This window comes from Phaeobacter sp. S60 (assembly GCF_000826845.1).
In the GTDB taxonomy this organism is placed as follows: domain Bacteria; phylum Pseudomonadota; class Alphaproteobacteria; order Rhodobacterales; family Rhodobacteraceae; genus Phaeobacter; species Phaeobacter piscinae.
The window spans coordinates 1-56,114 of the sequence record NZ_JSWJ01000015.1 but is presented as its reverse complement, the minus strand read 5'-3'; the positions used below and the strand labels follow the sequence as shown (position 1 = coordinate 56,114).

Below are 56,114 nucleotides of genomic sequence, written 5' to 3'. Positions count from 1 at the left end.
GGGTTTTCAGCATGTCGGGCAGGGCGGCAGGGACGTGGCGGATTTTGTAGCCCTGTGCCTCCTGATGCCAGTCAAAGATCCGTTCATCCACCAAGGCGCGGGGCGCCTTCGTCATCGACAGGCTTGCGGCGACCAGATCGGCAGCATTTTCCGGCCGGTCCGACAGGCTCAGGAGCCAGTCCGCCGAGACCCCAAGCGCCCCGGCGCAGGCGCCGACCACATGGGCGTTGGGCAGCCGAGCCCCGGCATCAGTCAGAAGCTGTGAGATGGTTGAGCGATCCACCCCAACGGCGCGGGCGAGCGCGCTTTGGCTGAGGCCGCTGTCGCTGAGCGCGCGGTTGAGCCGGGTGCGAAACTGCTCCGCGCGCAGGCGTTTGTCCATAATATCAATCATGTGATGATTTTTATCACGATTGCAGAATTTTGTTAATCATATTCGGAATTCTGCATCGCCCGGCATCCGTGTAGGCCAGAGGAAAGGTAAGAAAAACAGGAGGCTGCAGATGGATACAGGGGCGCGATCAGTGGTGAAGGCGGTGATCTGGAACCTGCTGGGACTGGCGATGATGGCGGGGATTGGCTGGCTGCTGACCGGGTCGCTTGCACTTGGCGGGACGCTGGCGCTGGTCAATACCTGCGTCGGCTTCTTGTCTTACCTGCTTTATGAGCGGATCTGGGCCGGGGTGCGCTGGGGGCGGCGTCATGTCTGATCCGCAGGTCAGCCCTCAGGTGCCAAGCCAGCGCGCCATGCTGGACCGTGTGCAGCTGCAATTGGGGCGTGTCGAATGGGGCACGCTGGCGCTGATACTGGGGTGTTATGCGGCCTGGGGGGCGGCGCTGGCATGGCTGCCGTTGGTCTCTGTCTGGCTGGCAGTGCCGGTTCTGGCCAGTCTGATCACGCTTCAGTCCTCGCTCAGCCATGAGGCGTTGCATGGCCATCCGTTCCGGCTGCGTGTCCTGAATGAGGCCTTGATGTTTCTGCCGCTCAATCTGGCGGTGCCCTATGGCCGGTTTCGGGACACCCATCTAGCCCATCACCATGACGAGCAGTTGACCGACCCCTATGATGACCCTGAGACAAATTATCTGGATCCGGCGCAGTGGCGCCGGATGGGAGCCGCGCAGCGGGGTCTTTTGTGGTTCAACAATACGCTGGCGGGGCGGGTGCTGCTGGGGCCGCTGCTGGGGCAGATCCGTTTTATGGCCGAAGACTGGCGGCTGATCCGTGGCGGCGATGAGGCGGTGCTGCGCGACTGGTTGCTGCATCTTCTCGGCGCGGGGCTGACGCTGTGGCTGGTGGCGCAGAGCGCGCTGCCGTTCTGGGCATACCTTTTGGCGGCCTATCTGGGGCTGGCGATCTTGAAGATCCGCACCTTCCTAGAGCATCGCGCCCATCTTGATCCGGCGGCGCGCACGGTGATTATCGAGCGCGGCGGTCTCCTTGGATTTTTGTTTCTGAACAATCACCTTCATGTGGTGCATCATTGCCATCCGGGGGTGCCCTGGCACGCGTTGCCACGCCTCTACCGGGACCGGCGGGGGCAGTTTTTGGCCCGCAATAGCGGCTACGCCTACCCCTCATATGGTGTGGTCCTGCGCCGCTATGCCCTGCGGGCAAAGGACCCGGTTGCACATCCGATCTGGTCAGAGCCGCAATAGCCCCCCATAAGGGGCAGATGACCTTATGGATCCCCATCGCCATCGCGGCGGCCAGTTTTCAGACCGTCCGCTTTATGCTGCAAAAGGTGTTGAGCAGCGTCACACTGTCGACGGCGGGGGCGACGTTTTCGAGGTTTGTCTATTCCGCGCCGCTGATCTGGGCCGGGCTGCTGTCTTATCTGGCGCTATCGGGGCAGACGTTGCCCGCGCTCAGCGCCCGGTTCTGGATGTTCGCCACCATCGGCGGCACCGCGCAGATCCTGGCGACGGTCTGCGTGGTGGCGCTGTTCCGGCAACGCAATTTTGCGGTCGGGATTACGTTCAAGAAAACCGAGGTGATCCAGACCGCGCTGGTCGGGCTGGTGGTGCTGGGAGATCAGATCACCGCCCTTGGCTGGGTGGCGATTGTGATCGGCCTATGCGCGGTGCTGGTGCTGTCGAAGACACCGCAGAGCAAGGGGCCGTGGTGGCGGCATCTGTCCAGTCCGGCGTCGCTGTTGGGGCTGGGGTCGGGGGTGCTCTTTGCCTTCTCAGCGGTGAGTTATCGCGCCGCCTCGTTGGAACTGGATGCGCTGGCGCCAGCGTTTCGCGCCGGTGTGACGCTGGCCATCGTCGTGAGCTTGCAGACGCTGTTCATGCTGGTCTGGCTGAAGTGGCGGGAACCCGGCGAGATCGCACGGGTCTGGGCGGCGCGGCGGGTGGCGATCTGGGTCGGGCTGACCAGTATGGCGGGATCTTTCTGCTGGTTCTGGGCCTTCACCCTGCAGAACGCCGCCTATGTGAAGGCGCTGGGGCAGATTGAATTGCTGCTGTCGCTGCTGGCGTCGGTGCTGTTCTTCAAGGAGCAGATCACCCGCCGCGAGATTGTCGGCATGGGTTTGCTGATCCTGTCGATCCTCGCGCTGCTGCTGGCAATCTGAGAGGCCTGCGCTGCGGTTTTGGAGACTGGTCAGTCGTCCCTGGGCATCGGATAGCCCTTCAGACGCAGAAAATGGCTTGCCTCATCATCGTTGCGAAAGAACGGCACGCTTTCTGGCGGGCCGTCCTGGCGGATGCGTCTGGTGACCTCCGCCAGCACCACCTCGGTGATGAACGGCAGATCGTAGGTGCGGACCTGGCTGAGCGGGATCCATTGCAGATGCGACAGCTCATCCGAGGCGCGGGAAAAATCATCAATATCGCTGCTGATATGCGCCGCATCCACCAGAAAAAACCTAGCGTCGAACCGGCGCGGGCGGCCGGGCGGTGTGATGGCGCGAAAGACAAACTGCAGCGCCTCGGCGGTGGGCAGATGACCGGTGGCGGCGAAGTCGGCCCAGTCTGCCTCAGGCGTGGTGGCCCATGTGCCGGGCTGCCCGAGGATGAGGCCGGTTTCCTCCCATAATTCGCGAATGGCAGCGACAGCGAGGGCGTGATGCAGATCTGCGTCGGACTGCTCGGACAGGCGGTCCTGGCAGAGGGACGGCAGCGGGCTGGCAAGCGGCACATCGGAGTCCCCGGGATCAACAGCGCCGCCGGGAAACACCACCTTGTTGGGCATGAAGGCGGCGCGGGCGCCGCGCTGCCCCATCAGCACCTGAGGGTCATCGCCCATCCGGTCGCGCACCGCGATAATTGTCGCGGCATTGCGGATCGGAGTGGTGTCCCGGCGCGCGCTGGCGGCATCGGCATAGCCGGTGTCGATGGCTGCTTTGGCCGGGGTGGGCGATTTGCTCATGTCTGGGTCTTTCCTACCGCTGGCGGGTCAGCTCGCCTTGCCGAAGCCGTGCATCCTACGCGCCCATTGATAGGCGATCACGATCCCCTTCATCCGGGGCAGGAGAAACAGCGAGGACAGCAGGCAGCCCAGCGAAAACACGGTGAATGTGACCATAGGCTCAGGCCGCCAGTTGAAATAGACCACATGCAGGAGCGGGGCCATAATGTGGCCAACCAGCAGAATGGTCAGATACGCCGGACCGTCATCAGCGCGGGCGCTGGAGAGGTCGAGCCCGCAGTTGGAGCAGCTGTCGTTGACCTTCAGATATGAATGCAGCAACTTGCCTTCGCCGCAATTGGGGCATTTGCACCGCCAGCCGCGCAGCACGGCGGGCATGGTGGGGCGGTCTTCCTGAGTATCGGTTTTGAGATCGGCTGAAAGTGCCGCAGATGACTCGGTCATAACAAATCCTATCTTTTGCCCGCATATTTGAGCGCATCGGCCGCAAGTTTAAAGGGGCAGTCCGCCGGAGTGCGTCGGCATGCCGCAAGAGTGCGCCGTCCGCACTCATGGTGCAATGGACGAGTGAAACTGTGCAATGCGCTGGGTGAAAATTCTGCCGGGCTTTTGAAGTTTTTGCGACGGAACTCTGCCGGGGCTGCGTTTTGTTTCTGTGATCGGCAGCAACGGGCTGCCTGCTGCAAAAGGAACCGCAGACATGAAACATACCAAGTTTATTGCCGCCGTTATCGCTGTCGGAGCTGTCATCGGAGCCACAGGTGCGATTGCGAAGCCGGGTTTTGGCGGCAAGGGCGGTCATGGTCCGCGCATGAGCTTTGAAGAGATGGACACCAATGGCGATGGTCAGGTGACCAAGGCCGAGATGGACGGGCTGCGCGAGGCGCGTTTCGCTGCGGCGGACACCGATGGCGACGGTCAATTGACACTGGCAGAAATGGAAGCTGCGGCGCAGGCTCGGGCCAAAACTCGTGCGGCGACGATGCTGGAGCGGATGGATGCGGATAAGGATGGCGCGTTGAGCCTTGATGAACTGCCCAAACCACGCCGGATGGGAAAGATGTTTGACCGCGTGGACGCCAATGACGATGGTGCTATCAGCAAGGAAGAATTCGAGAGCGCGCGGGCGAAATTCCGGGGCCGTCATGGGGCCGGGCACAAACCGCGCGGGGATGTGCAAGACAGCGAGACGGAACAGAACTGATCCGATACGACAGATGCATATGTCTGCCAATACTGTGGAGCGGGCCCCGGAGCAGGGCCCGCTGATGCCGCCGCCTGACACCCCGGCGACGCCACAGGCGGAGGTTGTGGAGGATCCGGATGGGGCAGTGCTGATCCGCTTTGCCGCTGGTGATCCGGAGGCGGCGGGTGTGCTGACGGCGCGGTTGGCGCCCCGGGCGCTGGGTGTTGCGATGCGGGTTCTGGGCAACCGCGCGGAGGCTGAGGATATTACGCAGGAGGCGATGGTGCGGCTGTGGCGGCAGGCGGAACATTGGGAGCCGGGGCGCGCCCGGCTGTCGACCTGGCTCTACCGGGTGGTGATGAACCTCTGTATTGATCACAAGCGCCGATTGCGGGGTGGACATGTGGATCTGGACGCCATCCCCGACCCGCCGGACCCTGCGAAATCTGCGGCGGAGCAGATGCAGGACGGGGCGCGGCAGGACGCGCTGCAGGCTGCGCTCATGCAATTGCCGGAGCGTCAGCGGCAGGCGGTGGTGCTGCGTCATATCGAAGATCTGGCGAACCCGGAGATTGCCGGGATCATGGACATCAGCGTCGAGGCGGTCGAAAGTCTGACCGCGCGGGGCAAGCGGGCGCTGGCGGCAATCCTGGCCGGGCGCCGGGCCGAACTGGGGTATAATGATGGTTGATAAAACTGGAAAAACCGCGCCCACACAGACGGGCGCTGATGCTGAGGATAGGTTGGATCCGGCGGATCTTGCCGCGGCCGAGCTGGCGCTTGATGGTCTTTTTGCCAGCGCGCGGACCGCCGCCCCGGTCCCCCTTCCTGAGGGGGTGGAGCAGGCGATTCTGAGTGAGGCTGCGGCGACGCAGGCGGCGATCCTGACGCGTCAGGCGCTGGCATCAGATCTGGCGTCGCAGTCAGCCGAAGCGCGCAGCGGGGTGTTTGCCGGGATGCGGGAGCTGTTGGCGGGGCTGGGCGGATGGCCAGCCCTTGGCGGATTGGCCACGGCCAGCGCTGCTGGGCTGTGGATCGGGTTGGCGCCACCTGCGTTTCTGCCTGACCCGGTAAGCCTTGCCGGGATCGAGCTGAGCGAAGACAGCCTGCCTGAAGACAGCTACGACTTGGCCGTGGTGCTGAGCGAGGAGTTGGAATGACAAACGAGACCCGCAAATCCAAACCCGGCCGCCGTCTGCGCTGGCTGTTGATGGCGTCGCTGGCGCTGAACCTTGCGGTGGTTGGCGTCGTTGCTGGGGCGGCGTGGCGGTTTAACGACCACAAACGAGGTGCCGGAATGCCACCTCCGGTCGGGGCGATGCTGTTTCGGGATCTGGAGGCTGAGACCCGGCGCAGCCTTCGCAGCACGGCTGAAGGCGAGCATGGCAGCTACAAGGGCCGGCGACGTGCGGAAGGCGGCAAGGTTGTTGAACTGTTGCGGGCCAGCCCCTTTGATGCGAAGGCCTTGGGCGGGATGCTGGAGGCGCAGGCCACACGGCGACATAATTTCCAGCGCTCCGTTCAGTCGGCCTGGCTGGATCAGATCGTTGCCATGACTGCGGAGGAGCGGGCGGCCTATGCGGACCGTCTGGAGCAGCGTATCCGGCACCCGAAGCGGCGCAGCTGGCGGCACTGAGCGGGGGAACCGGTCGTGACGCGGCATTGATGATTGGTCAGCCGGGGCAAAGACGATCTGAAATACCAAACGGGGCAGTGAGAGGATCGCTGCCCCGTTTCATATTTCTGGACCAAATGGCTGCTCGGCCGGTCCTGCCTGTAGTTGCGCCAGTTGCCTGCCGGGTTGTCCCGATCTGTGGCAGCTGGTGCCCGGTGACACTGTCCCGTGTCAGCTGGTTTTTGTCCGCGCCGTCGACGGCGCGTGCCGGACGGTTGTTGTCAGGCAGCAAGGTCTGCCAGAGAGACCTGATTGCGGCCGGCATGTTTGGCTGCATAGAGTGCGCGGTCGGCATTGGTGATCAGCGCGCTGACAGCGCTGTCGCAATCCTGTGGCCCGCCTTCGGTGCCATCGCACTGATCCCTGGACGCGACGCGGCCACCGATGACAACACCGATACTGATTGTCACATAGATCGGAGCATCAACGCCGGGGATGTGGAACGGCTTGCTGTTGATCCGGTTGCAGAGATCACTGGCCGCAGCTTCAGCCATTGCATCGCCGATCGCAGGCATCACAATCATGAATTCTTCGCCACCGACGCGGGCCAGCAGATCGGTCGGGCGTAGCGCGGTTTGCAGGCGCTTGGCCGCTTCGATCAGCACTGCATCGCCCACCGGGTGGCCGTAGAGATCGTTGATCTGCTTGAAATGGTCGAGGTCGGCCAGCATCACGGCAAATGTTTCGCCGGTCTTGGCGGAAGTGCTGGCAACGCGCTCAAGGAAGGGTTTGGCGTAACGGCGGTTGAAGAGGCCGGTCATCGGGTCCTCAACAGCGGCGCGCAGCCCGTTACGGACCGTGTCGCGCAGCTTGTCGATGCGCGCCTTATTGCGCAATTGGGTATCGAGCCGCAGCGCCAGTTCCGCGACGTCGAAACCAGACTGAAGCACATCATGTGCCCCCCGGTCCAATGCTTCGGCGGCGATGGCGGGGTCTGCGGGGTGGACCACGGCGATCACCACGGATTTGCGGGTAGCGGCACGCGCACGCAGATCGGCCAGCAGGCGTAGCCCCTGCGCCAGGGTGTTGCGCCCCAGTTCAATCACGATGGCATCAGGCACGGGTTCACGCATCAGCGGGTGCACCGCAGTGAACTGATGGTTGCACAACCGATAGGGCACACGAGGTGCGAGCCGGGCTTGCCAGTAGATGCCGGTAGCGGGCTGTTCGGTCACTAGTGCAACCTGCACCCCGTTCAGGCTTGCGCTGATGTGTGGACTGGTGAGGGGCAGGGCGTAGCCATGGGTGTTGCCACGCTGCAAGTTCAGCTCTTCTTGGGTGCTGCTGGCGCGCAGCAGGCTGCGGATCCGCGCCTGCAACATGGTGTCATCCAGCGGCTGCAACAATACATCATCTATCCCTGCGCTGAGTGCGGCGAGACGGCGGTCGGCGTCGCTGTCGTGATCAATTGCGATCATCGGAATATCGGCTAGCTGGTCGTCAGCGGCCAGCGCCTGTTTCACGGCGACCGCGTCGCCATCGGGCAGGGACATGGCGCTGAGGATCAGATCGGGGCGGCAACGCAGGGCGGTTTTGGCAATATCGGCAACAGTTTCGGCCTGAACCACCCGGTAATAGGCGGCGGACAGCTGAACCTTCAGCATGATCCGGTTGGTCGCAACACCGTCGATAATAAGGATAGTGCCCTGCACGTGGTGCCCTTTCGCCCCTTGCGTTGGAATTGCCTCAAGTTTTAATGAGACTGGTTAATAAACCCTTTCGTATTTTCACCAATTTGACCGAGAAGTGTCAGGAATGTGTGCACATATGCTATTTTCCGCCGATGCAGCCGAGACTTTGGGCTTAAAGGCGCTTGCCTGGCTGGCAGGCAATGATGAGTTGCTGCCGGTTTTCCTGGGCGCAACCGGCGCGAGTGAGGCAGATCTGCGTGAGCAGGCGGCCAATCCCGAGTTTCTCGGCTCGGTTCTCGATTTTCTGACGATGGATGACGCCTGGGTCATGCAGTTCTGTGACAGCGCCGGGCTGGCCTATGATCAGCCGATGCAGGCGCGGATGGCGCTGCCGGGTGGGGCGCAGGTTCACTGGACCTGAGGTCTGAGAATGTGGCAGCGCTGATCGGTGGGCGCCATGGCGGCATTAAGGGGTGTGATTAACCTCTCTTACTGGGGCAGACGGGTCATGGCCACGGGCTGGCTGGTGCGGCAGGCTTCAATCGCCTATGTATCGGGGCGATGTCCCCGGTGGATCGGGGGCCACAGCCCCACGTCTGCCCCTTGCGCCTGAGGCCAGCGCGCTATGTCGGGTGGATGCCAGATCTAGGAGTGCCCATGCCCGTTGATGCCCTGCTGTTCGACAAGGACGGAACGCTGTTTGACTTTGCCGAGACCTGGAACCGCTGGACCGGCCGGTTGCTGGACCGGCTGGCGGAGGGCGAGGTGGACCGGTTGCAGGCAATGGCGGCGGCGATAGATTTTGACCTGGAGACGGGAAAGATCCTGCCCAGCAGCCTGGTGATTGCCTCCACCAACCGGCAGGTGGCGGAGGCACTGGCGCCGCATGTGCCACAGATGGATCTGGATCAGCTGGAACTCTACATGGCCGAAAGCGCCGGTGAGGCGGACCTGGCCGAGGCGGTGCCATTGGCGGCGTTTCTCGATGATCTGCTGGCGCGGGGCAAGGTGTTGGGGGTGATGACCAATGATGCGGAACTGTCTGCAAAATCCCAGCTCAGTCGCAGTGGAGTGCTGGATCGCTTTGCCTTTGTTGCCGGGTTTGACAGCGGCCATGGGGCAAAGCCGGACGCGGATCCGCTGCTGGCCTTCTGTGCCGCCACCGGTATCGCGCCGGAGCGCACCGCCATGGTGGGCGACAGCCTGCATGATCTGGAGGCCGGATTGGCGGCGGGGATGCAGCGGATCGGGGTGCTGACCGGTCTGGCCGGGGCGGCGGATCTGGAAGCCCATGCGGATGTGGTTCTGCCCGATATCGGCCATATCCCCGGTTGGCTGGATCGCTGACCGTGTCGCCGGCAGCGGTTTGGCAGCTGTCGGATCAGGCGAACTGGACACATATGCCCAGAAATATGTGATCTGACCGGGGTTGGCGCTGAAAAGCGACCAAACCTGTCGGGAACAGGCATTCGGACCGCGCCTGAACAGGGCCTGCTGAGGCTATGAGCCAATGGTCGGGCGCCCCATGGGTGGTCGCACCGATCAGCTGACAGCAGGGAGGGCCGCCATGACAACCGAGACACGAGCCCGAAAACGCGGTGGCGGACGCGCTGGCGCGGCGGCCCGGCGCGGGGATGCGGTTATTGAGCAAATGCCATGGTCGGTGCCGCGCAACATTGATCGCCCGATTGAGCCGCTTGGCCCCGAGGGCGTTGCGGCCATTCACGATGGGGCGATGCGGATCCTCGAAGAAATCGGCATTGTGTTCCTCAATGATGAGGCGCTTGAGATCTTCAAGGAGGCGGGCTGCAAGGTCGTGGGTGACCGGGTGCATCTGGACCGGGAGTTCGTGATGGAGATGGTTGCCAAGGCGCCATCGGAATTCACCATCACGCCGCGCAATCCTGACCGAACCCTGCCGGTGGGGGGCAATCATATCCTGTTCGGCAATGTGTCTTCACCGCCGAACTACTGGGATATGTCGCTGAATGCGAAGGTCGCGGGCACCCGTGAGCAATGCCAGAACCTGCTGAAGCTGACCCAGTATTTCAACTGCATCCATTTTGCCGGGGGGTATCCGGTGGAGCCGGTGGATATTCATGCCTCGGTCCGGCATCTGGATGTGCTTTATGACAAGCTGACCCTCACCGATAAGGCGATGCACGCCTACAGCTTGGGCAAGGAGCGGGTCGAGGATGTGATGGAGATGGTGCGGATCGCAGGCGGGCTTACTCATGAGGAGTTCGAGGCCCGACCGCATATGTATACCAACATCAACTCCACCTCGCCGCTGAAACATGACCAGCCGATGATTGACGGTTGCCTGCGACTGGCACGGCGGGGGCAGGCGATTGTGGTCACGCCCTTTACGCTGGCCGGCGCGATGGCACCGGTGACCATGTCGGGGGCTGTGGCGCAGTCTATTGCCGAATCTCTCTCGGCGATTGCGCTGTTTCAATATGTACGCCCCGGCACGCCCTGTGTGATCGGCACCTTCACCTCCAATGTGGATATGAAATCCGGTGCCCCGGCTTTCGGCACACCGGAATATATGCGCTCGACCCAGATGACCGGGCAGATGGCGCGCTATTATGGTCTTCCGATGCGATCCTCGGGTGTCTGTGCGGCCAATGTGCCGGATGGGCAGGCGATGTGGGAGACCTCCAATTCGCTCTGGGCGGCCGTGCAGTCGGGCACCAATATGGTCTATCACGCGGCGGGATGGCTGGAAGGCGGGCTGATCGCCAGCCCCGAGAAATTCATCATGGATTGCGAGATTCTCCAGCAGATCCAGCGCTATATGCAGCCGGAGGTCATTGGCACGGGCCCCGAGGATATCGCGCTGGAGGCCATTCGCGAGGTTGGTAACGACGGACATTTCTTTGGTATTCAGCACACGCAGGACCGCTATAGCACCGCGTTTTATCAACCCTACCTCAGCGATTGGCGCAATTATGAGGCCTGGGAGGCGGCGGGTGCGGTTTGGACACCGGAACGGGCGCATAATCTGTTCAAGGAGATCATTGCCCGATTTGAAGCGCCACCGCTGGATGTCGCCCGGCGAGAGGCGTTGGAGGACTTTGTCGCACGCCGGAAATCCGAGGGAGGTGCCCCAACCGATTTCTAACGCCGGTTGAGGGGAAGTTTCGCGCGTTCAGACCTCTGCCATTATTTTGTGCAAGTGTATAAGTCAGGCCGATCTAACGAGAGAATCGCCGCCATGACTGACTTGGATACTGCGACCGCTTTGCGCGCCCGTTTGCCTATGGTGGCTTTGGGCGCGGGTAGCGGATTCGCCATGTGGCTGCTGGCGCGGGACTGGCACCAGCCGGGTCTCTCTGAGAGCCTGTTTCTGGTGATGTTTGCCTTCCTGTCCAGTTTCTGCGGCGCATCACTGGCGATGATCGGGCCGCTGTCGCTGTTGCGTGCGTTGCGCGGGGCGCTTTGGGTTGCGGTGCCGATGACCGCGCTGATGCTTCTGGCGGCGTTGCGCTACCCGGTTGCGACCGATCTTTTACAGAACGAGGTGTTGGTGCTGATGGCGCTGGCGCTTGGCGCGATGGCCTGCCCTTTTGTGTTGCTGCGGCTGTCCACGCCCGACCGCTGGACCCGGTTTGCGGCGCTGTCTGCGGCGAGCTGGGGTATCGTGTTTCGCCTGGCCTGCGGGGTCGGGTTTGTCGCGGTCTTCTGGATTCTTGGTTTGTTGTCCAATGCCCTGCTGGATTTGGTCAACATCACCATTCTGGAAGACATCGCCGAGGTGGATTGGCTGGCGCTGACGCTGAGCGGCGCGGTCTTTGGTCTGGGCCTGGCGGTGGTGCAGGAGCTGGGGGGCGGTGGCGCGCCGCATCTTCTGTTTCGGTTGCTCAGCCTGCTGCTGATTCCTGTGCTGTTGGTTGTTGGCCTGTTTCTGGCCGCGATCCCGCTGCAGGGGTTGTCCAGCGCCTTTGGTCATCTGTCCTCGGCTGCGACGCTGATGGCGATGTCAGCGGTGATGATGACACTGGTCTGCGTCGCACTGACCCGGCAGGAGCAACCAAAGGGCGCAAATGGCATGGCGGCACGACTGCTGGCAATTGGTTTGATGCTGGTCACTGGTCTGGCAGCCTGGGCGGTCCTGATGCGGGTCTGGCAATATGGTTGGACGCCGGATCGCATCTATGCGCTGCTGTTTGCGATGACGTTACTGCTGCACGGGTTGGTCTATGCCGGCTGTGCGGCCATTGGAGGCGCGCGCTGGCCGGATCTGTTGCGGCGCGCCATTGTCGGCCTGGCGCTGATGACCGGTGCCACATTGGCGCTGGCCCTGACGCCGCTGGTGGATGCGGGGCGCATTGCGGCCAACAATCAGGTGGCGCGGGTGCTGGCGGGTGAGACAGAGGCAGCAGAGCTGCCCCTGTGGCAGATGGCCCATGATTGGGGGCAGGGCGGGCTTGACGCGCTGACACGGTTGGATGCCCACGCGGAAGAGACCGGGGATGCAGATCTCTCCAATCGCCTGCAGCTGGCGCGCAACGCGACGAGCCGTTGGCAGATGACGAAGGATATGGTGGATGTCACCGATGATCAGCGCAAGGAGCTGATTGAGCTGCTGCCCGTACAGCCCGCCGGAGCCACAGTGACTGCAGATGATTTCAGAGGGCTGAAGCGTTATCAGCTGCTGCGCTGGATTCGCGGTTGCAAGCGGCGGCTGCCGGATGGCAGCGCGGGCTGTGTGCTTATTCGCGGCGCGCTGGGAGCGACCTCAGACGAGGCGGCGGACCTGGCCTTGCTGCTCTTCAGAGAAGGGCGTGATGGGGCGCAGCTGGAAACCCTCGCCCTGCGGTTTGGCCCGGACGGTGCGGACATGCCGGGCCGTATAATTCTGGATCGCGGGCCACCGGCGCAGCAGCAGACAAAAGAGCAGGTCGAGGCCTTGCTGGCGGCGGCGCAGGCCGACCGTTTCGAGATATCTCCCGCGCGGCAGAATACGTTGAAACTGGGCGATCTGGAGGTATTGATACAGCGCCAACGTTGATCTGAGGGAAAACCGTAGCAATTTTAGTTGTTGGCCCTTTATTAACCAGGCTGGGCCAAAAGTAGAGACACGTAACAAGGGGCCAGTGATGCACGGTCTGATCAATAGGGCATTCCAGGCGTTTGTCAGCACCACCTTCGGGGAGGACAGCTGGCAGGCTATCATGGATTCGGCAGAGCTCGGCTTTAGCGAGTTCGAAGCCATGCTTACCTATACGGATGAACAATCCCAGATCATGTTGCGGACTGCAGAAGCTATTCTGAAACGCCCGCTGCCAGAAATGCTTGAGGATATGGGCACGTTTCTGGTGTCGAATCCGCAGTTGGAGGCCCTGCGCCGATTGCTGCGTTTTGGTGGGGTCAACTACGTGGAATTCCTGCATTCACTGGATGACCTGCCGGATCGCGCGCGGCTGGCTGTGGCCGATCTGAACCTGCCGGGGCTGGAACTGATTGAACAGGCGCCGGGGCAATTCGAATTGCATTGCCAGCCCGGTCTGCCGGGATACGCCCATGTACTGATGGGGGTCCTGAGGGCAATGGCGGATGACTACGGCGATCTGGTTTTCCTTGATCATTCAGGCACGCAGGACAACGCAGAGGTGATTGCAATCACCCTGGTTGAAACTGAATTTGCCGAAGGCCGTGCCTTCGACCTGGGGGCGCATTCACTATGATGATGAGCATGCGGGAAATCTCCTCCATCGCCAATGAAATCTGCCCGATGCATGTGGTCATTAACCATGAAGGGCGGATTACCGGTGTTGGTCCGACATTGCGCAAGCTGCGCCCGGATACCGAATGGCTTGGCAGCCGGTTCTTTCGGATCTTTGATCTCGCGCGGCCGCGTCGGGTCCGGTCCACTGAGGATTTGATCAAGACAGCCGGTGCGAAACTGCACCTCAATTTCCGCGATGCGCCGCAAACCGGCCTGAAAGGCGTGCTTGCCCCCTTCCCGGAGGGGAAGGGCGGGTTCATCAACCTGTCTTTTGGCATTTCCGTGCTAGAGGCGGTGAGGGATTATGATCTCACCAGTGCTGATTTTTCCCCGACGGATCTGACCATCGAAATGCTCTATCTCGTTGAGGCGAAATCCGCCGCGATGGAGGCGTCGCGCCAGCTTAACTTGCGCCTGCAGGGGGCAAAAATCGCCGCCGAGGAGCAAGCGTTTACAGATACGCTGACGGGTGTGAAGAACCGCCGCGCAATGGACCACATCCTGAACCGGCTGATCGCTTCCGGCCGGGATTTCTCCCTGATGCATGTGGATCTTGATTTCTTCAAAGAGGTCAATGACACGCTTGGTCATGCAGCAGGGGATACGGTGCTGCAACGGGTCGCCAAGCTGATGGTGCAATGCACCCGTCAGAATGACACGGTCGCGCGGGTCGGTGGGGATGAGTTTGTTCTTATCTTTGAGGGTCTTATCGACCGGATACAGCTCTCAGGTATTGCCCGTCGATTGATTTCCAGCATTGAGGAACCAATCCCTTTCGGTGATAAGACCTGCAAGATTTCAGCCAGCGCGGGCACCTCGCTCTCAGCCGCCTTTTCTGAAGGTCTGGATGCGGCAACGCTGCTCCACCAAGCGGATGTGGCGCTTTATGCCGCAAAGAATGCAGGCCGGGCGCGCCATTTCTTCTATCAGCCAGGTATGGAGGAGCAGGATCCCGAGGCGTAGCGCTGAACCATGCGCTGGTTTTGCGGCGCAGCTGGCGTCGTGGGGGGCTGTCTGATGCGCTGCTGGCTTGGTTTTATGACTGCATCCCCCGGAGCCGGGTTTGATCACGCCAGAGCGGAAATGCCGTTCGCCTGCAACAGGTTTTCTGCTGATTGACTGCGGGCAGGCCGTGGATTGGCCCTGGCAGTCAGACCTTTGCGCGGTCAGGCCACGCTTTGCGGATTGCACGCTGGTCGCTTGTGTCGCGCTATTCAGGGGAAACAGAGTGGCAGCCCGTAGGGGAATCGAACCCCTCTTTCCAGGTTGAAAACCTGGCGTCCTAACCGATAGACGAACGGGCCACTTGGTCTGTGAGGGCGTGTTTACTGAGTACATCGCCCCGGCGCAAGAGGGATTTTGACATCAGCGCGAGTTTTTTTTAACTCCGAGAGATAACCTGCAAGCCTCTGAAAAATATGGATATAAATGGGTGTGCTGGGTATGGTGTCTGGCAGCTCACGGCGATTGTCTGTTGGTGCGGCCCAAACCGCAGAAAGGGACGGTTGCAGGGCATCGCCGCCGATGAAACGAGCGCCAGTTGATCGGATGAGGTGATCGGATCTGTGCGGTGATGGCGGGCAGCTACACGTCAAACCCAGGCCACACTACGCAAGGAGCAAGTGATATATCAGGACTGTTGTGCGGAGAAGTGGCAGCCCGTAGGGGAATCGAACCCCTCTTTCCAGGTTGAAAACCTGGCGTCCTAACCGATAGACGAACGGGCCACTTGGTGTGAGCGGGTATTTAGTGTTTCGCGCCGGAACCCGCAAGCCAAAAAACACCAGTATCGCAATTTATTTTCCCCTGGGCGGAGGATGGTTATTCAAAGAGGGCAGGGCCCTTGTGTGCAGAGTTTTTTTCGCGGCCGATCTCAGGCCTCGGCGGCATCCTCCAGCCGCAGCTGTACGGACTGGCGGCCGCCCCAGGTATTGATTTCAAGCCGACCGGCAAAATGGAACCGCGCGCCACCATGGTCCAGCAGGCGCGGCCCCAGCGCGGTGTCAAAAGCGCCAAAGCAAATGGCATCGATCCCGCTGCTTAACCCGTCACTGAGCGAAAGTTTCAGGTGGCTTTCGCCAACCCGTTTGGCGAACCGCACCTGCAGGTCGGGAAAGCCGTAGCGGGGGGCGGGGGCGCCGGCGCCAAAGGGGCCCGCCTGTTCGATCTGCTCAATCAGCGGCACGGTGGCGGCGCCGGGCATCAGCATCCCGTCAAGCTTCAGATCGCTTGGTCCCAGATCGCCGGCCCCCTGTTTGGCCAAAAGGGCGCTGAGCCGCTCCATCGCCGGTTCCAGTTGGTCACGGGCCACGGTCAGTCCGGCGGCCATCTTGTGGCCGCCCCCTTTGATGAGCAGCCCTTCGGCGGCGGCCCGCTGGATGGAGGCGCCAAGATCAATGCCGCTTACGGAACGACCCGATCCCTTGCCCTCGTCGCCATCAAGGCCAATCACGATGGCGGGGCGGCCGGCGGCTTCTTTCAGGCGCGAGGCGACAATCCCGACAACGCCGGGGTGCCAGCCTTCGCCAGCGGCCCAGACCAGAGGGGCATCCAGACCGCGCGCCTCCGCCTGTTCCAGTGCGGCGGCGCGCACGGCGTTTTCGATATCGCGGCGCTCGGTGTTCAATTCATCCAGACGCGCGGCGATGGCCTCGGCCTCGGCTGGGTTGTTGGTGGCCAGCAGGCGCGCACCCAGATCAGCTTTGCCAATCCGCCCGCCCGCGTTGACCCGTGGCCCCAGCAGAAAGCCAAGGTGATAGGTGGAGGGGGCAGAATCCATGCGCGATACATCTGCCAGTGCCACCAGTCCGGGCCGCTGCCGGGCGGCCATCACCTTGAGGCCTTGCCGGACAAGCGCGCGGTTGGCCTCAATCAGCGGTGCCACATCGGCGACGGTGGCCAGGGCAACCAGATCCAGCAGCGCCATCAGATCAGGACCGGTGCCGAGCCCCTTGTCCCGCATTTGGCGGCGCAGTTCGACCAGCATCAGGAACACCACGCCGGCCGCACAGAAATAGCCCAAGTCGCCGTCCTCATCCTGGCGGTTGGGGTTCACCACTGCGACACAGTCGGGCAGGGTCTCTCCGCCCAGGTGGTGGTCGAGTACGATCACATCAGCGCCCTTGGCGGCGGCAATCGGACCATGAGACAGCGTGCCGCAATCGACGCAGACAATCAGATCGTGATCACGGGCCAGCGCGGCCATCGCCGCATCATTGGGGCCATAGCCCTCATCGATCCGGTCGGGCACATAGAGCGTGGCCCCAAGACCGACCTGATCAAGCCAGACCAGAAGCAGCGCTGCCGAGGAGCCGCCATCAACGTCATAATCGGCAAAGACCGCAATCCGCTCGCGCCGCTCCACCGCTTGCAGGAAACGGGCCGCGGCGGGTTCCATGTCCTTCATCCGGCGCGGATCGGGGAGCAGCTCTTTTAGTTGCGGTGTCAGAAATCCGCTGGCCTCATGGGCGGGCACGCCGCGCCGGGCCAGGACCTGACAGACGGCGGCGGGCAGGGTGGTCTGCTGTTCCATCATTTCGGCTGCGCGGGCAACCTCCACATCGGGGCCAATCCAGCGACGCCCGCTGAGCGAGGTCTCAACTCCCAGAAAGCTCATGTCTTCGTCCCTTTTCCGCGTGCCTGCCCCGGGCGCTGACGGGGCGTTCTTATGGCAAAGGCCGGATCTGCGCGGACCCGGCCTTTCACCTTTCTTCAAATACTCAAAATCCAACCTTTGCGATACGTCGCAAGATCAGATCCTACTGATGCGCGCTGAGCGGTGTCCGGTAGCTCATCCGGCGCACGGAGCCGGTTTTGGAGCGCATCAGCAATGTGGTGGTTTCGACCCAGCCCGGCTGGCGTTTGATCGCGGGCAGCAACGAGCCGCCGGTGACGCCGGTTGCCGCAAAGATCACATCGCTGGTGACCATCTCGTCGCGGGCATAGACGCGGTCCAAATCGGTGATGCCGGCCTTGGCGGCGCGGGCTTTCTCATCATCGTTGCGGAACAACAGGCGGCCAAAGATCTGACCCCCCATGCATTTCAATGCAGCTGCCGCCAGCACACCCTCAGGGGCGCCGCCCTGACCCATATACATGTCGATGCCGGTGATCTCAGATTCGGCGCAATGCATCACGCCGGCCACATCGCCGTCGGTGATCAGGCGGATGGCGGCGCCGGTTTCGCGGACTTCAGCGATCATCGCCTCGTGGCGGGGGCGCTCCAGAATGCAGACGGTGATGTCAGAGGGGGCGCAGCCCTTGGCCTTGGCCAGTGCCTCAACCCGCTCGCGCGGGCTCATGTCCAGCGACACGACATTTTCCGGCAGGCCCGGACCCACGGCCAGCTTGTCCATATAGGTGTCCGGCGCGTGCAGCATAGAGCCGCGCGGCCCCATCGCGATCACGGTCAGCGCGTTCGGCATATCCTTGGCGGTCAGCGTGGTGCCTTCGAGCGGGTCCAGCGCGATATCAACGCCGGGGCCTTTGCCGGTGCCGACTTCCTCACCGATAAAGAGCATGGGCGCTTCGTCCCGCTCCCCTTCGCCGATGACCACGACGCCTGCGATATCCAAGAGGTTCAGCTGTTCGCGCATGGCGTTGACGGCGGCCTGATCGGCGGCTTTCTCGTCGCCGCGACCAATCAGCGGTGCAGAGGCCAGAGCGGCCTGTTCGGCCACGCGGGCCAGGCCGAGCGACAGCAGGCGGTCGTTAAATGCGGCGTCGTTGGTGTCAGAAGTCATAGCCAATGTCCTATCTCAATCCCGAGTCGGTGCCGTCGCATACCCTGCATCTGGCAGCGCGGGCAAGGGCGGTTGGCGGTAACGGGCCGTCGCAATTGGCGCCGATACCGGTGTTTTTATACCTGATGGCGCTCAGACCTCTTCGATGCGTAGCGCAACAGGCTCACTGGCCACAACATCGGTCTTGGCCAGATCTTCCAGCGCTGTCTGCAGAGTGCTGGAGGTGCATTTATGTGTCACGATCAGCACAGGCGCGGTCGGCTCGGAGTGGCCGTATTGGCGCATCCGGTCGATGGAGATCCCCGCATTGCCAAGAGCGGCAGCCACCTTTGCCAATGCGCCGGGTTTGTCCAGCAGGGCGAGGCGCAGATAATGCGGCGCGGCAAGGCTGGTCTGGGCTGCAGGGGCATTCTCCAAAGAGGTCGCAGGCTGGCCGAAGGTGGCCAGACGGCTGCCGCGGGCCAGATCGCAGATGTCACCAAGGACGGCGCTGGCGGTTGGGCCTTCGCCGGCACCGGGGCCGCGCAGGACGATCTGTTCGACCGCGTCGCCTTCGATCACCACCATATTGGTGCCGCCTTCGAGCTGGCCGAGCGGCGAGTTCGCAGGCACCAGACAGGGCGACATGCGCTGTTCCAGCCCACGCCCGGTGCGCTGTGCGACGCCCAGAAGCTTGATCCGGTAGCCCATATCGGCGGCGTGGCGGATGTCGTCCAGGCTGATGCGCTGGATGCCTTCCAGCTGCACATCGTCAAAGGCGGGCTTGGTGCCGAAGGCGATGGCAGAGAGGATCGCCAGCTTATGTCCGGCGTCGATGCCGCCCACATCGAGATTGGGATCAGCCTCAAGATAGCCAAGGCGGCCACATTCCTCAAACAGGGCGTTGTAGCCCTGGCCGGTGGCTTCCATCTGGGTCAGAATATAGTTGCAGGTGCCGTTCATCACGCCCATGACGCGGGTGATTTCATTGCCTGCCAGACCTTCGGTCAGGGATTTGATCACCGGGATGCCGCCCGCGACAGCTGCTTCAAAGCGGATTACGCGGCCTGCGGCCTCGGCCTGTTCAGCCAGCGCCTGACCGTGGATGGCCAGCAACGCCTTGTTGGCGGTGACAACGTCTTTGCCTGCCTCCAGCGCGGCCTCGGTCGCGGCCTTGGCAGCGCCTTCATGGCCGCCCATCAGCTCCACAAAGACATCGACATCGTCGCGGGTGGCCAGCGCCACAGGGTCGGTTTCCCAAGCATAATCGCCAAGCGGCACGCCACGGTCCTTGCCTGCGTCCCGTGCGGAGACCGCTGTGATCTGGATCTGGCGTCCGGTGCGGGCCTCCAGCATGGCTGCCTGACGGCGGATGATCTTGATCACGCCGGTGCCAACCGTGCCCAAACCTGCAATACCAAGGCGAAGCGGCTCTGTCATAGCTGGGGATCCTTTAATTCCGAAAGACGTCTCCCCGCCTTAGCGGGTTCGGCGCAGCGGTGCAACGGCGGCGGCGGTACGCAGCGGACAAATCCCAGGGCAGGGCCTGTATTGCTGTGATATCAGGCGGCTTTGCTCATGGCTGCCGGGGCTGCCGGGGCTGCCAAGCGGGGTGTCCCGCGTCAGGGTTGCGCGGCGCGCAGCCGATCAGCGCGGGCCTGCAAGCGGGCGGCGCGGGCATCCAGCGTGTCTTCCAGCGCTTTGCTCTCTTCAGCTGCGGGGGGGCTGGGCTGAAGTGCATCCTCCAAGGGCACAAGGGCAGGGTAGTCGGCGCCGCGCAGATCGGGGGTGAGCCGGTCTTCCAGCTCCGGCACGCGGGCACAGGCTGAGATGAGTGCAGCTGCGGCGAGCAGGGGAAACAGCCGAGAATGCCGACGGACGGGCGCCGATGCCGGGGTTGCACATATGCTGGGCATCGGGGGTCGGTTTTTGGGCTGTGCGGGCGATTGCATTAAAACCATCCTTGTTCACTATTCCCTTGATGCACATATTGGTGAAAAGGCACAAGCGGGGCTTTTATCTGAACGAATGTTCATATAAAATCGAGACATGGCACGTACCCAAGGTTCACATTCCGATATCACCGGTCCGCGCATCCGTGCTGCGGCGCTGAAGCTGTTTGCCCAGCATGGTTATGCGGCGGTCTCGATGCGCCAGATCGCATCCGAGGTCGGGGTACAGGCCGGGGCGCTTTATAACTATACCCCTGATAAGCAGAGCCTGTTGTTCAGCCTGATGGAAGGTCATATGACCGAGCTGTTGCAGGCCTGGCAAGATCTGCGGGCCCCGGATCAGACGGTGCCGTCTGGCGGTGCCGAGGATCATGTTCTGGCGCGGCTTGAGGCCTTTACCCGGTTTCACATTCGCTTCCATCTGGAGCGGCCGGATGCGGTTTTCATCGCTTATATGGAGCTGCGAAACCTGTCGGAAGACAATTTCACCGCGATCGAGTCCCTGCGTCGCGAATATGAGAATGCGCTGGAAACAATCCTGAAAGACGGGGTGCGGCTGGGCGTGTTTCATATCCCCGACACCAAAATCGCGACTCTGGCGGTGATTGCGATGCTGAACGGTGTGATGACCTGGTATCGCAGTGGCGGGCGGCTGTCGCTGGACGAGGTCGAGGCGATTTACTGGGATATGGTGCAGAAATCCGTACGTGGCTGAACCCGGCCCGCCTGGATCCGTACAATTATGAGTCGGCGCCGCGCAGCAACGCGGCACCAGCAGGTCGTCTGTGACGGATCTAATGGGCTGGTCGGATGAACTGACCATTGCGCAGATCCCTGAAGGCCTGCCGCAGCTCATCCTGTGTGTTCATAACAATCGGGCCATGCCAGGCCACGGGCTCCTCAATCGGGGCGCCTGAGATCAGCAAGAAGCGGACGCCCTCCGGGCCAGCCTGTACGGTGATTTCTTCACCGCTGCCAAACCGGACCAGCGTACGATCGCCGGACATATCGCGGATGTGCAACTCCTCGCCCGCGACCTCTTTTTCCAGCAACACGCCCTGCGGCGTTGCAGCATCGACAAAGGCGCCCTGACCGGCAAAGACATAGGCAAAGGCGCGCCGGTAGGTGTCGATGCGGAAGGTCTTCTTCACGCCGGGCGGGACAGAGACATCCAGATATTGTGGGTCAGCAGCGATGCCATCGACGGGACCGCGTTTGCCCCAGAAGTCACCAACAATGACCTTCACCCGGGTGCCGTCGTCGTCAATCACCTCGGGAATATCCTTGGCGGTGATGTCCTGATAGCGCGGCGCGGTCATTTTCTGACTGGCGGGCAGGTTGCCCCAGAGCTGGAAACCGTGCATCTGGCCCTTGGCGTTTCCTTTCGGCATTTCCTGGTGCAGGATGCCTGACCCTGCGGTCATCCACTGGACATCTCCCGCGCCCAAGGTGCCGTTGTTGCCCAGGGAATCGCCATGGTGAACGGTCCCGTCCAGCACATAGGTGATGGTCTCGATTCCCCGGTGTGGGTGCCAGGGGAAACCGGCCTCGAAGTCTTCGGGGCGGTCATTGCGGAAGTCGTCGAACAGCAGGAAGGGGTCCAGCTCGCTCGGGTCGTGAAAACCAAAGGCGCGGTGCAGTTTGACGCCTGCGCCTTCCAGCGCCGGTGTGGCAGGGCGGGTTTCCAGGATGGGACGGATCGACATGGCGGGTCTCCGGTTGCTGTGTATGCCCTCATAGATAAGCCTGTGCGAGTGTGTCGGGAAGGCCCGCGTGTTAACTTCCCGTGTGCGCTGACGCACATATATCAGCTGTGCGAGCCGCTTTCCGGGACACCGTCACAACAGGGGGCTATGCCCCTTGGCGCAATCAGGCTACATCCGCCGGGACCGGCCCCAAGGTGCAGACGGGGCTGAAGACCAGGGTGAGGACATAGGTGATGGGCCAGAGGGCGGGATCGGGCGAAATGAAGGATGAGATTTTGGCAACTGTTGATGCCTCCGCGCCGCGGCGGGTGCTGGCAGTGGTGATGCTGATCGTGGTCGGCGCGCTGGCAATCTATGTGGCGCTGGCCACACCGCCAGCCCCCCATTGGCTGGTCTTTCTGCTGGCCATTGGTGTCTTCTGCCTATGGCTGGCCATGCGTCTGTGGCAGGCCACCGCATTGCGGATTGAACTGACCGACGAGGTGCTGCGCAGCTCCGACGGGGCGGTGATTGCCAAAGTTGCGGATGTTGTTGCGGTGGATCGCGGGGTGTTTGCGTTCAAACCATCAAACGGCTTTCTGATCCGAACCGCCACCAAGGGGGCGCGCAGCTGGCGGCCGGGGCTTTGGTGGCGACTGGGGCACCGGATTGGCATTGGAGGTGTGACGCCGGGCGCCCAGAGCAAATCCATGGCAGAAATCCTCGCCATCATGATTGCGCGGCGTGAGGCGGGACAGTCGCAGGGCTGAGGCGGCATATGTATCGTCGAACAGAAAAAGGCGCCACCGATGCCGGAGGCGCCTTTGTTGATTAAGCCGCTGGCCTAAATCGAAATGCTCTAGTCTGTGGGGCCGCTATTGTCGTCGTGGCTGCCACCACCGCTGTCCTGACCTTCGAATTTCACCTGCGGTGCAAAACGCGGGCGGGTGAAGACGAAATTCTGGATGTCCATATCGGGCAGGCCAACATTGAAGGCGGGGTCGATATCGTTCTTGGTTTCCACCAGAATGACCCGCTCCTGATCCGGCATGGTCGGCAGATCATCCTTGACCTCTTGAATGTTGCCGTCCTGCCATTCGGTGAATTTGCCGCCACGCACCTTGGACCAGTCCACGTAGTAGCGGTTATCATCCTCATCCCAGCGGATCACCGAGATCCTGAGAGAAATAGAGGAGTCGACGCGGATCAGCAGCTTGGCCAGATCGTGCATGCTGTCGATGTAATCCTCGTTCAGGGTTGAGGTTTCGCGCGAGATCAGATCCGAGATCGTATATGCGGCTTTTAGATTCACCCCTTCCTGACGGAACGCATCAAAATAGGTGTAGATTGCTGCAAAGACGCCAAGCAGCAATGGCATATAGAAGGCAAACTCAACCGAGACCGAGCCATCGGTTTCGCGTCTGTAGCGGCGGAACAGGGTGCGGATACGGGTCAACATGGCTTACCGGGGCTCCTGAACAAAGGCTGAGGTTGCATAGAGGCGGATCCGGCCGTCGGCGTCATTGTCCATATCGTCAGCCAGACCCCAATGGGGGAACACGGGCTTCATGGCCATACAGGCGCGGATGAACATCAGTTCGTTGGAATCGCCGGTGACAAAATTGCGCACGGGCTGCACATCCTCAACCCGGTTGATGCAATCGGGAACCGGGTCAACCGGCGTCCAGGCATAGGGGTCAACCTGTACCATTTCGAGCCGCAGTGACGTGCCGCAGTTGCGGATGAACCCGGAGCGGCGGCAGACCTCGTCGCGGATCTCATTGTGTTGCTTTGGAACACCGGTTGAGAGGCGCAATCCTCGCACGGTCTGGTCCAGCGCCCGTTCCAGCATGGATTGCTGAATGGTGATCATGCCGAGTTCCACCGTGTTCATCAGCAGAAACAGAAAGGCGGGGATCACAATGGCAAATTCCACCGTGGCGTTGCCATCCTCGCGCTTGCGAAACAGGCGCAGCGCGCGGCGCAGCCGGCTGGCCGTCTTATGTGGAGTGCGACGGGTCATTGTGTCAGCCTCAGCTGGCGGATCGACGTCGCGATGGAGGCAAAGGCGTCGCGGATCTCAAGCCCGCGCACATCAAAGTGATGAGCATCCGAGCTGGCACAATCCTTCAGCACCGCGGTGCCGCTGCTGGGTGCCTCAAAACCAATGGTGTAGACCACAATACCTTGGTTTTTGGCGGCGGTGCAGACAGCGCGGGTGCGGGCGTTTTTGGTGCTGGTGTTCCAGTAGTCATAGACGCCGTAGTACCAGACGCTGCGCGCCGAGGACTGACCCATCCAGTCGCCATAGAGGTACTTGTAGAGATACTTCAGTGAGGTTTCACCGAACAGTTCGCCCCAGCTCAGACGTTTGACATTCTCAGGCTCTCCCTGCTCATCCTGCCACCAGCAGCTGTAACTGCTGCACTTGCGGTAGCTGCCCTGACCATAGGCGTGATCTTCCCAGCGGTTCATGCGGTCCCACCAGTACATATCGCGTTGGGGGTCATAGAGTGAGTAGCGCGGGTTCGATCCGGTGGCGGCAGAGTTGTACCAGACGTCGGAGGACCCTTCGCGATGGTCGGACTCGACATAGTACTGGTTGGTATTCTTGCCGTCGGTCATCAGCACGATAACCTTGACCGTCTCGTGGTCATTGAAGGCCGCAGGGCGATTGTTGAACGTTGCGGGTACCGTGGCGCCGCCGCCCGATGCCAGCGCGCTGATGGCAGGACGCGCACTTGGATCGAGCAGGGCAGTGCCCCATTTCATGCCAACATCGATCGATGTGTTGCCTTCTGCCTGAAGACCGTCAATGAAGCCTTTGAGCGTGTTTGCATCTTTCTGGAACGGCAGAATTTCACGGTTGGCACTGTCTTCACAGGTCGGGCTGTCCAGCGGGTTTGCGCTGGCGCGGTAGTCACTGCCGGACCAAACGCTGAAGTGCATCGTCCGGTCCAGTTCCTGGGTGGTGGACAGGGCGGTGGTCTGAAAATGGCTGCCGACAAAATTCACACAGTTGGAATAGGCGTGCTCATCCGTGGTGTTGTACTGATCCATCAACTCGGTCGGCAGGCTGACCTGTGTGGCGTAGGGGATGATGGAGATCGACATCTTGTTGTCGATGGTATTGGCGATCATCGTATCGACGAAGTCTTTTGCCGCAACCTTGAGGTTGGCCAGACGGCTGTTGCTGCGCATCGATCCGGAGACATCCAGCACCAATGAGATTTCCAGCCCGTCAATGCTCTCTTCGGCGCGGGAGGTCGCATAGAGCGGCATGTCCTGCCCGCTGGAGAACTTCAGCATGTGGGTTTCAAATGTGGTGTCGATGGTGCTTTGCACCTTTTTGAACCCAAGCCCGGTTTCAGCCACCGGGGGCGTGTAGTATTTATTGAGCCCCGCCTTGCTGAGGTAGTCCTGAACCACCGCCGCAGGCGGCAGGGGCTGGTCGAGGTCGGCCGCGGCCAGAACTGCGCGGTCGAGGGTATATTGCAGGATGGTGCGGTCCCGTTCCATGCGCATCAGATCCACGCCGATCCCGCCAACGGCCAGCATCGACAGCAAGAAGCCGACCATGGGTTTCAGCAGCACGCCCGAGTCATCCTGCCGGAAGGCGCGCAGCTGTGCCCCGCTGCGGATGCAGGCGGTCAGGCAGGCCTTTCGGGCCGCGATGGATATCTTTTCAATAGGCTTTATCATGTGTCGAACCCCCAGCCGCGTAACCCCCCGGCACAGCGCCATCCGAATTGGATTTTCACACTTATTAATGCTTTATGAAGGTGGCGGAATTGGGGCGCATACCGGACCAAATCATACGTATTGTTGTTGATTTTAAGGGTAATGCGAGCCTTAGGGATTGGTTGTCCTGAGGGCGTCAACAAAATGAGGACTGCCGACAAAACGCGGCGACTCAGTCAAACACCTCGTGTCATCAGTTTGCCTTTAATTGATTCTTTTTGCGGGGGAATGGTCAAAAAGGTCGCACCTTCTTAATCCAAGAGTCATAGTGTCGGAACACTATCTCACTGAGTCGACGCAGAAGCACGGAGTACAGCCGATGAGCAGTGCAACAGAACCCAGTTTTCGCCAGAGTGTGGACCTGATGTTCAACAGGGCGGTGTCCCTGATGGACCTGCCACCGGGCCTGGAAGAGAAGATCAGGGTTTGCAACGCGACCTATACTGTACGCTTTGGCGTGCGGCTGCGGGGGGGGATCCAGACCTTCACCGGATATCGTTCGGTACATTCCGAGCATATGGAGCCCGTGAAAGGCGGCATCCGCTATGCGATGGGCGTGAACCAGGATGAGGTTGAGGCGCTGGCGGCGCTGATGACCTATAAATGTGCGCTGGTTGAGGCGCCGTTTGGTGGCTCCAAGGGCGGGTTGTGCATCGATCCGCGCCAGTATGAAGAGCATGAGCTGGAGCTGATCACCCGCCGGTTCGCCTATGAACTGGCCAAACGCGATCTGATCAACCCCTCGCAGAACGTTCCGGCCCCGGATATGGGCACTGGAGAGCGTGAAATGGCGTGGATTGCCGACCAATATGCGCGGATGAACACCACCGATATCAACGCCAAGGCCTGTGTGACCGGCAAGCCGCTGAATGCGGGCGGTATCGCTGGCAGGGTCGAGGCGACGGGCCGCGGCGTGCAATATGCGCTGCGCGAATTCTTCCGCAACCCGGAGGATGTGGCCGCTGCGAAGATGGACGGGTCGCTGGATGGCAAGCGCGTCATCGTTCAGGGGCTCGGCAATGTGGGCTACCACGCGGCGAAGTTCCTGATGTCGGAAGACGGCGCCAAGATCACCGCCGTAATCGAACGCGATGGCGGTCTGATTGACGAAAACGGTCTTGATATCGAAGCGGTGTTCCAGTGGATCGCCAGTAATGGCGGCGTGACGGGCTATCCGGATGCGCGGTACGTTGAAAACGGCGCGCTGCTGCTTGAAGAAGACTGCGACATCCTGATCCCGGCGGCGCTGGAGGGGGTGATCAATCTCACCAACGCGGCCAACATCAAGGCGCGGCTGATCATCGAGGCGGCGAATGGCCCCGTCACTGCGGGCGCGGATGAGATCCTGCGCGACAAAGGGACCGTGATCATTCCCGACATGTACGCCAACGCGGGCGGTGTGACGGTGTCCTACTTCGAATGGGTGAAGAACCTCAGCCACATTCGCTTTGGCCGGATGCAGCGCCGTCAGGAAGAGGCACGTCACCAGCTGGTGGTGGATGAGCTGGAAGCTCTGTCCGAAAGCCTGGGCAAAACCTGGACGTTGAACCCCAAGTTCACCGAGCGTTATCTGCGCGGGGCGGATGAGCTGGAGCTGGTACGCTCGGGTCTGGATGACACCATGCGGACGGCCTATCAGTCGATGCGGGAGGTCTGGCATGGCCGCAACGATGTCACCGATTTGCGCACCGCCGCTTATCTGGTCTCCATCGATAAGGTTGCCAAGAGCTACCGCGCCAAGGGGCTCTGACAGGTGCAGAGGCACCGCAGCATCAGCTGGACTAACAGGAGGCGGGGTTTCCCGCCTCCTTTTTATTTGCGGACCGGGTCTCAATGAACCGGCGCAAAGTGACTGCGATTTGGCGGCGGTTTGCCCGGTGATCGCGGGAGCAGTTCACGGGATGCAGTTTTGCCGCAATCACCGTCAATGGTTGGGGGAAGAACGCGGTCCCGCGCCTGATCTTGTCGAACTGCGACCCTTTGTTCCTTCGCGAGGTCGGCATTGGCACTAGACAGACATGTCCTGAACATGGTGCTGATATCGTCAGATGACGTCCGGCGCGGCGCGCGTGGGGCTGGTATCCGGGCGCAGATCGCGCCAGACTGTCGCTCAGGCGGCGTCCGCTACCCTGTCCGACCACGCGTGGCGGCAGGCGGCGGCTCCGACGGGACGAGAAGGGAACGGGGATGCGATTTTCTGGCTGGCGCGTGCTGCGCGAAGGGCTGACAGGCAACCGGGGCTGGCAGGGCCATTGGCGTGACCCGGATCCGAAACCGCAGTATGATGCGGTGATCATCGGGGGCGGGGGCCATGGGCTGGCGACCGCCTACTATCTTGCCAAGGATCACGGCATGACCAATATCGCCGTGCTGGAGCGCGGCTATATCGGCGGTGGCAATGTGGGGCGCAACACCACCATCGTGCGGGCCAATTATTATTTGCCGGGCAATTCTGAGTTCTACTCCCATTCCCTGAAGCTGTGGGAGGGGTTGGAACAGGATCTGAATTACAATGCGATGATGTCGCAGCGTGGGATCTTGAACGTTTTCCACAATGATGCGCAGCGTGACAGCGCCGTGCGGCGCGCGAACGCAATCATCAATCAGGGCGATGACGCCGAGATCCTGTCCCGTGATCAACTGCGCGACATGGTGCCGCTGCTGAATTATGCCAACAATCGCTTTCCCATTCAGGGGGCGCTGTTGCAGCGCCGTGCGGGCACGGCGCGCCATGATGCGGTGGCCTGGGGTTTTGCACGGGGTGCGGACCAGCGCGGTGTTGATATCCTGCAGAACTGTGAGGTGACCGGCATTCGGACCGAAGGCGGCAAGGTCATCGGGGTTGAGACTTCCCGTGGCCTGATCCGCGCGGGCAAGGTGGCAATGGCCGCAGCCGGGCGGTCCAGCCAGGTGGCCGCGATGGCGGGCCTGACCCTGCCGATTGAGAGCCATGTCTTGCAGGCTTTTGTCTCAGAGGGGCTGAAGCCGATCATTGATCATGTGCTCACCTTTGCTGAGGGGCATTTGTACATCAGCCAGTCCGACAAGGGCGGGTTGGTTTTTGGCAGCTATCTCGATCTCTATGCGTCTTACGCGGCGCGGGGGAATCTGCCGATGGTGGAACACACGATGGAAGCCTGCATGGCGATGTTGCCCGCCATCGGCAAGGCGCGGCTGCTGCGCAGTTGGGGCGGTATCATGGATATGACACCGGATGGCTCGCCGATCATCGACCGGACATCGATCGAGGGGCTCTATCTCAATGCGGGCTGGTGCTATGGCGGCTTTAAGGCGACGCCGGCCTCTGGGCAGTGTTATGCCCATCTGATCGCAACCGACCGCCCCCATGAGGCGGCAGCGGGGTTCCGGCTAAACCGGTTTGAAACTGGCCGTGGCCTAATGGATGAGGAGGCGACCGGTGCGCAGCATAATCTGCATTGACCCCAGCATTTCCGAACTGAGGCCTGTGGCGGCCGCAGAGGCGGGAATGAGTATTTTTGGAAAGGTGAAAGGGCGTCAACCATGAGGATTACCTGCCCCCTATGTGGTGAGCGCGACCGGCGCGAGTTCTATTACCGCGGGGCTGCGCTTGCGGCGCCCGCAGAGGGCGACAGTCCTGAAGTCTGGCATGCGCATGTCCATCTGCGGGACAATCCCGCCGGGCCGGTTGAGGAATGGTGGTATCATCAGCAGGGCTGCGGCAGCTGGATCCGGGTTCGGCGGGACACTGCCAGCCACGAAATGCTCGCGGCCCAGTTGGCCACATCCGGGGAGGAGGGCTGATGCGGATCGCTGGATGGGAAGGCGCAGCGGAGGCGCGCGAGGTTGGGTTCAGCTTCAACGGACGGCGCCTCACGGGGCGCGCAGGGGAGCCGCTGGCGGCAGCGCTTCTGGCCAATGACATTCATCTGGTGGGGCGGTCGTTCAAATATCACCGGCCCCGCGGCATCCTGACCGCTGGCAGTGAGGAACCAAACGCGCTGGTCACGGTGGGGGAGGGGGCCGCACAGGAGCCCAATCTGCGGGCAACAACGCTGCCCGTGTATGAAGGACTTGCGGCACGTAGTCAGAACTGCTGGCCGTCGGTTGGGTTTGACGCCATGGCGGTGAACGATCTGGCAGCGCCGTTTCTGGGCGCGGGGTTCTACTATAAAACCTTCATGTGGCCGGCGGCGTTCTGGGAAAAGATCTATGAGCCGATCATCCGTCGCGCCGCCGGGCTGGGGGCGTTGTCTGGTGCGCCGGATGATGCGACCTACGAGAAGGCCTATGGGTTCTGCGATCTCTTGGTGATCGGGGCCGGGCCCGCGGGGTTGATGGCGGCGCTGACGGCGGCGCGGGGTGGCGCGGATGTGATCCTGTGTGACGAGGACAGCACCCCGGGCGGAAGACTGTTGAGTGAGCGGGAAACCATCGCGGGGCAGCCTGCGCGAGAGTGGGTCGCCAATGCGGTGGCAGAGCTGGACAGTCTGGACAATGTGCGCCGTATGACCCGCACCACCGTGACCGGGGTCTATGATCAGGGCACCTATGGGGCGCTGGAGACACCGCTGCCGCAGGCAGGTGCCGCGCCGCGCGCCTGTTTCTGGCGGCTGGTGGCCAAACGGGCGATCCTGGCGGCGGGCGCGTTGGAGCGGCCTGTGGCCTTTGCCAATAATGACCGACCAGGGATTATGATGGCCGGGGCCGTGCGCAGCTATCTCAATCGTTGGGGGGTGGCGCCGGGGGAACGGGTGGCCGTGTTTGCCAACAACGATGACGCGCACCGCACGGCACGGGATCTGGTGGCGGCGGGGGTGCATGTGGCGGCGGTGATCGATAGCCGCCATGACGCCCCGCTGAGCCCTGATTTCCGGGTGATCCGAGGGGCACAGGTCTGCAATGCCTCCGGGCGACAACGGTTGGAGAGCCTGACCCTGCGCTCGGTTTCGGGGGAGGAAAAGTTGCAGGCTGACTGTCTGGCGATGTCCGGTGGTTGGAATCCGACGCTGCACCTGACCTGCCATCTGAACGGGCGGCCTCGCTGGCGGCGGGACCTTGCGTGTTTTGTGCCGCAGGACGGTGCGGTCCCCGGGCTGGAGCCCGTGGGGGCCTGTCGGGGACGGTTTACCACCGCGGCGGCCTTGCAGGACGGGGCTGAGGCGGGCGCGCGCGCGCTTGAGGCATTGGGCAAGCGGGCGGTTGCGGCAGAGATGCCCGAGGCAGAGCAGGCAGAGTATCGCATCTCCCCACTGTGGTCGGTGCCGGGGCGCGGGCGCGCCTGGGTTGATTTTCAGAACGACGTCACGGTCAAGGATATCTGTCAGGCCGGGCGCGAGAACTTCCGCTCGGTCGAGCATATGAAACGCTACACCACCCAAGGGATGGCCACAGATCAGGGTAAAAGCTCAAACGTGGTTGCGCTGGCGGTTCTGGCGGAGGCTACGGGGCGCAGTATCCCCGAGACCGGCACCACCACGTTCCGCCCACCATATGTGCCGGTGCCGATCGGCGTAATGGGGGCGGGCGCAGAAGATCAGGGCTTTGCGCCCCGGCGGCTGCTGACCTCGCACCGGCTGGCGGAGGATATGGGCGCCCATATGATGGAGGTGGGGCTTTGGTATCGGGCCAGCTACTTCCCAAAAGCCGGCGAGACCCATTGGCGGCAGTCCTGTGACCGCGAGGTCGGGTATGTGCGCAATGCGGTGGGGGTCGCAGATGTCTCCACCCTCGGAAAAATTGATATTCAGGGACCGGATGCGGCGCGGCTGCTGGATTATGTCTATGCCAATGGCTTTGCCAAGCTGAAACCGGGTCGTGTGCGCTACGGGCTGATGCTGCGCGAAGATGGGTTTGTGATGGATGATGGCACCACCGCCTGTCTGGCGCAGGATCACTACGTAATGACCACAACCACCGCTGCGGCCGGGCAGGTCATGGCGCATCTGGAGTTCGTAACCCAGGCCTTGCACCCCGATTGGGATGTGCGGATCAATTCCGCGACCGAGCAATGGGCGCAGTTTTCCATCGCCGGTCCCAAGGCGCGCGCGTTATTGCAGGATCTGCTTGGCGCAGATTTTGGGGCTGAGGACTGGCCGTTCATGGCCTGCGGCGAGGTGGCTTTGGGCGGCGTAACAGGACGGCTGTTCCGCATCTCCTTCTCGGGTGAGGAGGCTTATGAGCTGGCGGTGCCGGCGCGCTACGGTGAGAGCCTCTTTGGCGAGTTGCTGCGCCGGGCCGAAGCGCTGGGCGGTGGGGCCTACGGGTTGGAGGCCCTGAATGTCCTGCGGATTGAAAAAGGGTTTCTGACCCATGCCGAGATCAATGGCACGGCGACGCTGCATGATCTGGGGTTTGATGGAATGTTGCGCTCCGGCAAGCCCTGCGTAGGCCGCGAGATGGCATTGCGCGCAGGGTTGGTCGATAAAACCCGAATGCGGCTGGTGGGGATCAAACCCACCGGTGCGGTGCAGCAACTGACAGCCGGGGCGCATCTGTTTGACCCGGAGGATCCGGTCACGCGGGTATCTGATCAGGGCTATGTGACCTCGGTCTGCTATTCGCCGACATTGGGCCATATGATTGGTCTGGCGCTGATCAAGGCTGGCCCGGACAGGATCGGTGATCCTATTCGGATGGTGGATCACACGGCTGGCCTGGATACGCTGTGCGAGATTGTGGAGCCAGTGTTCTTTGATCCGGAAGGGGAGCGTGCCCGTGGTTGAGTTGAGTGCAAAAACCCCCTGTGCCGGGCTTCTGCCCTTAGAGGTCGGGGCGCTGTCCCTGACTGAAGCGCCGGATGAAGAGAGGACGACGCTGGCGCCCTATGCCGGGCAGGCGGGCGCGCTGTCGGCTGCCTTGGAGGCGGCGCATGGGCTGCGCTGGCCGGCGCCGAACCGGAGCCATGCCAAAGCGGGCGCGCGGATTATCTGGTTTGGCCGCGAGATGGCCCTGCTGAGCGGGGTCCGGCCAGATCCTGTGCTGGCAGACCATGCTGCACTGACCGATCAGAGCGACGGCTGGGCGGTGGTCCGGCTGGAGGGGGCGCAAGGAGATGCGGTGCTGGCGCGGCTCTGCCCGGTGGATCTGCGGCCAGCTGTGTTCAAACGCGGCCACACGGTTCGCTGTGAGTTGAAACATATGGCGGCCTCCATCACGCGGCTTGGGCCAAAGACCCTGCAGATCATGGTGTTCCGCTCCATGGCGGAGACACTTGTGGATGATCTGAAAACAGCGATGGAAGCTGTCGCGGCACGGGGGTAATCTCTCTGGATCACCAACTGATTCCGGGAGTCATCTGTATGATCCGTCTTGCCCTTGTCGCGGCATTGCTGGCAACGCCAGTCTATGCGGCTGAAAAGAAAGAAAAAAGCTGCAAGTATCAAGGGCAGGTCATGGCGGCGGTGCAGCAGGCGCGGCTGGACCGGGTGAAGCAGGCGGAGGTCAGCCAGACGATTCTGGACAGTGATCCCAGCTGGCCGGACCAGTACAGCAAGGCCATTCCGCAACTGACGGCCCATGTCTATAGCCTGCGCAAGCGCGATCTGCGCAATACGGATCTGGGCGCGTTGATGGAACAGCAGTGCCTGGAAAACTGGGATCAGATCCAGAAGATGAAAAAGCAGCTGCAGAGCAACTGAGATGTCGCTTCCCCCCGGTTTCCTTGACGAATTGCGCACCCGCGTCAGCCTCACGCAGGTTGTCGGGCGCAAGGTCATGTGGGATCAGCGCAAATCGAACCAGGGCAAGGGCGACATGTGGGCACCATGCCCGTTTCACCATGAGAAATCCGCCAGCTTTCACGTCGATGACCGCAAGGGGTTTTACTACTGCTTTGGCTGCCATGCCAAAGGGGACGCGCTGAAATTTGTGCAGGAAACCGAGAACGTCGGCTTCATGGAGGCGGTGCAGATCCTGGCGCAGGAGGCGGGGATGGAAATGCCCGCCCGTGATCCAAGGGCGCAGCAGAAACAGGATCACCGGGCCCAACTGGCCGAGGTGATGGAACAGGCCGTGCGGTTCTTTCGCCTGCAACTCAACACGCGGGCCGGGGAGGGCGCGCGCAGCTATCTGGCGCGACGCGGGCTGAGCGGCCCCGCACTGGAACGTTGGGAAATCGGCTTTGCGCCGGAAGGGTGGCAGAACCTCTGGGATGCGCTGCGCGGCAAGGGCGTGCCGGAAGAGTTGATCATGGGGGCAGGTCTTGCCAAACCGTCCAACAAGGGCGGCAAACCTTATGACACCTTCCGCAACCGGATCATGTTTCCTATCCGTGATGCGCGCGGGAGGGCGATAGCCTTTGGCGGGCGCGCAATGGATCCGCGCGACAATGCGAAATATCTGAACTCTCCGGAGACGGCGCTGTTTGACAAGGGGCGCAGCCTTTACAACCACGGGCCTGCGCGCACCGCCTCCGGGAAATCCGGCCAGCTGCTGGTTGCCGAAGGTTACATGGATGTGATTGCGCTGGCTGAAGGCGGCTTTGAGGCGTCGGTGGCGCCTTTGGGCACGGCAATCACTGAAAACCAGCTGCAAATGCTGTGGCGGATCGCGGATGAGCCGATCATCGCGCTGGATGGGGATACTGCGGGCCTGCGCGCAGCGATGCGTCTGATCGATCTGGCCCTGCCTCTGTTGGAGGCGGGGAAATCCCTGCGCTTTGCGCTGATGCCGGAAGGCAAGGACCCGGATGATCTGATCCGCGCCGAAGGGCGCGAGGCCGTGCAGGCGGTGCTGGATCAGGCGATGCCAATGGTGCGGCTGCTGTGGCAGCGCGAGACCGAAGGCAAGGTGTTTGACAGCCCGGAACGCAAGGCGGCGCTGGACAAGGCGCTGCGCGACAAGATCCGATTGATCCGCGATCCGTCGATCCGCCGCCACTATGGCGAGGACCTGCAGGATCTACGCTGGGAGTTGTTTCGCGGGGGGCGCCCGCGGGAGGATACTGCCGGGTCCGGTCTGGATCTCGGCTTTGATGCTGCGCCTGACCCTGGTTTTGATCCGGGGAGCAGGCCCGCAGATGATCCCGGTTTTGGAGCAGATTACGACGCTGGGTACGATCCGGGCTATGATCCGGCGGGCTACGATCCGGGGTATGATGTCGGCTATGATGCTGGACCCTACGATGCCGGGGCCGCGCCAGCGGGTGTGCCTGCCGGTCGGTCCGACTCATCGGGCGGTCAGGGCTATGCAGGCAAACAAGGTGGCTATGCGGGCGGCAAATCCCGCAAGGGCAGCGGGTTTCGCGATGGTACGCGCATGCCCTGGCGGGGCAAGAACGCCCCGCCGCAGCCGCTGGAAACCACGCGCAACTCTCTGCTGGCCGGTGGCAGCGAGGAGTCGCTGGTGCGGGTGCGCGAGGCGGTGATCCTGGCCACGGTGATCACCACCCCGGCCGTCATCGCCAAATATGAGGTCAATCTGGAGCGCATGGCCTGTATAGGATCAGATCACGCGCTGCTGCGCGATCTGGTGCTGCGCCATGGCGTGGATGCGCCCGAACGGCTGAAAGAGGAAATAGCTGCAGCTGCCGGGGCGCATGCCCTTGAAAACCTCTTTGCGCTTCGCCATGTGGCAATCAGCCCCTGTCTGCGCCGTCCCGGTGACGTTGAAGTGGCCAGCCTGACCCTGGCGGAGGAGTTTGCCAAACTGGAGGCGAGCCGTGGGCTCGACGCCGAACTGGCCGAGGCGGAAGAGGATTTGGACGGGCTGGCAGATGAAGCCGTGACATGGCGACTGGGGCAGGCGGCAGAAGCCCGCAACAAGGCCGTGCGCAGCGAGAATGAAGACCGTGCGCAATATGATGTGGGGGAGAACGGAGCGCGTCTGAACCGTGAGGAACGCGACGCTTTCGGAGCCCTGTTGGAACGAATTGGCTACTCCAAGAAGTGACCACTGCGCCGCAGTGAGTCGTTTTGCTAAGGAAGAGCGAAAGAAAAACGGGTAAACCGGGTGACGAATCAGCGGATCGCGATAATGATTCGCGAAACCGAATCGCCCCAGCCCCTACGAGGAGCATTGAATGGCCGCCAAAGATACCGACGACCGCAAACCTGACGATCAGGAGCCCGAAATCTCTCTCGACATGAGCCAGGCTCAGGTCAAGAAGATGATCGCCGAAGCGCGTGAGAAGGGTTACATCACCTATGATCAGCTCAATCAGGTCCTGCCGCCGGATCAGGTAAGTTCGGAGCAGATCGAGGATGTGATGTCCATGCTCTCCGAAATGGGCATCAACATCATCGAGGATGAGGAAGCCGAAGAGGAAGAGCAGAAAGGCTCGACCGAACTGGTGACCACCGAGAGCAACCGCGAAGTGGCGGTGGCCGGGGCGGCAGCTGAGAAGCTGGACCGCACCGATGATCCCGTGCGGATGTATCTGCGCGAGATGGGATCTGTCGAACTGCTGAGCCGCGAGGGCGAGATCGCCATCGCGAAGCGGATCGAGGCCGGTCGCAACACGATGATCGCAGGCCTCTGCGAGAGTCCGCTGACCTTCCAAGCGATCACCATCTGGCACGATGAACTTCTGTCCGAAGACATTCTGCTGCGCGATGTGATCGACCTTGAGGCGACATTCGGCAACCAGCTGGATGAGGATGGCGAGGTGAGCGAGCCGGTGGTGGATACCTCCGCCGTGGCCGCGAACAAGCCCGCCGCCAAGGAAACCGGCCCGGAGCTGGATGCCGACGGCAATCCGATTGCCCAGGACGATGACGACGACGAAGATGATCAGGCCAATATGTCCCTTGCCGCGATGGAAGCGGCGCTGAAAGACAAGGTGCTGACCACGCTGGAGCAGATCTCCTCGGACTACGCACAGTTGAGCGAGATGCAGGACAGCCGGATTTCGGCCACCCTGAATGAAGATGGCTCCTTCAGCGAACGCGACGAGCAGGTCTATCAGTCCCTGCGCGCAGAAATCGTGCTGCTGGTGAATGAGCTGCACCTGCACAACAACCGGATCGAAGCGCTGATCGACCAGCTCTACGGGATCAACCGTCGGGTCATGTCGATTGACAGTTCCATGGTGAAGCTGGCAGATCAGGCCCGTATCAACCGCCGTGAGTTCGTCGAGGCCTATCGCGGTCGCGAGCTGGACCCGAACTGGCTGGCTGAGATGGGCGAAAAGCCCGGTCGCGGCTGGCAGATGTTTGTCGAGCGGTCGACCGAGAAAGTTGAGGAACTGCGCGCTGACATGGCCCAGGTGGGCCAGTACGTCGGTCTGGATATCTCTGAATTCCGCCGCATCGTGCAGCAGGTTCAGAAGGGCGAAAAAGAGGCCCGTCAGGCCAAGAAGGAAATGGTCGAGGCCAACCTGCGTCTCGTAATCTCCATCGCCAAGAAATACACCAACCGCGGCCTGCAGTTCCTTGACCTCATTCAGGAAGGCAACATCGGCCTGATGAAGGCGGTGGATAAATTCGAATACCGTCGCGGTTATAAATTCTCGACCTATGCGACCTGGTGGATCCGTCAGGCGATCACCCGTTCCATTGCGGATCAGGCGCGCACCATCCGTATCCCGGTCCACATGATCGAGACCATCAACAAGCTGGTCCGTACTGGTCGCCAGATGCTGCATGAGATCGGTCGTGAACCAACGCCGGAAGAACTGGCCGAAAAGTTGCAAATGCCGCTGGAGAAGGTCCGCAAGGTGATGAAGATCGCCAAGGAGCCGATCTCTCTCGAAACCCCGATCGGGGACGAGGAAGACAGCCAGCTTGGCGATTTCATCGAGGACAAGAATGCCGTGCTGCCGTTGGACAGCGCCATTCAGGAGAACCTCAAGGAAACCACCACCCGGGTTCTGGCGTCGCTCACCCCGCGTGAGGAACGGGTTCTGCGGATGCGTTTCGGCATCGGCATGAACACCGACCACACGCTGGAGGAAGTTGGCCAGCAGTTCAGCGTGACCCGCGAACGGATCCGTCAGATTGAGGCCAAGGCGCTGAGAAAGTTGAAGCACCCGAGCCGCTCGCGCAAACTGCGGTCTTTCCTCGACCAGTAACATTGATGCGACCGCATCAAAGCAAAAGGCGTCCCATGCGGGGCGCCTTTTTTGTTGCGCGTGTGTAGGGTTGCGCTGCATGCGGGGCGAAATACGGGGCGCTTGACGATGTCCCGGGCAGGTTGGTGTGTTAACCATTCCTAACGGTCAGCAATTGTTTTCGGCCTTCGAGTACCTAAGTTACCAACATACTAATTTCACGATATCTGAGGGGGTCCAGTGCCGCAAAATTCGAATTTGAACGATGCACTCATCGTGTTGGACGACAAACTTAGATCGCTCAGCGCGCTGACCAAAGCGAATGCATTTTTGGTGGATATTATGCGCAAGGATCGCGCGTTGCTTGAGGAGCTGGAGGCCCCAGCTGCCCGCGCTATGTTGATGGACCGGGCCTGCGCCGCTTTCGGCGAAGAGGCAGGTGAGGCGGCGGACCCGGATGTTCTGGATGTGTTGGCCACGGCCCTGACTGAAGGGCAAACCGCTGAAATCATACCCTTTCCAACTGAACGCCGCCATTAGGCCGCGCGTTCTGCCGACGGCACTTATGATGCCGCTGCAACCACCCGGACGGGATGTGATCCACGCCCGGATGGTAAGCTACAGATAAGGTCTGCGACTGTCGGGTCAGCCGGTGGGCATCAGGAAAACTTCGCGCACGGCGTTGCGCGGATCAGCCTCCAGTGCAAATACGACAGCATCGGCCACATCTTCGGGTTTCAGCTTGTCGGGCTTAGCCTCATCAAAGAAGGCGGTGTCCACCATGCCCGGTGCAACCACCGTGCAGCGACCGCCCCATTCCTTCATCTCTTCAGCAAGATTGCCGCCGTAACCGTGGACGAACCATTTGGAGGCGCCGTAGATTGAGCCGGGAATATGCACCCGCCCGGCTGCGGAACCGGTCAGCACCATGTGGCCCTTTTGACGTTTCAGATGCGGCAGGGCGGCCTTGGCGGTGTAGAGCAGCGCCATGATATTGATATGCACCATATCATGCCATTCTGACGGATCCCCCTTCTCCGTGCCGGGTGTGTTCAGTCCGGTGCCCGCATTGGCAAAGGCAGCGTCCACCTGACCGAAACTGTCGCGAAGATGCTGCAGGGCGGCAACCTGATCTTCGAATTTCGTTGCATCGCCGGGCAAGACCAAGGTGCCGCCGCCCAATTCCTTGGCAAGGTTGTGCAATTTGTCTTCGGAGCGGGCAAACAACCCGACATTCCAACCTGCCTTGTGGGCCGCACGGGCGGTTGCCGCGCCAATGCCGCTGGAGGCACCGGTGATGAACAGGGTTTTCTGAGCCATAGAAAGATCCTCTCGCTTGGGGGTGTTTCCTGCTCAACGCGGTGACCAGGTGTTTGGTTGCGCCGCCGCGGCAAAGTGGCGTTGCCTCGCTGAAAGTGATCAGTTGTGACTGGCCGCCCCCCTTCTGTATCTGGAATCCTGCCGTCGACCTCCTATCTCAAGTCTGAGACTCATTTTGCAGGCTTGGCAGCACCGTCCCCCTTGGCCTGAGGGGGTCAGTCCGGACGCGCGGCAGATTAACTTATTCAGGGATTGGCATCATGCGACTACTTTCATTACCCCTTGCAGCGACGCTTGCGCTCTCAGCTTGTGCAGAGGCGGCGCCGACAGCCCATGTCACCCCTGACCGGGCGCGGGTTTTTGCGCTGTCTGATGGCCAGTTTGAAGTGGCACCGCCGCAGGGCGCTGTTCGTTCGGCGTTCTGGTGTGGGGCTGCCGACTACGCCCGCCGCGCATTGGGCGCTGGCTGGCGGCAGGACATTTACGTCGCCCGTGGCCTGGGCGCCGGGGTGGCGGTGAACCGCAAATCGACCGTGCATTTCACGCTGACACCGGTTGCGAGCGAGCGTGGCGACAGCTGGCTGAAGCGGACCAACGCCTATCGCGTCGGGGACCGGCTGAGTGTTCAGCAGGCTGACCACCAATGCACAACTGCTTTTACCCGCTTCTAAGGATCACAGTGGCCCCGGACCAGGAGGTTGCCCATGCGTTTTTTTTCCCGTTTGACCTCCCGCCCTACCAAAGTAGCGGGTCGCATTATCCCCACCTCAGGTGGACGGCGCATTCTGGGGACCGTGGGCGCCGGGCTGGCGCTGGTCGCCCTGTCGACACCGGCCTTCGCCTTTCGCGCCATCAACCGGCTGGAGGTGGTGCCCGCCGGGACCGGGCAGTTTGAGGTGATTGGCCGGGCCGGAGCCCTGAAATCAGACTATTGGTGTGCCGCGGGAGACTATGTGCGCAAATCCCTGGGGCTGTCCTGGCAGACGAAGATCTACGCCGTGGACGGTATCGGCCCCAGCGCCACCACTGGTGCCCGCTCTGCCGTGCGCTTCACGCTGGACCCGGCGGCCGCCGGGGTGACGCCCTTTACCGGCAACTGGACCGGCGATATCCTGACGCCGGGATATGCGTTCCGCGCCAATGCGGCTTATGGCAAATGCGAAGATTGGATTTTCCCCTTCCGCAGCCGCAACTAAGGCGCCCAGATCAAGACAATCAGGACCAGGGGCAGAGGCCATGCAGGCAGAGTTTACCGTCACAACCCGTGGCCAGGCGCTGTATGATATAACCGATCAGATCGCCCCTTGGGTGCAGGAGAGCGGGCGCAGCCAAGGGCTGCTGACGCTCTTTGTGCAGCACACGTCCTGTTCGCTGTTGATCCAGGAAAACGCTGATCCGGAGGTGCAGGGCGATTTGCTGGCCTATCTGTCCCGTTTGGTGCCTCCGGCCTCTGACCCGTCGATGGCTTATCTGCGTCACATCTATGAAGGGCCGGACGACATGCCCGCCCATATCAAGGCAGCGTTGTTGCCGGTCAGCCTGTCCATCCCTGTGCGCGATGGGCGCCCTGCTTTGGGCACCTGGCAGGGCATCTACCTGTTCGAGCATCGCGACGCGCCACACAGCCGCAGGGTGATCGCGCATCTGGTCTAGGCCCCGGCATCTTGTGGTCGCAATTCACCTCTACCCAAACCCTAGAGGCTGCCATATAGTTGTGGATAAGGGCGCAGCGGCGTCCCGTTGACCGGCGGACTGGAACAGGGGGGACAGCTGATGCGCTGCCCATTTTGCGGAAATATCGACACCCAAGTAAAAGACTCGCGCCCTGCTGAGGATCATGTCTCGATCCGCCGACGCCGGTTCTGTCCGGCCTGCGGCGGTCGGTTTACCACCTACGAGCGGGTGCAGCTGCGTGATCTCGTTGTGATCAAGACCAATGGAAAACGCGAAGATTTCGACCGCGACAAGCTGGAGCGTTCGATCCGTATTTCCATGCAGAAACGACCGATTGAGCCGGAACGCATTGACCAGATGATTTCGGGGATCGTGCGGCGGCTGGAAAGCATGGGCGAGACCGATATTCAGTCCAGCAAAATTGGTGAGATCGTGATGGAGGCGCTGGCCCGGATCGACACCGTTGCCTATGTGCGCTTTGCCAGCGTCTACAAGAATTTCCAGGCGGCGGATGATTTCGAGGATTTCGTTCACGAGCTGCGCCCGCCGGTGGCGCCGGAAGAGTGAGCCCCGCAGAACGGGCGCGGCCCGAGGACGCGAGGTTCATGTCGCTGGCATTGTCGCTGGGGCGGCGCGGACAGGGGAACTGCTGGCCGAACCCGGCGGTGGGCTGTGTGATTGTGCGAGACGGACGCATCGTTGGCCGTGGGTGGACGCAACCGGGCGGGCGTCCCCATGCTGAACCACAGGCATTGCAGCAGGCCGGGGCGCTGGCGCGCGGCGCAACCGCCTATGTCTCGCTTGAACCTTGCTCCCACACCGGGAAGACACCGCCCTGTGCGCAGGCCTTGATCGACGCCGGTGTCGCGCGTGTTGTCGCCGCGATTGAGGATAGCGACCCGCGCGTCTCAGGCCATGGGTTTGCGATGTTGCGTGACGCAGGGGTCACGGTCACCACCGGAGTCTGTTCAGATGCGGCGGCGCGGGATCATGCCGGGTTCTTTCTGAAGACCGAACAGGGACGTCCCTTTGTTACCCTGAAACTGGCAAGCAGTTTTGACGGGCGTATTGCCACCGCAACAGGTGAAAGCAAGTGGATCACCGGGTCGGAAGCGCGGCGGGCTGTACATGCCATGCGGGCGCGCCATGATGCGGTGATGGTGGGCGGCGGTACCGCGAGGGCCGATGATCCCTCGTTGACTGTGCGAGATCTTGGCGTGACCCATCAGCCGGTTCGGGTGGTGATTTCGCGTCATCTGGATCTGCCGCTGATGGGACAGTTGGCGCGCAGCGCGCGCGACATTCCGGTATGGATCTGCCACGGTGCCGGAGCCGACACTGAACGCCTGCGCGCCTGGGAAGGGTTGGGGGCGGTCTTGCTGCCCTGCGCGGCGGACGGGTTGCAGCTGGACGCAGGCGACGTGCTGCAGCAACTGGGACAGGCCGGGCTGACACGGGTCTTCTGCGAGGGGGGCAGTGCGCTTGCGGCCTCGCTTCTGGCGCAGGATCTGGTGGATGAGCTGATCGGGTTCACCGCAGGGCTGGGTATCGGCGGCGATGGCTTGTCTTCGATCGGCGGCCTCGGGCTGGACACATTGGTCGAGGCGCCGCGCTTTGATTTGCTGGATGTTCGTCCGGTCGGGGTTGATATCCAGCACCGCTGGACGCGCTCCCTGCGCTAGGGCTAGAGCCCCACGGGGCCGCAGCGCGCGCAGATCAGCGCCACAGGTGGGCGTAGGTGGCCAGCAGACCCTGAAGCTTGGCCAGTGTTCTGTTGGCGGCGCTTGGTTCGGGGATTTCTCCTTTGGCCAGTCGCTCAACCACCAATTCCACCTGACAGGGCAGGCCGCTGACTGGATCCACGTAACGCGGGTAGTCGATCAACGTGGCGTGCACCAACCCCATCAGCGAGGGGCGTGCACGGCGGCGGGCCACCGGGACGGCTCCCAGATCCGTGGTCAGCCCCCAACCAGCATAGAAGGGCGCGCCAACCGTCGTGACCTTCACCCCGCGCAGCAGGGCCTCAAACCCCATCAGAGACGTCATCGTCCAGACCTCATGTACCATATCCAAGAGCGCCATCGGATCGCTGTCGGGAACCACCACATCCGCCAGCTGCTCAGCGGCGATGCTGCCACTACGCAGTCCGGCCTCTACATCGGGGTGGGGTTTGTAGATCAGCACCGCGTCCGGATTTGCAGCGCGCGCGGCACGTAGCAAATCAGCGTTGGTCGCGATTTTCTCACAGCCCAGCCGCACCGAAGCATCATCGGCCACCTGTCCCACGACCAGCACCCGATGCCCCTCCGGCAGGTCCGGCACCGTGCCGCCAAGGTTGTATTTCGACAGGCTGTCCTGCACCAGTCGCTGGGTCAGGGCTTCTGCGCGCTGTTGCTGCTCCGGCGTCAGGGTGGCGCGGGCGGCGATCAGATCCTCCAGATCGCTGGGTTGGTGGGGGTCGTAGTAGATCCCCTGCCGGTCCACCACCAATGACAGCGGCGGGATCAGATCCGCGCCCAAGCCGCGCGACCGCAGAAAGCCATCTTCCACACGATGCGCGCCGGGAGATTGCCCGGTGCTGGTGCGCCCGGCCCAGATCATCCAGTTGCGCCCGCTGGCCTTCGCCGTCTTGGCGCTGTTGCTGAACCGCAGGCGCCGGTAGCGGCCAAAGAAAGTCTGTAGCGGCTGACGTTTCCAGAGCCGCATGCCAGAGGCAATCCAGCCAACGCGGTCCTGCTGCCAGGCGCGGGTCTCTGCCTCCAGCGCGTCGATCACCTCCTCCAGCTCGCACAGACGGTCGTGATGGGGGCTGTACCATGTGGGATAAAGGATCATGGCGGCTGCAAACAGCTGCGCGCGGGTCAGGCGGCGCTGACGCCGGGTGATGGGGAATTCATCTTCGCTGAGGCCCCAGCCAGCGTAGAAGGGCTGGCCAAAGATACGGGGCCTGTGGCCGCAGAGGATCGCCTCAAACCCCATTTGCGACGATACAGTATAGACAGCGATTGCGCCCTCCAGCAGCGCCCAGGGCGACACCGGCGCGTCAAGGATTTCAACCCGGCCCTGCGCGTCTGCCGCGCTGTAGTAGCCGGGGCGGTGGCCTGCGCGATCTTCTGGGTGGGATTTGATGATGATACGGGCGCCCGGATGTTCATCCTGGGCGCAATAGAGCATCTCCTGAAATCGCGCATGATCAGTGCCCTCGAACGGGGTCGAGGCACGGACCGAGGCATCACCACGAGCCTGATCAATCACCAGCACGTAACCGGGATCAGGGACCGGTGCCTGCGGTGAATAGGCGTTGTATTTGCTCAGATGGGCGTCCTGCAGTCGTGCGATGGCGCGCCGCGCGCGCCGCATCAATGCGCTGTCATCCAGCGGATGCGAGGCCAGCAGCTGCTCCAGATCGGAGGGGGTTGCAGGGTCAAAATGCAACCCGGAGCGGTCCAGCAACAGTCCCAATGGCGGCTCTCCCGCGCGACCGGGATGGATCGAGCGGAGGAAAGCGTCCTCGACCCGCAACAGCTCACAGCCGTGGGCCTCAGCCACAGCATGGCCACGATGGGCGGTATCAGCATTGCCCCAAACCGCGACCAGATCATCGGCGGTTGGTTTGCCGAGGCGCAGGTCATACCCGGCCAGTGACAGGATGCGCCGCAGCCGCTTTTGACGCAGGAAGCCGGCGTTGTAATAAAAAAGCCGGGAGCGCGCGCCCCCGGCCTTGGTCGTCGGGTATTGTCCCGTCATGTCATCAGCCGCCGCTGGCCAAACTTTCGACGCTGGCGATGGGGGCCAGCGGGCTGGCCAGCAGGGAAATCGTCTTGGTCCACTGGGCGTAGGGCGCCTCTGTCACGTAGAGCGTATCGGAATCGCGGATGACAAAGTCGCGTGCCACAAACAGCCCGTTGGGTTTGGTCAGGTTCAGCACATAGACCAGCCGCTGCGCACCGATCAGATCATTGCGCCCCAGGACCTGGTTGGCGATTTCAGCAGGTTCATTGCGCAACACAAAGACGCCGGTGGGATCCGACGCGGTGGAGACCAGACCGCCGACCTGCGCAATCGCTTCAAGGGCGGAGAGGTTCTGGCTTTCAAACGGGACGCGCGCCTGCGCGCTGGTGGCGCCCAATGCGGTGAAGGACCGGCTGTCCTCTTCCACCAGGATTTTGTCACCGCCGCGCAGGGCAATGTCCAGCTCTGGATGTTTGAAAAGATCCTGGAACCAGATGGTGCCACGCTCGGCGCCACGAATGACGGTGATCTGGGCGTTTTCAGGCTCAATCGCTACGCCGCCTGCACGGGCCAGCATGGTCGCCAACGTCCGCGTCGGGCGTTCAATCGGGTAAACGCCCTGTCCACCTACGGCCCCGGTCAGGCTGACGGTTGCGCCATCGCCTGCAAGTCGGCGTACCTGAACCTGTGGGTCCGGGGTCTGGTCTTCCAGTTTCTTGGTGATGGTGCGGCGCAGCTGATCCGGCGTATTGCCGGAGGCGCGCAGCCGCCCTGCATAGGGGACGAAGATGAAGCCGGCACTGTCGACCTGGACTTCTTCCAGAACCGTGGCATTGGTTGTTTCAGCCGCCAGCAACCCGTCGTCGACGTTTTCCCAGACCGTGAGGCCAAGAACGTCGCCGGGGCGGATCACATCGGAGGTCAGCCGACCGGCGCTGCGGAAACTGTCAGAAAACCCGAGCGCGGGCACAACAGCGGTTGCACGGGTGACGCGGTCATTGACCGAGACGATGAAGGCATCGCCTTCTTTTTGCACGGAACCGGCGTAGATCTGACGCTTGTTCGGGCCGACCTGGGGAAGGCCACAGGATGCGGCCAGCGAGACTGCGGCCAGAATCGCAACCGGTCGCGCCCATTGAAAGGGAACGGTTTTCACTGCTCGGTCTCCTCGACCTATTATTGTTTTGCCTCAAGTTTTGGGGCCAAGCTAGCGCAGTGTCTTGAAAAAATCCAGCCTTAGAGATGTGGCGCCTCAGCTCACCACACGCAACTGTTGCCGCGGTGCCGCTGTCCCCTGCATCAGCGCCTGATAGGGGTCTTCTGCCGCCAGCATCATATCCACCACCTGCCGCAGCAGTTGACGGCGACCCTTGCGGGAATAGAAGCCACCGGGAAGTTGCGAGGTTTCCAGAAGATAGCGGCGATAGTCCTTATAGGCGCGGTTGTCCGGCCTTGCGGGCGCGGCAAAGAAGTCCGCCAGCGGTTGGGTCGAAACAAACTCTGGCTTGTCATAGACAGCCTTGCCGAACACCTTCAGCGGGATGCCGCGCCAGAGCACCTGCTGACCTGCGGTTGAATTCACGGTAACAGCTGTGCGGGCCTCGTTCAGCAGGGCGGCCAGTTTGCCGCCGCGCACGTAATGCACGCGATGTTCCAGCCCGTAGCGTTTGGCCAGCTGACGGACCGTGCGCCGGATCGGAACCCGGCCGTCCTCAAGCGGATGCGCCTTGACGACGAGGTGGTGATGACGTGGCGCACCCTCAGCGAAGCCTTGAAACACGTCGGTCAGGAAATCCGTCAGGCTGGCAAAGGGCGAATGCTCCTGAAAGGCGCTGTCATGTTCCAGTTGCAGCAGCGCCAGGTGGTAGGGGAAACCGCCGTTGCGGATGCGTCTTGTGGCGACCCGACGCTCAAGTGCCTGGAACGGCATCAGCAGCAGGCGGCGCAGATATAGTTGAAATTCGCGGGTGACCGGCAGCGCCCGATGGGGGCGGAACTGGCGGTAGCCACGATTGAGCAGCATGACAAAGCCATGATAAAGCGCGCCGTAAAAGACATGCTGCCGGGTATCGCCCCAATGGGACGGCGGCAATGGTGCCTCCATGTCGGACAGGGCAAGGGCCGCAGTCATCTGCGTGACCGGCATGTCCATCAGCCGGGAATGCCCGTTGGAGCCCTCCCGTTCATAGGTGACCCAGTACGGGCGCAGATAACCTTCCTCAAACACATGCACCCGGATGCCGCGTGCGCGCGCAGCGGACACCGCTGTCGCGTGGATCGGACGGGTGTCGCCGTAAAGCACCAGATCGGTAATCTGACGATCACCCAGAACCTGTTCAAGATGTGCAGGCCAGTCCTCCGGTGTGCCGCGATAGGGCAGGTAGCTGGTCTTGTCGCGCCAGAACGCCTGATCGCCCGCATTGAAACCGACGCGCCAGACAGTGCAGCCAGCCGCCTGCAGCATCTCTGCCAGACTGGCGAAGAACGGCCCGTGGGGGCCTTGCAGAAACAGGAAAGCGCGCTGTGGATCGTCGGTCTTGTGCATAATGGGTCAAATATATCCCGATTGTACAAACAATGGCTTAACCGCTAATTCGGCTTAACCACATCTGCGGTCTAGGGTAGGGCGCCGGGCCAGCGCAAGGCAAGAGCGGCCATCGGTGTCGGGCAATTGCAGGGCGGGGCGGGTTCATCCGGCAACAGCGGGGCTTGCCGCGCGGCGGTCCAATGGCTACCAGAGAGGCGCCGGCCGATCAACACGGCCACAACCGCATTTGCAGGAGCCCGCCCATGTTCACAGGCATCGTCACCGATATCGGCATCATCACCGAGCTGGAGCAGCAGGGCGACCTGCGGGCGCGGATCAAGACCGGCTATGACACCGCCACCATTGATATCGGCGCCTCGATTGCCTCCGACGGCGTCTGCCTGACAGTGATCGCGCTGGGGGACGATTGGTATGACGTGCAGATCTCGGCCGAGACCGTGTCCAAGACCAATATCGGCGGCAACGGCTGGACCGTTGGCAAGCGGGTCAATCTGGAACGCGCGCTGAAGGTTGGTGATGAGCTGGGCGGCCATATCGTGTCGGGCCACGTCGATGGGGTCGCCGAAGTGGTGGACATCCGCGATGAGGGCGACAGCACCCGTGTCACCCTGCGCGCGCCGCAGGATCTGGCACGCTTCATCGCACCAAAAGGGTCGGTTGCGCTTAACGGGACTTCACTGACTGTGAATGATGTGGAGGGCTGTGATTTCGGCATCAATTTCATCCCGCACACCAAAGAGGTTACAACCTGGGGGGATGTGGCTGTCGGTGATGCGGTGAACCTGGAGATCGACACGCTGGCCCGCTATGTCGCGCGGTTGAACGAAGCAGGCTGATCCGGGTCACCTACGCCGACTGGAACGACCGTCTACAGCTGAGGCAAACGGCTCCCGCCCCTTGTCACGGCACCACAGGTGCCGCGCAGAGCGTTGGGCCGAGCGCGCCGCCTTGGCGGCGCGCGTCAGCGCTTGACTGCAGGGCGACTGGCAGGTCGGGACGCTGCCACGTTGACGATCCAACCCGCCAACTGACAGGCCTGCTGCTGACGGCGACGCCGCGTCCGGGCTATGGTCTGCCGCATGCAGGGCTGGTATTTGCGGGATGGCTGGTCTATCCCGCTTTGGTATCCACGGCCTTGCTCGGGGCTGTGGGGGTCGCATAGACCGCTGTCCACGACTGCCCACCGAAAGGTTGCCTGAATGAGCTTTGAAACACCGGGGCCGATTGAAGCCCAGCTGCGCGATGCAATCAGCCCGATTGAAGAGATCATCGAAGAGGCCCGCCAGGGGCGGATGTTCATCCTCGTGGATCACGAAGATCGCGAAAACGAAGGCGATCTGGTGATTGCCGCCGAATTTGCGGATGCTGCGGCAATCAACTTTATGGCGACTCATGGGCGAGGGCTGATTTGCCTGCCGATGACCGCCGAACGGGTTGATGCGCTGGGGCTGCCAATGATGGCTGTGAACAACTCCTCGCGTCATGAAACCGCCTTCACCGTATCAATCGAGGCGCGCGAGGGTGTTTCGACCGGGATTTCGGCAGCCGACCGCGCGCTGACCGTGGCGGAGGCCATTAACGAGAATAACACTATGGCATCGCTTGCCACACCGGGCCATGTCTTTCCGCTGCGGGCCAAGCGGGGCGGGGTCTTGGTGCGGGCGGGCCATACCGAGGCTGCGGTTGATATCTCGCGCCTCGCCGGGCTGAACCCGTCCGGGGTGATCTGTGAGATCATGAACGACGATGGCACCATGTCGCGCCTGCCGGAGCTGGTCACCTTTGGCAAGACCCATGGGCTGAAGATTGGCACGATCAGCGATCTGATCGCCTACCGCGCGCGCAATGACAATCTGGTGGTTGAAACCTCGCGCGAGACTGTCACCGCCGAGATTGGTGGTGATTGGGAGATGCGCCTGTTTACCGATCAGACCCATGGCATCGAACATGTGGTGATGATCAAGGGCGATATCACCACGCCGGAACCTGTGCTGACCCGCACCCACGCGCTGCATGAGGCGACCGATCTGCTGGGGCTAGGGCCCAAGTCGGCCCGCCAGCTGCCCCGCGCGATGGAATTGATCGCGGCGGAAGGGCGCGGCGTGGTCTGCCTGTTCCGGGAGCCGCGCAGCGCACTCTATGCGCAGGACGACGAGGGCCCGCGCACCATCAAACAGACCGGTCTGGGCGCGCAGATCCTCTCGAAAATGGGGCTGCAGGAGCTGGTGCTGCTGACAGATTCGCCCACTACCACCTATGTTGGACTGGATGCCTATGGGCTGACCATTGTTGGCACCAAACCTCTGTTGAAGGACGCTTGATATGGCTGCACATGAAACCCACTACACGCTGGACCGCCCGACCTTTGACAAGCCAGTGAAGCTGCTGATTGTCGTCGCCCCTTATTACAAGGACATCGCCGACAATCTGGTCGCCGGGGCGCAGGCGGAGATTGAGGCCGCAGGCGGCACCTGCGAGCTGATCGAGGTGCCCGGCGCGTTGGAAGTGCCCACCGCCATCGCAATCGCCGATCGCAGCTCAAACTTTGATGGCTATGTGGCGCTGGGCTGTGTGATCCGGGGCGAAACCACACATTACGAAACCGTCTGCAACGACAGCAGCCGGGCCATCCAGCTGATGGGTTTGCAGGGGCTGTGCATCGGCAATGGCATCCTGACCGTGGAAAATCGCAAGCAGGCAGAGGTCCGCGCAGATACCAAAGATCAGAACAAAGGGGGCGGCGCTGCCGCTGCGGCCTTGCATCTGATCGCGCTGACGCGTAAATGGGGCGCCCAAACCAAGGGAGTCGGCTTCAAGGCCCCTTCCGAGGCCATCAGACTGGCCGACTCAGATAATGGACCCACCACCGCATGACCACCTCGGACAGCCAGGGCGCCGCTCGCAAGGGCAGTGACAAGCACAAGATGAAATCAGCGTCCCGGCTTTATGCCGTGCAGGCGTTGTTTCAGATGGAACATAGCAATCTGACCTTTGACAAGGTCATCGTCGAATTCGAAGACCACCGGTTTGGTGCAGTCTATGACGGCGATGAAATGGCTGAGGGCGACTCCAAGAGCTTTCGCAAGCTGATTGAGGGCGCGGTCAACGAACAGGCCAAGATTGACCAGATGACCGACCGTGCGCTGGTGGCCAAATGGCCGATTGCCCGGATCGATCCGACGCTGCGCGCCTTGTTCCGTGCCGCTGGCGCTGAGTTTCTGACGGGTAAAACCCCGCCCAAGGTGGTGATCAACGAGTTCGTCGATATCGCACGCGCATTCTTCCCGGAGGGGAAAGAGCCGAAGTTTGTGAACGCCGTGCTGGACCACATGGCCCGCGAGGCAGCGCCCGAGGCCTTTTGAGGCCCGCTTGGCAGGCGGCGTCCATTGGTAACGGGATGCAAAGAGCCAGGTGAAGATAGAGCGTCATGTGAGGACAATTGGAAAGCGTGCCCCAGTGGCGCGCTTTTTTGATTCTGCTTCCGAAGGCGAGCGTCAAAGACCGGGCAACATGCGTCAAATTCCGCCGGTCCGCCATTTGCCGCTGGACGCCCCTGCAAAGAATGCTACCGTTTTCCCTGTAGCAGGAGGGCGTTTTATGCCGAAGCTGGTGAGACTCTATATTCAGAATGTGGTGATTGGCTTTGCCATCGCCGGTGCTTTTGTCGGGATGCTGTTGTGGTTCAATGTAATGAACCTTTGGCATCTGGTCAGCACATCGGACAGCGGGTTGCTGGCGGTTGCGCTCCTGTGGTTCATGAACGGGATCGTCTTTGCCGGGGTACAGTTCGGCTATGCGGTGATGTCGCTCGCAGGGAAGGACGATGGCCCGCGGGGCGGAATGCGCATCACGCCGGATGTGAAACGTGAGATGATCCCGGTGCGGGTCCCCGCCGAGAAAGCCACCAGACAGCTGCCGCGTCGCTGACCCTTAGTCTGCAGTGGATGTGGCTTGGGCACACTTGCCCCCAATCGACCAGCCGTGCCTCTCTCAGGCGCGGCTTTTTTGTCAGATCGAATTGTGGTGGAATGCGGCGGGACCACCAGTCAACCGTGCGGTTTTGATTCCCGAGGACCTGTATGTACAGGTGGGCGCCAGGTAAAAGGACCAGGGTCCGAACAGAGCCAGCTCCCTCGGAATTGCTTAAGGCCACTGGAATGCTACCTGTCACGAGAAGGGCAGAACCCGCCTCCGCTCTAACTAGGGGGCGGGCAGGGGGGAGACAAGGGGGTGGCCCAAGTCTTTTCATGCCGTTGGTCACCGCAGAGCAATCAGCGCCGTTGACAGGGCGTGATCAAACGATTGGTCCATGGCATGGACTTGCTATTTGTTCACGAATTGTTCACATTGCCGCCATGGTACAGGATCTTGCCCCCGGTCAGCGTCTTGCGCGCGGCGTGGCGCGTCATATGGCGACGCTTGGCTTTGTCACAGTTGAGGAATTCGTCCCGGCGCGCGGTCTTCGGGTTGATGTTATGGCGCTTGGCCCGAAGGGCGAGCTATGGGTGGTAGAGTGCAAGTCCAGCCGCGCCGATTTCCAGTCCGACAGCAAATGGCAGGGCTATCTGGAGTGGTGCGACCGTTATTTCTGGGCCGTGGATCTGGCGTTTCCGAATGAGCTGTTGCCGGATGACAGCGGGCTGATCATTGCAGATGACTACGACGCGGAGATTGTCCGCATGGCGCCGGAGCAGAAGCTGCCCGCCGCCAGACGCAAAAAGCTGATCCAGAAATTCGCGATGGATGCGGCCAGTCGCCTGCATCGGTTGCGTGATCCCCAGCCGGGTGCGGCTGGGACCTGGGGTGTCTGAGGGCCGGTTCGGTCCCGAGATCAGGTGTTGAGGCTGCGGGCGGCCTGAGCGGCTGCCATGATCTCTTCGGCGATTTCATTGGCCTCTTCCGGGTCGAAATCCATCGGGATCTCGATGCCATCGGCTTCGATGAAAATGCGCACCATGCCAGCATCGGTGGGGCCGATCTGCATATTGGCTTCGATGTCACGCTCGGTATTGATGCTCATGCGGCACTCCTGTCGTCGGGCTTGCGTTAGCTGGTTCTGCTAGCTTGCCAGCAGTCTAAAGGCAAGAACCCGCCGCCGCCAGACGGGGTATGTCAGACGGTGTATGTCTGGGTGCGCGCGACCCGTCCCATTGGCGGCACATCTCTGCACATTGAGGGTAAAAACTTGCGGCTTTCCTCTTGCGCTCTCATCGCCCCTGTATTAAATCGCCCTCAGTGCCGCCTTAGCTCAGTAGGTTAGAGCGCCTGATTGTGGATCAGGAGGTCCCCCGTTCGAGCCGGGGAGGTGGTACCACTCTTCACCCCAAGAAAATCACGGCTTAGACAGAAACCGGCTCCGGCCTGTGCTGTATTGTTTCCATCTTTATCCTGTGAATTCAACGCTCTCTCAAGCCTGTGAGGCTCTGTCGGTTGACTTGTGACAGCCGCCTTGCGTCAGTTTTCGGCAGGCTGGATCTTCAACCGCTGCTCGACTGCGCCGCTCAGATTGTTCAGGATCAGGATTTCATCCTCATCTGTCACCACCGCAATCCAGCCGTCGCCAAAGGTCACGGCGCGGGCACTGACGCCAGTCGGCAGGGAGACAGTTTCCGGCAGGTTTGGACCGGATGCAGACAAACGGATGACAAGCAGGGTCAGAACCACTAAGAACCCGCAAATCATGATCACCGTCAATGTGGTCACCATCCGCCGCAGGAACACCAGCTGGGGCGGTTCACTTTGATTATCTGTTTCAGAAGGATGTGTCATGGCCCGCCGCCGGATCGAGTTTGTCATTGCGGAAAACCCGCCTAAACGGCTTGATAAAGCGGTTTCGCGTGATGTGCCAGAGGAAGCCACCCTGTCGCGCACCCGACTGGCCCGCCTGATTGAGGCTGGGCAGGTGCAGGTCGACGGTGTGGTCGTGACCGACCCCAAGGCCAAGGTGGCGGCAGGTGCGGTTATCGAGATCACCGTGGAGGAGGCCGAAGACAGCCACATAGGCCCCGAGGACATCCTGCTTGAAGTCATCTATGAAGATGACGACCTGATCGTCGTCAACAAACCCACAGGTATGGTCGTGCATCCGGCGCCCGGCACGCCGTCTGGCACGCTGGTCAACGCGCTGCTGCATCACTGCGGCGACAATCTCTCCGGCGTGGGCGGTGTCAAACGTCCCGGCATTGTTCATCGCATCGATAAGGAAACCAGCGGGTTGTTGGTGGTGGCCAAATCCGACGCCGCCCATCAGGGGTTGGCGGCGCAGTTTGAGAAACACACAGTGGAACGCTACTACCGCGCGATTTGCTACGGTGTGCCCGACGCCAACGATCCTCGCTTGCGTGGGGTTAAGGGCACCAGTTTCGAGCCGGGCAATATCCTGAAGCTGACCACCCAGTTGGCCCGTCACAAGACCGACCGGCAGCGGCAGGCGGTTCTGTTTCAGGGCGGCCGTCATGCCATCACCCGCGCGCGCATCGTCGATGCCTTTGGCACACCGCCAGTTGTCGCATTGATCGAATGTTGGCTGGAAACCGGGCGCACCCATCAGATTCGCGTGCATATGGCGCATGCGGGGCATGGGCTGGTTGGGGACCCTGTTTATGGCGGCAAGCGCAAGCTGGCGGCAAAATCACTGCCGGAAGACACCGCCGCTGCCATCCAGACCTTCCCGCGTCAGGCGCTGCATGCGGCGGTTCTTGGGTTCATCCACCCGGTCACAGGCGACGCCATGCGGTTTGAGGCGCCCCTGCCGGAAGATATGGCGCATTTGCTGCAAAAGCTGGGCGCCGCGGGTACCTAAATCCGCCTCTTGCTTGGTAACATACTGAACTGTAGGTATGATTCCCCGCGTCGCCGAATTGGTAGCGCGGCTTTTGGCCTGCAAATTGTTGTGAACTCAATCACAGACCGCTTTTCTTCTGATTTCTATAAGAGATAAAATCGGCAACTCTTGAACGGGGCTGTGCGTTAACCCATATGACGAGATGTTAAGTCCTTATACATTGGGAGGGACACGAAAAATGGCGAATTATGCAAATCTGCCCGCACCAACCCCCGAAGGCGGGTTGAACCGGTACCTTCAGGAAATCCGCAAGTTCCCTTTGTTGGAGCCGGAAGAAGAATACATGCTGGCCAAGCGCTGGGTGGAAGAGCAAGACAGTGCCTCTGCCCATAAGATGGTGACGTCGCACCTGCGACTGGCTGCGAAAATTGCCATGGGCTATCGTGGTTACGGTCTGCCACAGGCTGAGGTGATCTCCGAGGCCAATGTCGGCTTGATGCAGGCGGTGAAAAGGTTTGACCCCGAGAAGGGCTTTCGCCTCGCAACTTACGCGATGTGGTGGATTCGTGCTTCGATCCAAGAATATATCTTGCGCTCATGGTCGCTGGTGAAGCTGGGCACCACTTCGGCACAGAAGAAGTTGTTCTTCAATCTGCGCAAGGCCAAAGCCCGTATCGGCGCGCTGGAGGAGGGGGATCTGCACCCTGACAGCGTCAAGAAAATTGCCACCGACCTTGGCGTGACCGAAGCCGAGGTGATCTCCATGAACCGGCGTATGTCCGGTGGGGACGCCTCCCTCAATGCCACTGTGGGCAGCGAGGGCGAGGGCACCATGCAGTGGCAGGATTGGCTGGAAGACGAAGATGCCGATCAGGCCGGTGATTATGAGGCACGCGATGAGCTTGAGGCGCGGCGTGAACTTCTGGCCAGCGCGCTTGAGGTGTTGAATGACCGCGAGAAGGATATTTTGACCCAGCGCCGTCTGGCCGATCAGGCAAAGACGCTGGAGGACCTTAGCACTCAATACGGTGTCAGCCGCGAGCGGATCCGCCAGATCGAAGTACGCGCCTTCGAGAAGCTGCAGAAGAAAATGCGCGAACTGGCGTCCGAGAAGGGCATGTTGTCAGTTCAGTGATACCAAGTATATCGGCGCTGCAAATTTGATGAAACGGCCCCGCCCTGGGGCCGTTTTCCACCGCTTGGCAGGGGTTGCAGATTCGCAGATAAACAGGGCCGGGCCTTAACTTTTGCGGGTTTCAAACACCTTAAGAAAACAGATCGAAACTCTACGTAATATCGGTGCAAAACGGGCAATTGAAGAGGTTGACCTAACGCTTTGTTAGGGGGCAGCGGCATAGGGTCGGGAAATCTAATTCCTTAAAGGATCAAGTGACCGATGCCGTCCATTTTCTATCGTCTTCCCATCCGTATCTACGCAGTGGTGGCGATGGCGCTCGCACTTTCCGTGCTGTTGACCGTCCTGCTGCTGTCACGCGCTGTCGATAATGCCTATGCAATGCGCGACCGCGAGCTGCACAACATCATCGACACCTCGATCAGCTTGCTTGCTGATCTTGAAGCCCGGGTGCAGTCGGGCGACCTAACTGCTGATGAGGCGCGCGCCCAAGGGCGTGAGGTGATTGAAAAAATCCGCTTCGAGACATCCGGATATCTCTTCGCTTTCGACCAGGACTTGATTGTGCGGGCGCACCCGATGGTGCCGGATTGGGTTGGCACAGATCGGTCCGGCTTCGAGGACGTGAAGGGCATGAAGGTTTTCCAGGAACTTGGCAAGGTTGCCGCCAGCGATGGTGCCGGATCTGTCCGCTACTGGTTCCAGAAACCAGGGCAGACCACGCCAGAACAGAAAATCGGCTATGTGCAGGCGTTTGAACCTTGGGGCTGGATCATCGGCACCGGTTCCTATGTATCGGACATCCAAGCGGACCTGGCTCAGATGCGGATCGAATCGATGATCACACTCGGGGTGAGCCTTGTTTTGCTGATGATCGCATCGACGGTTCTTTTGCGCAGTGTCACCGGGCCGATCAACAGGCTGAAAGCGCGGATGGCTTCCATGGCGGAGGGTGAAACCCATGCGGATGTTCCCTACACGCGGGCCCGCAGCGAAATCGGCGAAATGGCCCGCACGCTGGAGGCCTTCCGCGAGAAACTTGAGCAGCAAGAGGCGATGAAAGGCCATCAACAGGCCCGTGACGCCGAACGTGCCGATGTCGTTCAGGTTATCTCCAGTCGTCTGGCCACACTCTCAAAAGGAGATCTGACGGTCCGTATCAACGAACATCTGCCCGAAGATTACGCCCAGCTGCAGCGCGATTTCAACCGCACAGCGGAGACATTGAGCACGACCGTGACCCAGGTGATCG

56 protein-coding genes and 3 tRNA genes (1 of these 59 running past the window's edge) are annotated in these 56,114 nt (G+C 61.6%); 39 read left to right on the top strand and 20 right to left on the bottom strand.

All coding sequences use genetic code 11. The features are described from left to right. A protein-coding gene (locus OO25_RS14915) for a helix-turn-helix domain-containing protein (protein ID WP_040173726.1) crosses the window boundary here: on the bottom strand, window positions 1–394 show its start. It extends 467 nt beyond the left edge of the window; 394 of the gene's 861 nt are visible here — the first part of the coding sequence; it begins with the start codon at window positions 392–394; the stop codon falls past the left edge of the window. 109 nt (window positions 395–503) lie between these two features. Between OO25_RS14915 and OO25_RS14910 the strand changes: the two genes are divergently transcribed. The 3 genes from OO25_RS14910 to OO25_RS14900 are packed head-to-tail and all read left to right on the top strand — an operon-like array spanning window position 504 to window position 2,579. Further along, on the top strand, window positions 504–710 hold the full coding sequence (locus OO25_RS14910; RefSeq protein WP_040173725.1) for a DUF2061 domain-containing protein: 207 nt from the start codon (window positions 504–506) through the stop codon (window positions 708–710). Further along, a complete protein-coding gene (locus tag OO25_RS14905; RefSeq protein ID WP_040180902.1) occupies window positions 703–1,659 on the top strand; it encodes a fatty acid desaturase in 957 nt (318 codons plus the stop codon). The genes OO25_RS14910 and OO25_RS14905 overlap by 8 nt, the downstream gene beginning before the upstream one ends. 17 nt (window positions 1,660–1,676) lie before the next feature. Then, window positions 1,677–2,579, top strand: a complete 903-nt coding sequence (locus tag OO25_RS14900) for a DMT family transporter (RefSeq protein WP_040180900.1) — start codon at window positions 1,677–1,679, stop codon at window positions 2,577–2,579. Window positions 2,580–2,608: 29 nt separating this feature from the next. On the opposite strand, the gene OO25_RS14895 is transcribed toward OO25_RS14900, so the two are convergent. Continuing rightward, entirely contained in the window at window positions 2,609–3,376 is a 768-nt protein-coding gene (locus OO25_RS14895) for an NUDIX hydrolase (protein WP_040180899.1), read from the bottom strand. Between the two features lie 27 nt (window positions 3,377–3,403). Then, on the bottom strand, window positions 3,404–3,820 hold the full coding sequence (locus OO25_RS14890; RefSeq protein ID WP_040180898.1) for a DUF983 domain-containing protein: 417 nt from the start codon (window positions 3,818–3,820) through the stop codon (window positions 3,404–3,406). A 256-nt stretch (window positions 3,821–4,076) separates the two neighbouring features. On the opposite strand from OO25_RS14890, the gene OO25_RS14885 reads away from it, so the two are divergent. The 4 genes from OO25_RS14885 to OO25_RS14870 are packed head-to-tail and all read left to right on the top strand — an operon-like array spanning window position 4,077 to window position 6,198. Continuing rightward, on the top strand, window positions 4,077–4,580 hold the full coding sequence (locus tag OO25_RS14885) for an EF-hand domain-containing protein (RefSeq protein ID WP_040173712.1): 504 nt from the start codon (window positions 4,077–4,079) through the stop codon (window positions 4,578–4,580). Between the two features lie 13 nt (window positions 4,581–4,593). Then, complete coding sequence (locus OO25_RS14880) at window positions 4,594–5,253, top strand: RNA polymerase sigma factor (RefSeq protein ID WP_040173709.1); 660 nt, start codon at window positions 4,594–4,596, stop codon at window positions 5,251–5,253. Beyond that, complete coding sequence (locus OO25_RS14875; RefSeq protein ID WP_040181012.1) at window positions 5,246–5,722, top strand: hypothetical protein; 477 nt, start codon at window positions 5,246–5,248, stop codon at window positions 5,720–5,722. Before OO25_RS14880 ends, OO25_RS14875 begins: the two co-directional genes overlap by 8 nt. Further along, a complete protein-coding gene (locus OO25_RS14870) occupies window positions 5,719–6,198 on the top strand; it encodes a periplasmic heavy metal sensor (protein WP_040180896.1) in 480 nt (159 codons plus the stop codon). The genes OO25_RS14875 and OO25_RS14870 overlap by 4 nt, the downstream gene beginning before the upstream one ends. A gap of 260 nt (window positions 6,199–6,458) precedes the next feature. Here the strand turns inward: OO25_RS14870 and OO25_RS14865 are convergent, their stop codons facing one another. Continuing rightward, entirely contained in the window at window positions 6,459–7,889 is a 1,431-nt protein-coding gene (locus OO25_RS14865) for a diguanylate cyclase domain-containing protein (RefSeq protein ID WP_040180895.1), read from the bottom strand. Window positions 7,890–8,004: 115 nt separating this feature from the next. On the opposite strand from OO25_RS14865, the gene OO25_RS14860 reads away from it, so the two are divergent. From OO25_RS14860 to OO25_RS14835, 6 genes are all read left to right on the top strand, one after another. Beyond that, complete coding sequence (locus OO25_RS14860; protein WP_027247729.1) at window positions 8,005–8,289, top strand: DUF3572 domain-containing protein; 285 nt, start codon at window positions 8,005–8,007, stop codon at window positions 8,287–8,289. A gap of 236 nt (window positions 8,290–8,525) precedes the next feature. Continuing rightward, window positions 8,526–9,215: an HAD family hydrolase gene (locus OO25_RS14855; protein WP_040173700.1), complete on the top strand. Its 690-nt coding sequence runs from the start codon at window positions 8,526–8,528 to the stop codon at window positions 9,213–9,215. A gap of 220 nt (window positions 9,216–9,435) precedes the next feature. Then, window positions 9,436–10,995: a trimethylamine methyltransferase family protein gene (locus tag OO25_RS14850; RefSeq protein ID WP_040181011.1), complete on the top strand. Its 1,560-nt coding sequence runs from the start codon at window positions 9,436–9,438 to the stop codon at window positions 10,993–10,995. 93 nt (window positions 10,996–11,088) lie between these two features. Continuing rightward, window positions 11,089–12,885 carry a DUF4153 domain-containing protein gene (locus tag OO25_RS14845; protein ID WP_040180894.1) on the top strand — a complete coding sequence of 599 codons (1,797 nt, stop codon included), beginning with the start codon at window positions 11,089–11,091 and terminating at the stop codon, window positions 12,883–12,885. A gap of 88 nt (window positions 12,886–12,973) precedes the next feature. Next, entirely contained in the window at window positions 12,974–13,561 is a 588-nt protein-coding gene (locus tag OO25_RS14840; protein ID WP_040173694.1) for a heme NO-binding domain-containing protein, read from the top strand. Next, a complete protein-coding gene (locus tag OO25_RS14835) occupies window positions 13,561–14,565 on the top strand; it encodes a GGDEF domain-containing protein (RefSeq protein ID WP_040173850.1) in 1,005 nt (334 codons plus the stop codon). Before OO25_RS14840 ends, OO25_RS14835 begins: the two co-directional genes overlap by 1 nt. A gap of 266 nt (window positions 14,566–14,831) precedes the next feature. Here the strand turns inward: OO25_RS14835 and OO25_RS14830 are convergent. The 6 genes from OO25_RS14830 to OO25_RS14805 form a co-directional block, all read right to left on the bottom strand. Further along, window positions 14,832–14,906, bottom strand: a tRNA-Glu gene (locus OO25_RS14830). A gap of 348 nt (window positions 14,907–15,254) precedes the next feature. Further along, window positions 15,255–15,329 (bottom strand) — tRNA-Glu (locus OO25_RS14825). A 146-nt stretch (window positions 15,330–15,475) separates the two neighbouring features. Then, window positions 15,476–17,218, bottom strand: coding sequence for a single-stranded-DNA-specific exonuclease RecJ (gene recJ / locus OO25_RS14820; RefSeq protein WP_040173692.1), 1,743 nt, complete (start codon window positions 17,216–17,218; stop codon window positions 15,476–15,478). 142 nt (window positions 17,219–17,360) lie between these two features. Beyond that, on the bottom strand, window positions 17,361–18,344 hold the full coding sequence (gene glpX, locus OO25_RS14815; protein ID WP_014873972.1) for a class II fructose-bisphosphatase: 984 nt from the start codon (window positions 18,342–18,344) through the stop codon (window positions 17,361–17,363). Window positions 18,345–18,476: 132 nt separating this feature from the next. Continuing rightward, a complete protein-coding gene (locus OO25_RS14810; RefSeq protein WP_040180893.1) occupies window positions 18,477–19,763 on the bottom strand; it encodes a homoserine dehydrogenase in 1,287 nt (428 codons plus the stop codon). A gap of 182 nt (window positions 19,764–19,945) precedes the next feature. Then, complete coding sequence (locus tag OO25_RS14805; protein ID WP_040180891.1) at window positions 19,946–20,275, bottom strand: hypothetical protein; 330 nt, start codon at window positions 20,273–20,275, stop codon at window positions 19,946–19,948. A 97-nt stretch (window positions 20,276–20,372) separates the two neighbouring features. Here OO25_RS14805 and OO25_RS14800 point away from each other — a divergent pair, with 97 nt between their 5' ends. Further along, the gene (locus OO25_RS14800) at window positions 20,373–20,990 is read left to right on the top strand and encodes a TetR/AcrR family transcriptional regulator (protein WP_040180889.1); all 618 of its coding nucleotides are present in this window, start codon (window positions 20,373–20,375) and stop codon (window positions 20,988–20,990) included. 79 nt (window positions 20,991–21,069) lie between these two features. Here OO25_RS14800 and OO25_RS14795 read toward each other — a convergent pair whose 3' ends face one another. Then, on the bottom strand, window positions 21,070–21,981 hold the full coding sequence (locus tag OO25_RS14795) for a pirin family protein (RefSeq protein WP_040173679.1): 912 nt from the start codon (window positions 21,979–21,981) through the stop codon (window positions 21,070–21,072). A 233-nt stretch (window positions 21,982–22,214) separates the two neighbouring features. Here OO25_RS14795 and OO25_RS14790 point away from each other — a divergent pair, with 233 nt between their 5' ends. Then, entirely contained in the window at window positions 22,215–22,730 is a 516-nt protein-coding gene (locus OO25_RS14790; protein ID WP_040173676.1) for a hypothetical protein, read from the top strand. A gap of 89 nt (window positions 22,731–22,819) precedes the next feature. On the opposite strand, the gene OO25_RS14785 is transcribed toward OO25_RS14790, so the two are convergent. The 3 genes from OO25_RS14785 to OO25_RS14775 are packed head-to-tail and all read right to left on the bottom strand — an operon-like array spanning window position 22,820 to window position 25,662. Then, window positions 22,820–23,419, bottom strand: coding sequence for a TadE/TadG family type IV pilus assembly protein (locus OO25_RS14785; protein WP_040173673.1), 600 nt, complete (start codon window positions 23,417–23,419; stop codon window positions 22,820–22,822). 3 nt (window positions 23,420–23,422) lie between these two features. Next, window positions 23,423–23,983, bottom strand: a complete 561-nt coding sequence (locus tag OO25_RS14780; RefSeq protein ID WP_040180888.1) for a TadE/TadG family type IV pilus assembly protein — start codon at window positions 23,981–23,983, stop codon at window positions 23,423–23,425. After that, a complete protein-coding gene (locus tag OO25_RS14775) occupies window positions 23,980–25,662 on the bottom strand; it encodes a pilus assembly protein TadG-related protein (protein WP_040181010.1) in 1,683 nt (560 codons plus the stop codon). The genes OO25_RS14780 and OO25_RS14775 overlap by 4 nt, the downstream gene beginning before the upstream one ends. A gap of 358 nt (window positions 25,663–26,020) precedes the next feature. On the opposite strand from OO25_RS14775, the gene OO25_RS14770 reads away from it, so the two are divergent. From OO25_RS14770 to OO25_RS14725, 9 genes are all read left to right on the top strand, one after another. After that, window positions 26,021–27,451 (top strand): Glu/Leu/Phe/Val dehydrogenase, encoded by a 1,431-nt coding sequence (locus OO25_RS14770; protein WP_040173670.1) that lies wholly within the window; start codon window positions 26,021–26,023, stop codon window positions 27,449–27,451. Between the two features lie 437 nt (window positions 27,452–27,888). Next, window positions 27,889–29,142: a sarcosine oxidase subunit beta family protein gene (locus tag OO25_RS14760; protein ID WP_040173669.1), complete on the top strand. Its 1,254-nt coding sequence runs from the start codon at window positions 27,889–27,891 to the stop codon at window positions 29,140–29,142. An 81-nt stretch (window positions 29,143–29,223) separates the two neighbouring features. Beyond that, window positions 29,224–29,484: a sarcosine oxidase subunit delta gene (locus OO25_RS14755; protein ID WP_040180886.1), complete on the top strand. Its 261-nt coding sequence runs from the start codon at window positions 29,224–29,226 to the stop codon at window positions 29,482–29,484. After that, complete coding sequence (locus OO25_RS14750) at window positions 29,484–32,405, top strand: sarcosine oxidase subunit alpha family protein (RefSeq protein WP_040180884.1); 2,922 nt, start codon at window positions 29,484–29,486, stop codon at window positions 32,403–32,405. Before OO25_RS14755 ends, OO25_RS14750 begins: the two co-directional genes overlap by 1 nt. After that, window positions 32,398–32,943 carry a sarcosine oxidase subunit gamma gene (locus OO25_RS14745; protein ID WP_040181008.1) on the top strand — a complete coding sequence of 182 codons (546 nt, stop codon included), beginning with the start codon at window positions 32,398–32,400 and terminating at the stop codon, window positions 32,941–32,943. Before OO25_RS14750 ends, OO25_RS14745 begins: the two co-directional genes overlap by 8 nt. Before the next feature lie 38 nt (window positions 32,944–32,981). Beyond that, window positions 32,982–33,320, top strand: a complete 339-nt coding sequence (locus OO25_RS14740; RefSeq protein WP_024097986.1) for a hypothetical protein — start codon at window positions 32,982–32,984, stop codon at window positions 33,318–33,320. A 1-nt stretch (window position 33,321) separates the two neighbouring features. Continuing rightward, window positions 33,322–35,571, top strand: coding sequence for a DNA primase (dnaG, locus tag OO25_RS14735; protein WP_040180883.1), 2,250 nt, complete (start codon window positions 33,322–33,324; stop codon window positions 35,569–35,571). A gap of 130 nt (window positions 35,572–35,701) precedes the next feature. Next, the gene (gene rpoD, locus OO25_RS14730) at window positions 35,702–37,690 is read left to right on the top strand and encodes an RNA polymerase sigma factor RpoD (protein ID WP_040180881.1); all 1,989 of its coding nucleotides are present in this window, start codon (window positions 35,702–35,704) and stop codon (window positions 37,688–37,690) included. A gap of 237 nt (window positions 37,691–37,927) precedes the next feature. Further along, a complete protein-coding gene (locus OO25_RS14725; RefSeq protein ID WP_242407049.1) occupies window positions 37,928–38,209 on the top strand; it encodes a hypothetical protein in 282 nt (93 codons plus the stop codon). A gap of 105 nt (window positions 38,210–38,314) precedes the next feature. Here the strand turns inward: OO25_RS14725 and OO25_RS14720 are convergent, their stop codons facing one another. Continuing rightward, complete coding sequence (locus OO25_RS14720) at window positions 38,315–38,989, bottom strand: SDR family oxidoreductase (protein ID WP_040180879.1); 675 nt, start codon at window positions 38,987–38,989, stop codon at window positions 38,315–38,317. Between the two features lie 260 nt (window positions 38,990–39,249). Between OO25_RS14720 and OO25_RS14715 the strand changes: the two genes are divergently transcribed. The 5 genes from OO25_RS14715 (at window position 39,250) to ribD (ending at window position 42,345) form a co-directional block, all read left to right on the top strand. Continuing rightward, window positions 39,250–39,660: a hypothetical protein gene (locus OO25_RS14715; protein ID WP_040180877.1), complete on the top strand. Its 411-nt coding sequence runs from the start codon at window positions 39,250–39,252 to the stop codon at window positions 39,658–39,660. 33 nt (window positions 39,661–39,693) lie between these two features. Then, complete coding sequence (locus OO25_RS14710; RefSeq protein ID WP_040180875.1) at window positions 39,694–40,185, top strand: hypothetical protein; 492 nt, start codon at window positions 39,694–39,696, stop codon at window positions 40,183–40,185. Window positions 40,186–40,225: 40 nt separating this feature from the next. Beyond that, a complete protein-coding gene (locus tag OO25_RS14705; protein ID WP_040180874.1) occupies window positions 40,226–40,642 on the top strand; it encodes a secondary thiamine-phosphate synthase enzyme YjbQ in 417 nt (138 codons plus the stop codon). Between the two features lie 120 nt (window positions 40,643–40,762). Beyond that, complete coding sequence (nrdR, locus tag OO25_RS14700; protein WP_014873994.1) at window positions 40,763–41,230, top strand: transcriptional regulator NrdR; 468 nt, start codon at window positions 40,763–40,765, stop codon at window positions 41,228–41,230. Then, window positions 41,227–42,345, top strand: a complete 1,119-nt coding sequence (gene ribD / locus OO25_RS14695) for a bifunctional diaminohydroxyphosphoribosylaminopyrimidine deaminase/5-amino-6-(5-phosphoribosylamino)uracil reductase RibD (RefSeq protein WP_369808870.1) — start codon at window positions 41,227–41,229, stop codon at window positions 42,343–42,345. The genes nrdR and ribD overlap by 4 nt, the downstream gene beginning before the upstream one ends. A gap of 34 nt (window positions 42,346–42,379) precedes the next feature. Here ribD and OO25_RS14690 read toward each other — a convergent pair whose 3' ends face one another. The 3 genes from OO25_RS14690 to OO25_RS14680 form a co-directional block, all read right to left on the bottom strand. After that, the gene (locus OO25_RS14690; RefSeq protein WP_040180870.1) at window positions 42,380–44,410 is read right to left on the bottom strand and encodes a capsular polysaccharide biosynthesis protein; all 2,031 of its coding nucleotides are present in this window, start codon (window positions 44,408–44,410) and stop codon (window positions 42,380–42,382) included. A gap of 4 nt (window positions 44,411–44,414) precedes the next feature. Then, window positions 44,415–45,551: a polysaccharide biosynthesis/export family protein gene (locus OO25_RS14685; RefSeq protein ID WP_024097976.1), complete on the bottom strand. Its 1,137-nt coding sequence runs from the start codon at window positions 45,549–45,551 to the stop codon at window positions 44,415–44,417. Window positions 45,552–45,647: 96 nt separating this feature from the next. Further along, window positions 45,648–46,940, bottom strand: coding sequence for a capsule biosynthesis protein (locus OO25_RS14680; protein ID WP_040180868.1), 1,293 nt, complete (start codon window positions 46,938–46,940; stop codon window positions 45,648–45,650). 245 nt (window positions 46,941–47,185) lie between these two features. Here OO25_RS14680 and OO25_RS14675 point away from each other — a divergent pair, with 245 nt between their 5' ends. From OO25_RS14675 to OO25_RS14650, 6 genes are all read left to right on the top strand, one after another. Next, the gene (locus OO25_RS14675) at window positions 47,186–47,779 is read left to right on the top strand and encodes a riboflavin synthase (RefSeq protein ID WP_040180867.1); all 594 of its coding nucleotides are present in this window, start codon (window positions 47,186–47,188) and stop codon (window positions 47,777–47,779) included. Window positions 47,780–48,142: 363 nt separating this feature from the next. Beyond that, window positions 48,143–49,264, top strand: a complete 1,122-nt coding sequence (gene ribB / locus OO25_RS14670) for a 3,4-dihydroxy-2-butanone-4-phosphate synthase (RefSeq protein ID WP_040173635.1) — start codon at window positions 48,143–48,145, stop codon at window positions 49,262–49,264. Window position 49,265: 1 nt separating this feature from the next. Continuing rightward, the gene (locus tag OO25_RS14665; protein ID WP_014874001.1) at window positions 49,266–49,817 is read left to right on the top strand and encodes a 6,7-dimethyl-8-ribityllumazine synthase; all 552 of its coding nucleotides are present in this window, start codon (window positions 49,266–49,268) and stop codon (window positions 49,815–49,817) included. Next, window positions 49,814–50,305, top strand: a complete 492-nt coding sequence (gene nusB, locus OO25_RS14660; protein WP_040180865.1) for a transcription antitermination factor NusB — start codon at window positions 49,814–49,816, stop codon at window positions 50,303–50,305. Before OO25_RS14665 ends, nusB begins: the two co-directional genes overlap by 4 nt. A 235-nt stretch (window positions 50,306–50,540) precedes the next feature. After that, complete coding sequence (locus OO25_RS14655) at window positions 50,541–50,870, top strand: hypothetical protein (RefSeq protein ID WP_040173630.1); 330 nt, start codon at window positions 50,541–50,543, stop codon at window positions 50,868–50,870. A gap of 428 nt (window positions 50,871–51,298) precedes the next feature. Next, window positions 51,299–51,754 carry an MmcB family DNA repair protein gene (locus OO25_RS14650; RefSeq protein ID WP_040173627.1) on the top strand — a complete coding sequence of 152 codons (456 nt, stop codon included), beginning with the start codon at window positions 51,299–51,301 and terminating at the stop codon, window positions 51,752–51,754. A gap of 20 nt (window positions 51,755–51,774) precedes the next feature. Here OO25_RS14650 and OO25_RS14645 read toward each other — a convergent pair whose 3' ends face one another. Continuing rightward, on the bottom strand, window positions 51,775–51,963 hold the full coding sequence (locus OO25_RS14645; protein WP_014874005.1) for a DUF6324 family protein: 189 nt from the start codon (window positions 51,961–51,963) through the stop codon (window positions 51,775–51,777). 217 nt (window positions 51,964–52,180) lie between these two features. Between OO25_RS14645 and OO25_RS14640 the strand changes: the two genes are divergently transcribed. Next, a tRNA-His gene (locus OO25_RS14640) sits at window positions 52,181–52,257 on the top strand. A gap of 140 nt (window positions 52,258–52,397) precedes the next feature. Here the strand turns inward: OO25_RS14640 and OO25_RS14635 are convergent. Further along, window positions 52,398–52,712 carry a DUF6476 family protein gene (locus tag OO25_RS14635; protein WP_040180863.1) on the bottom strand — a complete coding sequence of 105 codons (315 nt, stop codon included), beginning with the start codon at window positions 52,710–52,712 and terminating at the stop codon, window positions 52,398–52,400. Between OO25_RS14635 and OO25_RS14630 the strand changes: the two genes are divergently transcribed. The 3 genes from OO25_RS14630 to OO25_RS14620 all read left to right on the top strand — a co-directional run. Beyond that, window positions 52,711–53,745 (top strand): RluA family pseudouridine synthase, encoded by a 1,035-nt coding sequence (locus tag OO25_RS14630; protein ID WP_040180862.1) that lies wholly within the window; start codon window positions 52,711–52,713, stop codon window positions 53,743–53,745. The genes OO25_RS14635 and OO25_RS14630 overlap by 2 nt on opposite strands. Before the next feature lie 220 nt (window positions 53,746–53,965). After that, window positions 53,966–54,862 (top strand): RNA polymerase sigma factor RpoH, encoded by an 897-nt coding sequence (rpoH, locus tag OO25_RS14625; RefSeq protein ID WP_040173618.1) that lies wholly within the window; start codon window positions 53,966–53,968, stop codon window positions 54,860–54,862. Between the two features lie 261 nt (window positions 54,863–55,123). After that, the coding region (locus OO25_RS14620) for a cache domain-containing protein (protein WP_040180859.1) at window positions 55,124–56,114 on the top strand (991 nt) is incomplete at its 3' end.

Coding starts and splice junctions, on each gene's coding strand:
- ribB (WP_040173635.1), top strand. CDS start 48,143: ATGAGCTTTGAAACACCGGGGCCGATTGAAGCCCAGCTGCGCGATGCA.
- OO25_RS14755 (WP_040180886.1), top strand. CDS start 29,224: ATGAGGATTACCTGCCCCCTATGTGGTGAGCGCGACCGGCGCGAGTTC.
- OO25_RS14910 (WP_040173725.1), top strand. CDS start 504: ATGGATACAGGGGCGCGATCAGTGGTGAAGGCGGTGATCTGGAACCTG.
- OO25_RS14835 (WP_040173850.1), top strand. CDS start 13,561: ATGATGAGCATGCGGGAAATCTCCTCCATCGCCAATGAAATCTGCCCG.
- rpoH (WP_040173618.1), top strand. CDS start 53,966: ATGGCGAATTATGCAAATCTGCCCGCACCAACCCCCGAAGGCGGGTTG.
- OO25_RS14805 (WP_040180891.1), bottom strand. CDS start 20,275: ATGCAATCGCCCGCACAGCCCAAAAACCGACCCCCGATGCCCAGCATA.
- OO25_RS14740 (WP_024097986.1), top strand. CDS start 32,982: ATGATCCGTCTTGCCCTTGTCGCGGCATTGCTGGCAACGCCAGTCTAT.
- nusB (WP_040180865.1), top strand. CDS start 49,814: ATGACCACCTCGGACAGCCAGGGCGCCGCTCGCAAGGGCAGTGACAAG.
- OO25_RS14885 (WP_040173712.1), top strand. CDS start 4,077: ATGAAACATACCAAGTTTATTGCCGCCGTTATCGCTGTCGGAGCTGTC.
- OO25_RS14710 (WP_040180875.1), top strand. CDS start 39,694: ATGCGTTTTTTTTCCCGTTTGACCTCCCGCCCTACCAAAGTAGCGGGT.
- rpoD (WP_040180881.1), top strand. CDS start 35,702: ATGGCCGCCAAAGATACCGACGACCGCAAACCTGACGATCAGGAGCCC.
- OO25_RS14855 (WP_040173700.1), top strand. CDS start 8,526: ATGCCCGTTGATGCCCTGCTGTTCGACAAGGACGGAACGCTGTTTGAC.
- OO25_RS14810 (WP_040180893.1), bottom strand. CDS start 19,763: ATGACAGAGCCGCTTCGCCTTGGTATTGCAGGTTTGGGCACGGTTGGC.
- OO25_RS14635 (WP_040180863.1), bottom strand. CDS start 52,712: ATGACACATCCTTCTGAAACAGATAATCAAAGTGAACCGCCCCAGCTG.
- OO25_RS14900 (WP_040180900.1), top strand. CDS start 1,677: ATGACCTTATGGATCCCCATCGCCATCGCGGCGGCCAGTTTTCAGACC.
- OO25_RS14720 (WP_040180879.1), bottom strand. CDS start 38,989: ATGGCTCAGAAAACCCTGTTCATCACCGGTGCCTCCAGCGGCATTGGC.
- glpX (WP_014873972.1), bottom strand. CDS start 18,344: ATGACTTCTGACACCAACGACGCCGCATTTAACGACCGCCTGCTGTCG.
- OO25_RS14785 (WP_040173673.1), bottom strand. CDS start 23,419: ATGTTGACCCGTATCCGCACCCTGTTCCGCCGCTACAGACGCGAAACC.
- OO25_RS14880 (WP_040173709.1), top strand. CDS start 4,594: ATGCATATGTCTGCCAATACTGTGGAGCGGGCCCCGGAGCAGGGCCCG.
- OO25_RS14645 (WP_014874005.1), bottom strand. CDS start 51,963: ATGAGCATCAATACCGAGCGTGACATCGAAGCCAATATGCAGATCGGC.
- OO25_RS14750 (WP_040180884.1), top strand. CDS start 29,484: ATGCGGATCGCTGGATGGGAAGGCGCAGCGGAGGCGCGCGAGGTTGGG.
- OO25_RS14630 (WP_040180862.1), top strand. CDS start 52,711: ATGGCCCGCCGCCGGATCGAGTTTGTCATTGCGGAAAACCCGCCTAAA.
- OO25_RS14840 (WP_040173694.1), top strand. CDS start 12,974: ATGCACGGTCTGATCAATAGGGCATTCCAGGCGTTTGTCAGCACCACC.
- OO25_RS14905 (WP_040180902.1), top strand. CDS start 703: ATGTCTGATCCGCAGGTCAGCCCTCAGGTGCCAAGCCAGCGCGCCATG.
- OO25_RS14680 (WP_040180868.1), bottom strand. CDS start 46,940: ATGCACAAGACCGACGATCCACAGCGCGCTTTCCTGTTTCTGCAAGGC.
- OO25_RS14665 (WP_014874001.1), top strand. CDS start 49,266: ATGGCTGCACATGAAACCCACTACACGCTGGACCGCCCGACCTTTGAC.
- OO25_RS14860 (WP_027247729.1), top strand. CDS start 8,005: ATGCTATTTTCCGCCGATGCAGCCGAGACTTTGGGCTTAAAGGCGCTT.
- OO25_RS14690 (WP_040180870.1), bottom strand. CDS start 44,410: ATGACGGGACAATACCCGACGACCAAGGCCGGGGGCGCGCGCTCCCGG.
- OO25_RS14795 (WP_040173679.1), bottom strand. CDS start 21,981: ATGTCGATCCGTCCCATCCTGGAAACCCGCCCTGCCACACCGGCGCTG.
- OO25_RS14760 (WP_040173669.1), top strand. CDS start 27,889: ATGCGATTTTCTGGCTGGCGCGTGCTGCGCGAAGGGCTGACAGGCAAC.
- OO25_RS14790 (WP_040173676.1), top strand. CDS start 22,215: ATGGGCCAGAGGGCGGGATCGGGCGAAATGAAGGATGAGATTTTGGCA.
- OO25_RS14870 (WP_040180896.1), top strand. CDS start 5,719: ATGACAAACGAGACCCGCAAATCCAAACCCGGCCGCCGTCTGCGCTGG.
- OO25_RS14675 (WP_040180867.1), top strand. CDS start 47,186: ATGTTCACAGGCATCGTCACCGATATCGGCATCATCACCGAGCTGGAG.
- OO25_RS14655 (WP_040173630.1), top strand. CDS start 50,541: ATGCCGAAGCTGGTGAGACTCTATATTCAGAATGTGGTGATTGGCTTT.
- dnaG (WP_040180883.1), top strand. CDS start 33,322: ATGTCGCTTCCCCCCGGTTTCCTTGACGAATTGCGCACCCGCGTCAGC.
- OO25_RS14890 (WP_040180898.1), bottom strand. CDS start 3,820: ATGACCGAGTCATCTGCGGCACTTTCAGCCGATCTCAAAACCGATACT.
- OO25_RS14770 (WP_040173670.1), top strand. CDS start 26,021: ATGAGCAGTGCAACAGAACCCAGTTTTCGCCAGAGTGTGGACCTGATG.
- OO25_RS14650 (WP_040173627.1), top strand. CDS start 51,299: ATGGTACAGGATCTTGCCCCCGGTCAGCGTCTTGCGCGCGGCGTGGCG.
- nrdR (WP_014873994.1), top strand. CDS start 40,763: ATGCGCTGCCCATTTTGCGGAAATATCGACACCCAAGTAAAAGACTCG.
- recJ (WP_040173692.1), bottom strand. CDS start 17,218: ATGAGCTTTCTGGGAGTTGAGACCTCGCTCAGCGGGCGTCGCTGGATT.
- OO25_RS14800 (WP_040180889.1), top strand. CDS start 20,373: ATGGCACGTACCCAAGGTTCACATTCCGATATCACCGGTCCGCGCATC.
- OO25_RS14780 (WP_040180888.1), bottom strand. CDS start 23,983: ATGACCCGTCGCACTCCACATAAGACGGCCAGCCGGCTGCGCCGCGCG.
- OO25_RS14715 (WP_040180877.1), top strand. CDS start 39,250: ATGCGACTACTTTCATTACCCCTTGCAGCGACGCTTGCGCTCTCAGCT.
- OO25_RS14775 (WP_040181010.1), bottom strand. CDS start 25,662: ATGATAAAGCCTATTGAAAAGATATCCATCGCGGCCCGAAAGGCCTGC.
- OO25_RS14845 (WP_040180894.1), top strand. CDS start 11,089: ATGACTGACTTGGATACTGCGACCGCTTTGCGCGCCCGTTTGCCTATG.
- OO25_RS14895 (WP_040180899.1), bottom strand. CDS start 3,376: ATGAGCAAATCGCCCACCCCGGCCAAAGCAGCCATCGACACCGGCTAT.
- OO25_RS14705 (WP_040180874.1), top strand. CDS start 40,226: ATGCAGGCAGAGTTTACCGTCACAACCCGTGGCCAGGCGCTGTATGAT.
- OO25_RS14850 (WP_040181011.1), top strand. CDS start 9,436: ATGACAACCGAGACACGAGCCCGAAAACGCGGTGGCGGACGCGCTGGC.
- OO25_RS14875 (WP_040181012.1), top strand. CDS start 5,246: ATGGTTGATAAAACTGGAAAAACCGCGCCCACACAGACGGGCGCTGAT.